At 59.2% G+C, this 55,718-nt stretch carries 57 protein-coding genes and 1 other RNA gene (2 of these 58 running past the window's edge); 30 read left to right on the top strand and 28 right to left on the bottom strand.

Annotated elements, in window-relative coordinates; genetic code table 11:
• Together FHK95_RS11115 and FHK95_RS11110 are read left to right on the top strand one after the other, a co-directional pair.
• Window positions 1-1,326, top strand: the 3' portion of a protein-coding gene (locus FHK95_RS11115; RefSeq protein ID WP_150304687.1) for an NfeD family protein. 126 nt of this gene lie to the left of the window's left edge; 1,326 of the gene's 1,452 nt are visible here — the last part of the coding sequence; its start codon lies off the left edge, out of view; its stop codon occupies window positions 1,324-1,326.
• Window positions 1,327-1,359: 33 nt separating this feature from the next.
• Window positions 1,360-2,118 (top strand): slipin family protein, encoded by a 759-nt coding sequence (locus tag FHK95_RS11110; protein ID WP_150304686.1) that lies wholly within the window; start codon window positions 1,360-1,362, stop codon window positions 2,116-2,118.
• Between the two features lie 53 nt (window positions 2,119-2,171).
• Here FHK95_RS11110 and FHK95_RS11105 read toward each other — a convergent pair whose 3' ends face one another.
• Entirely contained in the window at window positions 2,172-2,537 is a 366-nt protein-coding gene (locus tag FHK95_RS11105; protein WP_150304685.1) for a SpoIIAA family protein, read from the bottom strand.
• 390 nt (window positions 2,538-2,927) lie between these two features.
• Between FHK95_RS11105 and FHK95_RS11100 the strand changes: the two genes are divergently transcribed.
• Window positions 2,928-3,698, top strand: coding sequence for a hypothetical protein (locus FHK95_RS11100; RefSeq protein ID WP_150304684.1), 771 nt, complete (start codon window positions 2,928-2,930; stop codon window positions 3,696-3,698).
• 19 nt (window positions 3,699-3,717) lie between these two features.
• Here FHK95_RS11100 and FHK95_RS11095 read toward each other — a convergent pair whose 3' ends face one another.
• From FHK95_RS11095 to FHK95_RS11050, 10 genes are all read right to left on the bottom strand, one after another.
• Window positions 3,718-4,407, bottom strand: a complete 690-nt coding sequence (locus FHK95_RS11095) for an SDR family oxidoreductase (protein WP_150304683.1) — start codon at window positions 4,405-4,407, stop codon at window positions 3,718-3,720.
• 61 nt (window positions 4,408-4,468) lie between these two features.
• The gene (locus FHK95_RS11090; protein WP_206668564.1) at window positions 4,469-6,685 is read right to left on the bottom strand and encodes an FUSC family protein; all 2,217 of its coding nucleotides are present in this window, start codon (window positions 6,683-6,685) and stop codon (window positions 4,469-4,471) included.
• A 119-nt stretch (window positions 6,686-6,804) separates the two neighbouring features.
• A complete protein-coding gene (locus tag FHK95_RS11085) occupies window positions 6,805-7,686 on the bottom strand; it encodes a mechanosensitive ion channel domain-containing protein (protein ID WP_150304682.1) in 882 nt (293 codons plus the stop codon).
• A 47-nt stretch (window positions 7,687-7,733) separates the two neighbouring features.
• Window positions 7,734-8,567, bottom strand: a complete 834-nt coding sequence (locus FHK95_RS11080) for an inositol monophosphatase family protein (protein ID WP_150304681.1) — start codon at window positions 8,565-8,567, stop codon at window positions 7,734-7,736.
• A gap of 95 nt (window positions 8,568-8,662) precedes the next feature.
• Window positions 8,663-8,917, bottom strand: coding sequence for a hypothetical protein (locus FHK95_RS11075; protein WP_150304680.1), 255 nt, complete (start codon window positions 8,915-8,917; stop codon window positions 8,663-8,665).
• Between the two features lie 57 nt (window positions 8,918-8,974).
• Window positions 8,975-10,840, bottom strand: a complete 1,866-nt coding sequence (locus FHK95_RS11070; protein ID WP_150304679.1) for a cation:proton antiporter — start codon at window positions 10,838-10,840, stop codon at window positions 8,975-8,977.
• Window positions 10,841-10,980: 140 nt separating this feature from the next.
• On the bottom strand, window positions 10,981-11,424 hold the full coding sequence (locus FHK95_RS11065; RefSeq protein ID WP_150304678.1) for a CopD family protein: 444 nt from the start codon (window positions 11,422-11,424) through the stop codon (window positions 10,981-10,983).
• Window positions 11,425-11,512: 88 nt separating this feature from the next.
• Complete coding sequence (locus tag FHK95_RS11060) at window positions 11,513-11,902, bottom strand: CBS domain-containing protein (protein WP_150304677.1); 390 nt, start codon at window positions 11,900-11,902, stop codon at window positions 11,513-11,515.
• Between the two features lie 6 nt (window positions 11,903-11,908).
• The gene (locus FHK95_RS11055) at window positions 11,909-12,265 is read right to left on the bottom strand and encodes a transcriptional regulator (RefSeq protein ID WP_150304676.1); all 357 of its coding nucleotides are present in this window, start codon (window positions 12,263-12,265) and stop codon (window positions 11,909-11,911) included.
• Window positions 12,262-13,758, bottom strand: coding sequence for a DUF1538 domain-containing protein (locus tag FHK95_RS11050; RefSeq protein WP_150304675.1), 1,497 nt, complete (start codon window positions 13,756-13,758; stop codon window positions 12,262-12,264). Before FHK95_RS11050 ends, FHK95_RS11055 begins: the two co-directional genes overlap by 4 nt.
• Window positions 13,759-13,967: 209 nt before the next feature.
• Between FHK95_RS11050 and FHK95_RS11045 the strand changes: the two genes are divergently transcribed.
• Together FHK95_RS11045 and FHK95_RS11040 are read left to right on the top strand one after the other, a co-directional pair.
• On the top strand, window positions 13,968-14,621 hold the full coding sequence (locus FHK95_RS11045) for a DsbA family oxidoreductase (protein ID WP_150304674.1): 654 nt from the start codon (window positions 13,968-13,970) through the stop codon (window positions 14,619-14,621).
• Entirely contained in the window at window positions 14,614-15,150 is a 537-nt protein-coding gene (locus FHK95_RS11040; protein ID WP_150304673.1) for a DUF3087 domain-containing protein, read from the top strand. The genes FHK95_RS11045 and FHK95_RS11040 overlap by 8 nt, the downstream gene beginning before the upstream one ends.
• 49 nt (window positions 15,151-15,199) lie before the next feature.
• Here FHK95_RS11040 and FHK95_RS11035 read toward each other — a convergent pair whose 3' ends face one another.
• Complete coding sequence (locus FHK95_RS11035) at window positions 15,200-17,131, bottom strand: alpha/beta fold hydrolase (protein WP_150304672.1); 1,932 nt, start codon at window positions 17,129-17,131, stop codon at window positions 15,200-15,202.
• Window positions 17,132-17,492: 361 nt separating this feature from the next.
• Between FHK95_RS11035 and FHK95_RS11030 the strand changes: the two genes are divergently transcribed.
• Complete coding sequence (locus FHK95_RS11030) at window positions 17,493-18,977, top strand: protein adenylyltransferase SelO (protein WP_150304671.1); 1,485 nt, start codon at window positions 17,493-17,495, stop codon at window positions 18,975-18,977.
• A 20-nt stretch (window positions 18,978-18,997) separates the two neighbouring features.
• Window positions 18,998-19,849: an ion transporter gene (locus tag FHK95_RS11025; RefSeq protein WP_150304670.1), complete on the top strand. Its 852-nt coding sequence runs from the start codon at window positions 18,998-19,000 to the stop codon at window positions 19,847-19,849.
• On the opposite strand, the gene FHK95_RS11020 is transcribed toward FHK95_RS11025, so the two are convergent.
• Both FHK95_RS11020 and FHK95_RS11015 read right to left on the bottom strand, forming a co-directional pair.
• Window positions 19,846-20,316 (bottom strand): metallophosphoesterase family protein, encoded by a 471-nt coding sequence (locus FHK95_RS11020; RefSeq protein ID WP_150304669.1) that lies wholly within the window; start codon window positions 20,314-20,316, stop codon window positions 19,846-19,848. The genes FHK95_RS11025 and FHK95_RS11020 overlap by 4 nt on opposite strands.
• 56 nt (window positions 20,317-20,372) lie before the next feature.
• Complete coding sequence (locus FHK95_RS11015; protein ID WP_150304668.1) at window positions 20,373-20,669, bottom strand: hypothetical protein; 297 nt, start codon at window positions 20,667-20,669, stop codon at window positions 20,373-20,375.
• Window positions 20,670-20,812: 143 nt separating this feature from the next.
• On the opposite strand from FHK95_RS11015, the gene rarD reads away from it, so the two are divergent.
• Window positions 20,813-21,712, top strand: coding sequence for an EamA family transporter RarD (gene rarD / locus FHK95_RS11010; RefSeq protein WP_150304667.1), 900 nt, complete (start codon window positions 20,813-20,815; stop codon window positions 21,710-21,712).
• A gap of 6 nt (window positions 21,713-21,718) precedes the next feature.
• Entirely contained in the window at window positions 21,719-21,928 is a 210-nt protein-coding gene (locus FHK95_RS11005; RefSeq protein ID WP_150304666.1) for a DUF3565 domain-containing protein, read from the top strand.
• Window positions 21,929-21,961: 33 nt separating this feature from the next.
• On the opposite strand, the gene FHK95_RS11000 is transcribed toward FHK95_RS11005, so the two are convergent.
• Both FHK95_RS11000 and FHK95_RS10995 read right to left on the bottom strand, forming a co-directional pair.
• Window positions 21,962-22,243 (bottom strand): DUF503 domain-containing protein, encoded by a 282-nt coding sequence (locus FHK95_RS11000; RefSeq protein WP_150304665.1) that lies wholly within the window; start codon window positions 22,241-22,243, stop codon window positions 21,962-21,964.
• 75 nt (window positions 22,244-22,318) lie between these two features.
• Window positions 22,319-23,665, bottom strand: coding sequence for an MFS transporter (locus tag FHK95_RS10995; RefSeq protein WP_150304664.1), 1,347 nt, complete (start codon window positions 23,663-23,665; stop codon window positions 22,319-22,321).
• Between the two features lie 186 nt (window positions 23,666-23,851).
• Between FHK95_RS10995 and FHK95_RS10990 the strand changes: the two genes are divergently transcribed.
• Window positions 23,852-25,117, top strand: coding sequence for an OprD family porin (locus FHK95_RS10990; RefSeq protein ID WP_150304663.1), 1,266 nt, complete (start codon window positions 23,852-23,854; stop codon window positions 25,115-25,117).
• A 52-nt stretch (window positions 25,118-25,169) separates the two neighbouring features.
• On the opposite strand, the gene FHK95_RS10985 is transcribed toward FHK95_RS10990, so the two are convergent.
• The 3 genes from FHK95_RS10985 to yghU all read right to left on the bottom strand — a co-directional run bounded on the left by FHK95_RS10985 (window position 25,170) and on the right by yghU (window position 27,730).
• Window positions 25,170-26,303 carry a glutathione S-transferase family protein gene (locus FHK95_RS10985; RefSeq protein WP_150304661.1) on the bottom strand — a complete coding sequence of 378 codons (1,134 nt, stop codon included), beginning with the start codon at window positions 26,301-26,303 and terminating at the stop codon, window positions 25,170-25,172.
• Between the two features lie 103 nt (window positions 26,304-26,406).
• Window positions 26,407-26,727, bottom strand: a complete 321-nt coding sequence (gene sugE / locus FHK95_RS10980) for a quaternary ammonium compound efflux SMR transporter SugE (RefSeq protein ID WP_150304660.1) — start codon at window positions 26,725-26,727, stop codon at window positions 26,407-26,409.
• A 115-nt stretch (window positions 26,728-26,842) separates the two neighbouring features.
• Complete coding sequence (yghU, locus tag FHK95_RS10975) at window positions 26,843-27,730, bottom strand: glutathione-dependent disulfide-bond oxidoreductase (RefSeq protein WP_150304659.1); 888 nt, start codon at window positions 27,728-27,730, stop codon at window positions 26,843-26,845.
• Window positions 27,731-28,021: 291 nt separating this feature from the next.
• Between yghU and FHK95_RS10970 the strand changes: the two genes are divergently transcribed.
• From FHK95_RS10970 to FHK95_RS10940, 7 genes are all read left to right on the top strand, one after another.
• Window positions 28,022-30,067 carry a TonB-dependent receptor domain-containing protein gene (locus FHK95_RS10970; protein ID WP_150304658.1) on the top strand — a complete coding sequence of 682 codons (2,046 nt, stop codon included), beginning with the start codon at window positions 28,022-28,024 and terminating at the stop codon, window positions 30,065-30,067.
• 368 nt (window positions 30,068-30,435) lie between these two features.
• Complete coding sequence (locus tag FHK95_RS10965) at window positions 30,436-31,296, top strand: hypothetical protein (protein WP_150304657.1); 861 nt, start codon at window positions 30,436-30,438, stop codon at window positions 31,294-31,296.
• A complete protein-coding gene (locus FHK95_RS10960) occupies window positions 31,289-32,527 on the top strand; it encodes an RICIN domain-containing protein (protein ID WP_150304656.1) in 1,239 nt (412 codons plus the stop codon). Before FHK95_RS10965 ends, FHK95_RS10960 begins: the two co-directional genes overlap by 8 nt.
• 215 nt (window positions 32,528-32,742) lie before the next feature.
• Window positions 32,743-33,051, top strand: a complete 309-nt coding sequence (locus FHK95_RS10955; protein ID WP_150304655.1) for a PepSY domain-containing protein — start codon at window positions 32,743-32,745, stop codon at window positions 33,049-33,051.
• Window positions 33,052-33,357, top strand: a complete 306-nt coding sequence (locus FHK95_RS10950) for a PepSY domain-containing protein (RefSeq protein WP_235906766.1) — start codon at window positions 33,052-33,054, stop codon at window positions 33,355-33,357.
• Entirely contained in the window at window positions 33,357-34,022 is a 666-nt protein-coding gene (locus tag FHK95_RS10945) for a response regulator transcription factor (protein WP_150304654.1), read from the top strand. Before FHK95_RS10950 ends, FHK95_RS10945 begins: the two co-directional genes overlap by 1 nt.
• Complete coding sequence (locus FHK95_RS10940) at window positions 34,019-35,347, top strand: sensor histidine kinase (protein ID WP_150304653.1); 1,329 nt, start codon at window positions 34,019-34,021, stop codon at window positions 35,345-35,347. The genes FHK95_RS10945 and FHK95_RS10940 overlap by 4 nt, the downstream gene beginning before the upstream one ends.
• Before the next feature lie 77 nt (window positions 35,348-35,424).
• On the opposite strand, the gene FHK95_RS10935 is transcribed toward FHK95_RS10940, so the two are convergent.
• Window positions 35,425-37,602: a malate synthase G gene (locus tag FHK95_RS10935; protein ID WP_150304652.1), complete on the bottom strand. Its 2,178-nt coding sequence runs from the start codon at window positions 37,600-37,602 to the stop codon at window positions 35,425-35,427.
• A gap of 169 nt (window positions 37,603-37,771) precedes the next feature.
• Here FHK95_RS10935 and FHK95_RS10930 point away from each other — a divergent pair, with 169 nt between their 5' ends.
• Window positions 37,772-38,704 (top strand): phospholipase BipL, encoded by a 933-nt coding sequence (locus FHK95_RS10930; RefSeq protein WP_150304651.1) that lies wholly within the window; start codon window positions 37,772-37,774, stop codon window positions 38,702-38,704.
• Between the two features lie 40 nt (window positions 38,705-38,744).
• Here FHK95_RS10930 and FHK95_RS10925 read toward each other — a convergent pair whose 3' ends face one another.
• Window positions 38,745-39,500 (bottom strand): DUF2059 domain-containing protein, encoded by a 756-nt coding sequence (locus FHK95_RS10925; RefSeq protein WP_178114764.1) that lies wholly within the window; start codon window positions 39,498-39,500, stop codon window positions 38,745-38,747.
• Window positions 39,501-39,703: 203 nt separating this feature from the next.
• Between FHK95_RS10925 and FHK95_RS10920 the strand changes: the two genes are divergently transcribed.
• Both FHK95_RS10920 and FHK95_RS10915 read left to right on the top strand, forming a co-directional pair.
• The gene (locus FHK95_RS10920) at window positions 39,704-40,339 is read left to right on the top strand and encodes a 2OG-Fe(II) oxygenase (RefSeq protein ID WP_150304649.1); all 636 of its coding nucleotides are present in this window, start codon (window positions 39,704-39,706) and stop codon (window positions 40,337-40,339) included.
• Between the two features lie 21 nt (window positions 40,340-40,360).
• Entirely contained in the window at window positions 40,361-40,849 is a 489-nt protein-coding gene (locus FHK95_RS10915; RefSeq protein WP_150304646.1) for a DUF523 domain-containing protein, read from the top strand.
• Window positions 40,850-40,892: 43 nt separating this feature from the next.
• On the opposite strand, the gene serA is transcribed toward FHK95_RS10915, so the two are convergent.
• Window positions 40,893-42,122, bottom strand: coding sequence for a phosphoglycerate dehydrogenase (gene serA, locus FHK95_RS10910; RefSeq protein WP_150304644.1), 1,230 nt, complete (start codon window positions 42,120-42,122; stop codon window positions 40,893-40,895).
• 176 nt (window positions 42,123-42,298) lie between these two features.
• Here serA and FHK95_RS10905 point away from each other — a divergent pair, with 176 nt between their 5' ends.
• Together FHK95_RS10905 and FHK95_RS10900 are read left to right on the top strand one after the other, a co-directional pair.
• Window positions 42,299-43,693, top strand: coding sequence for an FAD-binding oxidoreductase (locus FHK95_RS10905; RefSeq protein ID WP_150304642.1), 1,395 nt, complete (start codon window positions 42,299-42,301; stop codon window positions 43,691-43,693).
• 56 nt (window positions 43,694-43,749) lie between these two features.
• The gene (locus FHK95_RS10900; protein ID WP_150304640.1) at window positions 43,750-44,415 is read left to right on the top strand and encodes a fumarylacetoacetate hydrolase family protein; all 666 of its coding nucleotides are present in this window, start codon (window positions 43,750-43,752) and stop codon (window positions 44,413-44,415) included.
• Between the two features lie 18 nt (window positions 44,416-44,433).
• On the opposite strand, the gene rpiA is transcribed toward FHK95_RS10900, so the two are convergent.
• Complete coding sequence (gene rpiA, locus FHK95_RS10895; protein WP_150304639.1) at window positions 44,434-45,108, bottom strand: ribose-5-phosphate isomerase RpiA; 675 nt, start codon at window positions 45,106-45,108, stop codon at window positions 44,434-44,436.
• A gap of 184 nt (window positions 45,109-45,292) precedes the next feature.
• Between rpiA and ilvA the strand changes: the two genes are divergently transcribed.
• Complete coding sequence (ilvA, locus tag FHK95_RS10890; RefSeq protein ID WP_150304638.1) at window positions 45,293-46,804, top strand: threonine ammonia-lyase, biosynthetic; 1,512 nt, start codon at window positions 45,293-45,295, stop codon at window positions 46,802-46,804.
• Window positions 46,805-46,834: 30 nt separating this feature from the next.
• Here ilvA and FHK95_RS10885 read toward each other — a convergent pair whose 3' ends face one another.
• Window positions 46,835-47,305: an EVE domain-containing protein gene (locus tag FHK95_RS10885; protein ID WP_150304637.1), complete on the bottom strand. Its 471-nt coding sequence runs from the start codon at window positions 47,303-47,305 to the stop codon at window positions 46,835-46,837.
• A 130-nt stretch (window positions 47,306-47,435) separates the two neighbouring features.
• On the opposite strand from FHK95_RS10885, the gene FHK95_RS20340 reads away from it, so the two are divergent.
• Window positions 47,436-47,564, top strand: a complete 129-nt coding sequence (locus tag FHK95_RS20340; RefSeq protein ID WP_268977562.1) for a hypothetical protein — start codon at window positions 47,436-47,438, stop codon at window positions 47,562-47,564.
• Here FHK95_RS20340 and FHK95_RS10880 read toward each other — a convergent pair.
• From FHK95_RS10880 to FHK95_RS10865, 4 genes are all read right to left on the bottom strand, one after another.
• Complete coding sequence (locus FHK95_RS10880) at window positions 47,545-48,153, bottom strand: 5-formyltetrahydrofolate cyclo-ligase (RefSeq protein ID WP_150304636.1); 609 nt, start codon at window positions 48,151-48,153, stop codon at window positions 47,545-47,547. The genes FHK95_RS20340 and FHK95_RS10880 overlap by 20 nt on opposite strands.
• 4 nt (window positions 48,154-48,157) lie before the next feature.
• Window positions 48,158-48,336, bottom strand: a non-coding RNA gene (gene ssrS / locus FHK95_RS10875) — 6S RNA.
• A gap of 42 nt (window positions 48,337-48,378) precedes the next feature.
• A complete protein-coding gene (locus tag FHK95_RS10870) occupies window positions 48,379-48,681 on the bottom strand; it encodes a cell division protein ZapA (protein ID WP_150304635.1) in 303 nt (100 codons plus the stop codon).
• Window positions 48,678-48,887 (bottom strand): TIGR02449 family protein, encoded by a 210-nt coding sequence (locus tag FHK95_RS10865; protein WP_150304716.1) that lies wholly within the window; start codon window positions 48,885-48,887, stop codon window positions 48,678-48,680. The genes FHK95_RS10870 and FHK95_RS10865 overlap by 4 nt, the downstream gene beginning before the upstream one ends.
• Before the next feature lie 249 nt (window positions 48,888-49,136).
• On the opposite strand from FHK95_RS10865, the gene FHK95_RS10860 reads away from it, so the two are divergent.
• From FHK95_RS10860 to FHK95_RS10835, 6 genes are all read left to right on the top strand, one after another.
• Window positions 49,137-49,706 carry a UPF0149 family protein gene (locus tag FHK95_RS10860; RefSeq protein ID WP_206668563.1) on the top strand — a complete coding sequence of 190 codons (570 nt, stop codon included), beginning with the start codon at window positions 49,137-49,139 and terminating at the stop codon, window positions 49,704-49,706.
• Window positions 49,707-49,715: 9 nt separating this feature from the next.
• Window positions 49,716-51,056, top strand: coding sequence for a Xaa-Pro aminopeptidase (gene pepP / locus FHK95_RS10855; RefSeq protein ID WP_150304634.1), 1,341 nt, complete (start codon window positions 49,716-49,718; stop codon window positions 51,054-51,056).
• Window positions 51,053-52,243, top strand: a complete 1,191-nt coding sequence (gene ubiH, locus FHK95_RS10850; RefSeq protein ID WP_268977561.1) for a 2-octaprenyl-6-methoxyphenyl hydroxylase — start codon at window positions 51,053-51,055, stop codon at window positions 52,241-52,243. Before pepP ends, ubiH begins: the two co-directional genes overlap by 4 nt.
• 39 nt (window positions 52,244-52,282) lie before the next feature.
• Entirely contained in the window at window positions 52,283-53,533 is a 1,251-nt protein-coding gene (locus FHK95_RS10845; protein WP_150304633.1) for an FAD-dependent monooxygenase, read from the top strand.
• 69 nt (window positions 53,534-53,602) lie between these two features.
• The gene (locus tag FHK95_RS10840) at window positions 53,603-54,604 is read left to right on the top strand and encodes an extracellular solute-binding protein (protein WP_150304632.1); all 1,002 of its coding nucleotides are present in this window, start codon (window positions 53,603-53,605) and stop codon (window positions 54,602-54,604) included.
• 115 nt (window positions 54,605-54,719) lie between these two features.
• Window positions 54,720-55,718 carry the 5' portion of an ABC transporter permease gene (locus tag FHK95_RS10835; protein ID WP_150304713.1) on the top strand. The gene runs 606 nt beyond the window's last position, so the window shows 999 of its 1,605 coding nt (coding positions 1-999); its start codon is at window positions 54,720-54,722; the stop codon falls past the right edge of the window.

The raw sequence follows: 55,718 nt of genomic DNA, 5'->3' as shown, positions 1-55,718 counted from the left end.
GGTTCGCCCAGTGCGCTGATTCTGTCTGTCGATGGTCCCATAGGGCCGGCGACCATGGATTATATTGTGCGGGGCATCGAGCAGGCAGAGGAAGAGCAGGCGCGAGTGGTGGTGATCGAAATGGACACGCCGGGTGGGCTGATGGAATCCATGCGGCTGATCATTCGCGAGATTCTGCGCTCGCCAGTGCCGATCATTACTTACGTCACTCCCGCCGGAGCACGTGCGGCCAGCGCCGGGACCTACATCCTCTATGCCAGTCATATCGCTGCGATGGCCCCGTCGACCCATCTGGGCTCGGCGACGCCGGTGCAGATGGGCGGATTGCCGGGCAGCCCTGATCCGGCAACTGAGCCAGGCGAATCAGAGGGAGAGAACGGCGCCAGCGAAAAGACCGAGCCCAGGCGCGGGGGCAGCGCCATGGAGCGCAAGTTGCTGGAAGATTCCGTGGCCTATATAAGAAGCCTTGCCGAACGTCATGATCGCAACGCCGACTGGGCCGAGCAGGCCGTACGTGAGGCGGTTAATCTGGGGGCCACCGAGGCGCTGGAGCGTGATGTTATCGAGGTGGTGGCATCGAGCCTGGATGATCTTTTAGCGCAAGTTGATGGCCGTAGCGTAAGAATGGCGGATGGCGAAAGAACGCTGGCGACCTCTGATCTAACGTTGATACGGGTTGATCCCAACTGGCGTACCCGATTGTTGACCGTGATAACCAACCCCAATATCGCCTACTTTCTGATGCTGATCGGTTTCTACGGGATTATTTTCGAGCTATCGAATCCGGGCAATCTGTATCCCGGCATCATTGGCGGTATCTGTTTGATTCTTGCGCTGTTTTCCTTTCAGGTGCTGACGGTCAATTACGCGGGGCTGGCGCTGATTCTGCTGGGGCTGGTGCTAATAGTCGCGGAGGCGTTCCTGCCCAGCTTCGGTACGCTGGGGATCGGCGGTATCGTCGCCTTTGTGATTGGCTCGATTATTCTGATGGATGGCAGTCATCAGCCAATATCCTTGCCCATGATCGGCGGGATGGCTGCGATATTCGGCGCTCTGTTGTTATGGACGGTGACGCGGGTGCTCACCTTGCGCCGGCGTCCGGCCGTCAGTGGTACCGATCGGCTGATCAACGAGCAGGGAGTGGCTCTGGATGATTTCTCACGCGTAGGGGAGCGCTACCAGGGATATATACAGGTGGGTGGCGAACGCTGGAAAGCCGTTTCGCAGTCGCCCATCCAGACCGGTCAACCTGTTTCAATCGCCCGGGTCGAAGGTCTGACCCTTCATTTGAAACCTACAGTGCAGGAGCCTGTTGCCGAGCAATAGCATTGTTTCGGCGACCGGCTTCGAGGAGCAAGCATGACATACGACCTGATTCCATACCTCGCGCCGCTGCTTATCCTGTTGATGCTGCTGGCGTCGGCCATTCGCATCCTGCCGGAATACCAGCGAGGCGTCGTATTCTTTCTGGGGCGTTTTCAGGGAGTCAAAGGGCCTGGTCTGGTAATTGTGATTCCGGGTCTACAGCAGATTGTGAGAGTCGATCTGCGGGTGGTCGCGCTGGACGTTCCCAGTCAGGATGTGATCTCCCGCGACAACGTTACCGTTCGAGTCAACGCAGTGTTGTATTACCGGGTCGTCGATCCGGAGAAAGCAATCATTCACGTGGAAAACTTTGGCGAGGCGACCAGTCAGCTGGCGCAAACTACGCTGCGCTCGGTGCTCGGCAAGCATGACCTGGATGAAATGCTCTCCGAGCGCGACAAGCTCAACGCGGACATTCAGGAAATTCTCGACAACCAGACAGAAGACTGGGGTATCAAGGTGGCCAACGTCGAGATCAAGCACGTGGATCTCAATGAATCGATGATCCGCGCGATCGCCCGACAGGCCGAAGCGGAACGCGAGCGCCGCGCCAAGGTAATCCATGCGGAAGGGGAGCTGCAGGCGTCGGAAAAACTGGTGGAGGCAGCCCGGGTAATGTCCAGCGAGCCGGGCGCCATGCAATTGCGCTATCTGCAGACTCTGGCGGATATGAGCAGCACCAATACATCCACAGTGGTCTTTCCGTTACCCATCGATCTGATCCAGAACCTGATGCGCAATAGTCAGAAATGACCTGAAGCTGAATGGACGTTGCCAGGGCGGGGTATGCAATGCGGCGCGACGCCTTAGCGCGCCAGCCACTCCTCGGCCTCAGCGGTCTGCGTCAATGCGAAGGCTTTGAGGTTGAGCCCTGGAATCAGCGCCCCTTCAACAGTGCTCATCCTGCGTACCCAGTTCTGGCCAGCGATCACCGCCACCCTGTCGAATTGGCGAATGAAACGAAACAGTTGCGGCAGTCGGGACAACTCCACGGCCATCGCGCCCAGCGTCGGAAGTTCAAACTCGCCTACCTCAACAAGCATTGCTCCCTCGGTAATGCCTTGCGCCTGGCGGACCATCTCATCTAACGCCATCTTCATGGACTCACTATCGAGCTTACCGCTGAACACGACATTCAAGCGCTTATCGTTTACGCGGGTAGTCTGGAACATCGGTATGCCTCATTTAAGGTCAAAAAACCTAACTCTAATCGTTAATCTGATCGTTTAAATGTCGTTAACCATCAGCACTTTTTTGTGGCTGACGTCTCCACATTTACAAGGAGTCTAGTCAAGCAAGGGGGCAGGTGATAAATAATTCTGAACAAGCGTTCCAGCGTGCATGTTGACGGAACCCTTCTATACTCTCATCGGTCGAACAAACCAGCGCAACAGCCCATGACATAGGGCTTGTGCCGAAAGTGACAAGAACTGGAACGCACCTTGCAAAAGAACGGAATTTAGCGGTGGTTCATCGGCAAACGTTGTGATGCATCCAGGGATCTGTCGGAAAGATTGAGTAACGAGTATCAAATCTCACTTTTCGGACGATAAGGATTAGTTATGACTGAGTTTGCGCCTATAGACGCTGGGGTGGTGTCTCGCCTGGCGTCCGATATCGAATCAAATGGATATGCAGTTGTTCAGAACTTTTTCTCCCCGGAACAGTTGGAGCTGGCGCGAGAGTATATAAGGTCGGAAACGAGCAAACACCATCAGGAGTACTTCTCCATTCATGGAGTCGAGGCAATGGAAGGCAGTCTTCTGGCAAATCTGAGCGCCTCCACGACCTTCAGGCAATTCCTCGCGGACCTGTATGAAAAGGCCACTGGCGCCCAACCGTCAAATGCCGAGCGGATCTTCCCTGTTATCCGCTGCCTGCAGGGCAAAAGCGGACTCAAGGAATCACACTTTTACCATTTCGATGCAACGGCCGTCACAGCGTTGGCCCCGGTGTTCATTCCCACCGAGGGGGAGCATTGCGGTGATCTGATCATGTTCCCCAACATGCGCCCGTTACGCTCGAGCGCGGTGGTGAACATCATGGAGAAGGCCATACTGCACAATACGCTGAGCCAGAAGCTCACGGCCATGGCGGTGAAACGTGGTGTGCTCAAACCGATCACCATCAAGCTGGTGCCAGGCAACCTGTATCTGTTCTGGGGGTATCGCAGCCTGCATTCCAATGATCAGTGCAATCCCGAGCACCTGCGGGCCACCGGTCTGTATCATTTCGGCAATCCGCACCGAGACAGTTCACTGGCGCGGATTTTTCTGGGCAAGAACAAGCGCAAGGCCAAGCTCAACCACGATGGGTTGCGGCCGCAGGCCTGAGGGGGCGCTGCTCCGGTAATCAGCTGATTGCCGGAGTCGGACGAACCAGAATCTCGTTCACGTCGACATGGGCCGGCTGCGACAGTGCATAGAGCACAGCCCGACCGATATCTTCGGGCAGCAGACTGTTGCCAGGTGGTTGGTCGAAAAAGGGCGTATCCACCATACCCGGTTCGATCAGGGTGACGCGGATGCCGCTGCCTCGGATCTCTTCGCGCAGCCCGTAGCCAATGGCGGTAACGGCCCATTTGGTGGCGCTGTACATCGAACCGGCAATGGTTGCGCGCCCGGCAGCGGAGCTGGTCAGCAAGATGTGGCCGCGGCTTTTGCGCAGTGCTGGCAAACAGCACTGTACGGTCAGCCCGACGCCATAGATGTTGGTCAGGATCATGTCCTTCCAGACCTGTGGATCGGCTTCACTGAAGCCGCCCGGCTCACCGCCGCGTCCGGCATTGGCGAACACCGCATCCAGCTGACCAAAGGTATCCAGGGTCGCCTGGACCATACGCGTTTGATCATCGAGCTGCTGGACATCGCAGGCAACGATCATCACCCGTTCCGGCCCGCCCAGTTCGGTCTGCAGAGCCTCCAGCTTGTCTTTGGAACGGGCTGCCAGGACCAGTCGGTAGCCCTTGGCTGCTGCTTCGCGCGCGGTCGCCGCGCCTATGCCGGATGAACCGCCGGTGATCAACAACACTGGATCAGTCATATCGCTTTCTCCTGTTACCCATCAGATCAAAGTCTGAGTCTAGTCAATGCTGGGAATACGGTCAGGCTGGGCGGGCTTCTTCGGCTTCCATCTCGGTGGGGGCGTGGAGCACCTTGTCGGCGTCTTCGCGCAGCTGCGCTGCAAGGTTGCAGGCGAGATCGAGCCGCCGCACTATCCAGGGCGACAGGTCATACGCAAACGGGTCTGTCTGCGGCAGCTCGGTCGGCCAGCTGGTTATTGTGGGGGCGCTGTCGGGTCGCTGCGGCTCGGTTGCGGTCAGCAGGCTTTCGATGAGAATTGACGCCTTCTGAAGCGGTTCGCGGGTAGTCTCCTGGTCGAGATGGCGCCGTCGCATGAGCATGGTCTTTACCACAGCAAGCTGAGCAAGCAGGTTGTGGCCATGAATCAGCAGGCTTTCGAGTGCTTCCAACGGGGGTCTGACCGCGCGGGGCTCCGATAGCGAACGACGCGTCGCTTGCACCAAGGCTGAGAGGCTGTCATAGGCTTCACGTCGAGCCAGACGCCATTCCAGCTCCGGCTCGTCATCGACGGCTTCCAGCTGTCCCAGATTCAGCGCACTGCGCGCGTGCCGCGCCTGGGCGGCCATGGTCCGCGCCACCAGCGCAGGTATCTGGTTGCGCTCCCAGGAAGGTAATACATAGCTGAACGCCCAGGCGATGCCGGTGCCAATCAAGGTGTCCGCCAGGCGCTCAATGATATTGAATGCTGGCGCCGTTCCGCCGCTCAGCAAATGCGCCTGGACCAGGCTTAGCACCGTGGCCGCTACGGCTGTGATCAAATAGCGTCTGATCGCAAAGGAGTGCGAAATCGCCTGAGCGAGCGGAACGATGACCAGCAGCAACAGGGCCGGTGCCTGCGTAGCCAGGATCGCTGCAGCCAATACGCAACCCAGCGCAGTGCCGGCGACCCGGCTGTTTCGTCGCTCGAGGGTGTGCGCCAGACTGCCGCGCAGTACCACCACGACGGCCAATAGAATCCAGTAATGGTGCGTGGCCCAGGGCATCGCCATTGCGATCATGTAGGCAGTCCCTACCGCCAGCGCCGCCCGAATAGCATGGCGCAGCGGGGGCGCATCCCAGTGCCAGACGTGGGTGAACGGCTTCCAGGACCAGGACGTAGGGCTGACAAACAATTGCCAGGCGGTGCGTACCACCGTCAGGTCGGGCGCAATCTCGCCGCGGGCCAGACCATTCAAACGCAGCACCTCATCGTTGATATTGCCGATACGATTGCCAATGGCCCGCGACATCGCCGTCGCTGGCGGCATGGGGCCCGGCGCCATGTCCTCCTCAAGCTCGCCACCCAGTTTGGCCAGTTGGGGTCGCTGATCAGTAAAAGGCGGCGGTTGTTGGCCTCGCAGCAGCGCATCAGCGATGGACTCGACCATCTTTGCCTGCTCCATCAACAGTGCACGAAGCTGATGGAACACCGGGGCATGGCCGGGCACCGCTCGCAGCGTATCCAGATCCAGTTCGCTGGCGAGCAAATGATCGCGAATTTCCAGCGAGCGCAGCAGCATGGCCGCGAGCTGTTGACGTCGAGGCGTGCGCGGCGATTCCAGAATGATGTCCCGCGCGGCCTGCAGCTGATCGGCCAGGGCAGCCTGTTGTTGCATCAACTGACCCGGCAGCACCGGTAGTGGATCCAGGGCGTCTGCCGGAACGAAGCGCCGGGCCTGGGTATGCATCATGGTGCTGAGTGAGAGCAGCGCCTCAGCGAGAATCTGGCTGCGGTAGCGTCCGTTCAGTGCAATGTTGGCGAGGGTTGAATAGAGGATGTACAGCGCCGAACCCATGGCGAAATAGAGGCAGGTGAAGAGCAGCCCGACCGACTGTGGATGTGCCGACACGGCCATGGAGAAGACCATCGAGAACATGATCGAAATGACTAATGGCAATCCGCGCTTGCCCCAGGCACCGGCCAGAAAGGCAAAGAAAGTCGCGGGGACCAGCAACAGACCGAGCCACAAAGGATCATCCTGCAACGCCTGCATGCTGGCAAACAGCGGCAGGCCGATTAACGCGGTCGGCAGGAGCGTCAGGAATTTGCCCCGGCGCGGCGCGGCGTGGTCGGTTGGGATACAGACAATGGCACCCACCGCGGCGACTGACCCGGCGTATGGGCTGATGAATAAAAAAGCGCTCCCGGCGACCAGCATCAGACCGAAACCGGCAGACACGCCGGTCAGCACGTAGGAGCTCAAAAGGGTGCGCAGAAGGTCTCGGAGAATCTCTCGGACGGGTGCGATGCGGGGCACTGGTTCGCCTTGTGTGATGCAGGGTGATGGTGTCCAGTGTAGACGACCAATTGTGCGCCCGGTCACATAATGCCGGCAGGGTATGAGCGCCAGGGTGCACTCACATCGCCCGCCAGCGCTTACTCCAGCTCAGTATCCTCGGACTTGTGTTGGCGTTTGGCAGTGAAATCGTTTTCGCCGAACACCTCTGCCAGTATTGTCTGCTCGATAAAGCTGCGTTCGCCCGAGCGGGCAGGGATGCGCACGATCAGATGCAGTTCACTGGCGGTGGGCAGTTGAATCGAGACGCGGGGATCCACCGTCGGTATGTCGAATCCGCGGTGTTCAGTGAGCCGTGTCATGTGCTTGCGGGCCTTGTCCAGATAGGGTTGGCAATGCTTTTCAGCCGACGCCATCAGTGCTTGCTGCGCGCCGCGCCAGTTGTCCTCCCGTTTGAAGGGCACGGTGAATACGTGAATGACGTAATCGTGGGTGTAGCTTTCGTTAATGACCGGTTCGGAAACGAACAGCGCATTGGGGATGATCGTCATACGGCCGGTGCGCTGGTGCGTGAGCCGCCCCGGTCCTACTTCAAGGATGGTGGTGGCCAACAGGTTCTGATCGATGACGTCGCCACGAAAATCCTTGACCTGAATACGGTCGCCGATCTGAAAGGAGCGCGCGCCAGATTTCAGCAATGAGCCGGTTAGACACAGGATCAACTCCTTGGTGGCGACCACGAAGGCCACGGCGATGGCGACAATGGACAGTGCCAGAGTGCGCAATTCCTCGCCCCAAATCATGACCAGGCCCATCAGCATCAACAGGATCAACCCGTTGCGCGTCTGCACTATCCATTTGCGCCGCAGCTCGGGGGCAAGTACGGCACGCCGGATGAACCGCGCCGAGACGGCGCGTAGAACCAGTATGCTGACCAGCAGGATGCCGGTGCTGATCAGCAGACTCAGGAAAGTGTCGGTAACCCGGATGCTGGACAGGTATGCGCCGATTTGTTCGATCATTCAAAGATTCTTCCGTGAGAGTAGACGTGCCGTGCAACGGGAGATTATCAGATAGCGTTCAACGATGGCCCGATCAGTTCTTCGAGCTGTTGATAGACGCCTGGGCAGGCGACCAGATAGGCATTGCCCTCGAGCAGCCCGTTGCCTCGGAAGAAATCGTTACGCATGCCGCCAGCTTCGCGCACCAGCACCAGGCCGGCCAGACAATCCCAGCTTTTCAGGCGTGTTTCGTAGTAACCAATCAAACGTCCGGCGGCTACGTAAGCGGTCATCAGCGCGCCCGAGCCGTTACGGTAGAACACGCCGCCCTGATCGAGCAGGCCGGAGAGAAAGGGCAGAAAATGCTCCTTGCCCTGCTGATAGAAGGTACCAACGCCCATCAGGCCTTCGCGCACATGGCCGGCATCGCTGACGTGCAATGGCGTGTCGTTAACATAGGCGCCGCGACCCAGGCAGCCATGGAAAACTTCATTGTGGTTGGGATCGGCAATTGCGCCCAGATAGGGCTCACCATCTATCATCAGTCCCACCGATACGCACCAGGTATGCAGGCCGTTGACAAAGCAGGCGGTGCCGTCAATCGGGTCGATCACCCACAGACAGCGGGCATCGAGCGCCGCCGAGCCGCTTTCCTCACCGAGGAAGCCATCGTCGGGAAACGCGGTTTTCAGCTCGTCGCGAATGAAGTCTTCCAGCTCGCGGTCGGCAATGCTGACCACGTTCTGCATGTCACCGTCCTTGGTATCGACAACCAGACTGGCCCGCTGGGCGTAATATTTCATCCCCTGCTGCGCGGCGTCCTGTGCCAGCCGCCGGGCGAGAGCGTAACGGCCGTCTATATCAAGGTCGCTGGTATCGGGAGTAGGCAGATTCGAATTCATTGCGGGCATTCCTGAAGCGGGCTGGGCAGCAAGAGTACTAAAAAAATCCATAAACATAACGCCGCGTCGGATAACGGGACGTTAAACAGGTGGTGTCAGGACGCGTCTGCGGCAGGAGCGTTTTTTCGGGTGCCGCGCAGGTTCATCAAAAACAGACCGAACTGCAAAATGATTAGTGCATACGCCTGAGCGTGCCAGCCCCAGGCGATCCATAGCGCATTGCTCAAGATAAAACAGAGAAAGCCCCAGTTGCGCTTTCGACGGGATTGCGAGCCGACCAGATAGGCGGCGACGAGCGTCGCGAGCATGGCCGGCCATTGCAGAGAATCGATAAAAGCATTGATATCCATGCTTGCTCTGACCGGCCGGCAAGCCAGACGTTCCGGATAGCGAAGCACGGCTCAAGCTCACTCATCGGGTTGCGGTTGGGCCTGCGCCTCGTTTTCCCGATGCTCCTCTTTCTTCGCCTCGAGCTTTTTTCTCTCGGTTCTGGGGCCGGTCAGGCTAAGCACTTTCCAGCCTTCCTCCGGCCGCAGGGCAGTGTCTGCTGTCATGACTTCTATGCGCCCCTTCGGTGAGATGGCGAACAGCGGGATGATGTCGTCATGGGCGCGCAGCAGGTCATCGAAGCCAAACTCGTCAGTGAGCAGAGTCTCCCGAATCTGCCAGTCCTTGCTCAGCAGGCTGGCGAACTTGCTGTAGCTCATGTCCTCGGTAAACAGGGTGTGACCACGCTGTTTTGAGCCCAGCTGATGTTTCTCGGCAATCTCGGATTGGGCCCCCGCCAGTAGCGTGAAGATGTTCCGATCACCAAATTCGGTGCGGTAGCGCATGCCGGCCACAACGTTCATCGCCGGATCAGGGGAGAGGGCCAGCAGTTTACCTACGCCAACCAGATCAAGGTGGTGATCGGCGTAACTTGATACCGGATTGCCGAAAAAGGTCGGCAGCCCGGCCATCCTGGCCTCGCGAATGTGTTCCCACTGCGAGCCGGTCAGTATCACGCGAAATTCCTGTTTCTGCAGTGCCGCGCCAATGGCCCGCGCAACCGGATTGGCGCCGACTATCAGAAAACCGCTCGGCGCCGGCTCGGCCACTTTCAGCAATTTGGCCAGGCCGCGGGAGGTCGCGCTCTGCAAGACCACGGTGCCGATGATGACCACAAAGGTCAGTGGTACCAGAATGGATGCGGCCTCGTGCCCGGCCTCTTCCAGCCTGATTGCAAACAGGGCTGATACCGCTGCAGCAACGATACCGCGCGGCGCGATCCACGACAGCAGCGTCTTCTCACGCCAGTTCAGGGTGGACCCTATTGATGACAGCCAGACTGATACCGGGCGCGCGATGAACTGCATGATCAGCAGCAGAATAATCGCCGCCCAGCCCAGCGACGTGATGTCATCAAGGGTCAGTCTCGCGGCGAGCAGAATGAACAGGCCCGAAATCAATACGACGCTGAGGTTTTCCTTGAAGTGCAGAATGTCATCAATATGCACGTCCTTCTTGTTGGCCAGCCACATGCCCATGAGTGTGACCGCCAGCAATCCGGATTCGTGGGCAAAGGTATCCGACACGCTGAATACGGTGGTGACCATTGCCAGTGTGGCGAGATTCTTCAGGTAATCCGGTATCCAGCCGCGTTGCAGCACCCAGCCCATGAACCAGCCGCCCAGAATACCCAGCACAGTGCCGATGACGATGGTCTGGAAAAAGGTAACGAACCCGTGCGCGAGCCCGGATGCCTGACTCTGAGCCACGATGAACTCGTACACCACCACCACCAACAGGGCGCCGATGGGGTCGATCAGAATTCCTTCCCAGCGCAGGATATTGGAGATATTTGCGTTGGGTCGCACCGTTCTCAGCATGGGCACGATCACGGTAGGGCCGGTCACCACTGTCAGCGCGCCGAACAGTACGCTCAGTTCCCAGCCAAGGCCAAACAGGAAATGCACGGCCACTGCTACGATGGCCCAAGTGACGCCTGCGCCGACCACCAATAATCGTCGGACGACCACCCGCTGCGTTCTGATTTCGCTCAGATCCAGCGTCAGGCTGCCCTCGAACAGAATCACCGCCACACAAAGGCTGATAAGCGGAAACAGCAGATCGCCCAGCAGTTCATCAGGGGAAAGCAGGGACGTGAAGGGGCCAAGCACGATACCCGCAGCGAGCAGGAACAGAATGGCCGGGAGCTTGACGCGCCAGGCGAACCACTGGCAACCGAAGGCGATCAAGGCAATGAGCGCGAATGACAGGGTCGCGTTTGTCAATGGAGATATCCTTGCTGGTGATGATCTGATGTGGCCATTCAGTAGGCCGTTGCTCTGATAGACCTGTCAGGTGGCGAAGCGACTCCGCCATTTCTCAACTCAAGTGCAGTTAATTCGGCGTGGGCCGGGCCTCGCCAGCTTCAATAGAACCAGCCGGTTCTGAACGAAGCGCCCACGACGACGAAGAGCACGCTGAGCAACGTGACCGGGATGATATGCCAGGCCATGGACACCAGTTTGGCTTCAGACAGGTTCGGGATCACCCGCAAGCGCGCATCCAGTGCGAAGCAGACAGTGGTTGCCAGCAGAAGAAGCTTCACGCCGATCAGTCGCCCAGTGACGTCGCTGGGATCCACCCAGCGGGCCGGATCGGGAACCAGTTGATAAGCCAGCATAAGCCCCGTGACCACCTGGATGATCAGCGCCGGCAAGCCGATGCGCTCATACGCCGACTCGAAGCGCAGCAGCTCGGCGGGGCTCCGCTCACGCAGCACTCTCGGCAGAATGGTAAAAGCCAGAATCAGGTGTCCACCGGTCCAGACCGTCGCGCCGAGTATGTGCAGAAGTATCAGAAGGCCGTACATGTCATCAGAACCCTGGTTGATGTCGTTTGAGGCGCACAGCCTACAACTAAACCACTCTTGAAACGCAGTGGATCCGGTTTCCGACTGGTTATTCAATCTGCTCGAGCAGGGCGGACATGATGTCATCCATGGAGACAAAGCCGAGCAACTGGTTGTCGTCCAGCACCAGAATGCGCTTGACCCGGTGCTGGGTCATCAAGCTGGCCACCTGTTTGACGGACAGGCTTTTGCCGACGGAAAGAGCCGGTTTGGCGCACACGTCATAAACGTTCAGCAGGTCGATGTCGCCGCCTTCCGCAATAACCGTTTTGAGGATGTTGGTGTAGGTAATCAGCCCCCAGGCGTCATGGGGGGTCTGTTGATCCACCACCAGGGATTTGAGGTTGTGTCGCTTCATCAGGCTTAGCGCCTCACGAAGGTTAGCGAAGGGCGATACGGTGACGACGTCAGTCACCATCACATCATTGACCAGTAACATGCCTGCTCACTCCAGATCGGATTCTTTGAGATGTTGTTCGAATTTTTCAAACTGGGATAGATCGATACCCCCGAGATGGTCCAGCGGCACCGTGAACACCAGGCCCTGAGAGTCCTCCTTGGTGGGCATCAGGATCTTCTGGATTGCCTTGAGTACTTCCAGCGACAAGCTTTTTTCCAGCACCATCAACAGTACGCTCTGGCTGCCGTCGTAGGTCAGGCCGAAAAAGGTCTTACGTGTGTTGTTGCTGATGCCCCGGGCAGACATGATGGTAATGCCACCGGCGCCCAGCTCCCGTGCGCAGTCAATGCACTGCTGCTCCAGGTCTTCGGGAGCGATGGTGATGAGTGCAGAGAATTTCATCGGTCAACCTCTTTGGCAGTATGACGGTCGGATACCCATTGGATAATGATGGCGTAGGCCATCACCGTAACGATAGGGAATATGGAGGCGAACGCAATAAGGCCGAAGCCATCTATCAGCACATTGCGTCCTTCGATATGGGTGGCCAGACCGATACCCAACGCCGTAACCAGGGGAACGGTGACCTCTGAGGTGGTGACGCCGCCCAGATCGTAGGCAAGTGCCACGATATACCGGGGCGCCAGTGCTGTCAGGATGATGACCAGCGTGTAACCGCCGATGATGTAGTAGTGCATCGAGCCGCCGACGATAATCCGGTGTACCCCTATGCTGATGCCGATGGCCACGCCAATGGCAACCAGAATCCGGATGACATTACCGTTGATCTGCCCGGATGCGGCCTCTTCGGCCTGTTTGCCGACCGCAATCAATGCCGGCTCCGCCATGGTGGTGGCAAAACCGATCATGAAGGCAAACAGGTAGACATAGGCGAAGTTATCGAGCCCGATCAGCTGTTCGGCCATGGAGGTGCCAATCGGGAACAGCCCCATCTTCAGGCCCACAACAAAAGCGTAGAGACCCAGAATTACCAGCAGAAAGCCAAACAGGATCTTTGCCGGGTTGGCCAGCGCTTTCCGTAGCACCACGTACTGAAAGAACACGATGGTCAGAATGATGGGAATGACATCGCGGAACATGGTGGCCAGATCCAGGAGCATCTTCAGCGGCCCGGAGATCGCAGCTTTGTCCGCGCCCGCCGTGGTCATTATCTCGACGCCTGGGTCGGCTCCACTGAATACGAATATGCCGTAAAGCTGCACGGTAATCATCGGCACCATCACCGCCAGCGCCACCAGGCCAAAGCCATCCATCAGTGGATTACGGCCCCGGATGGACGCCGCGAGACCAATACCCAGCGCCGCGATCAACGGGACGGTAACAATATTGGTGGTGACGCCGCCGGAATCATAGGCGAGGCCGATGATCTCCGCCGGGGCGAACCAGGTGATCACCACCACAGTGATGTACCCGCCAATCATGAACCAGTGCAGCGGGTAGCCGAATATAGTGCGAAACACGCCCAGTGCTATCACCATGCCGACTGAGACGGCGACCAGCAGCCTGAGCGTCAGCGCATCGATCCGTCCCTCGCTGATGTCCTGAGCCTGCTGCGCCACCGCAATCAATGCGGGTTCTGCGACCACGGCGGAGAACCCGATGGCAAATCCGAACGCCAGCAGAATGGGCACAGACCCTTTACGCGCAAACTGGTTGGACAGGCTTTTACCGACGGGAAATATGCTCAGCTCCAGCCCTTGCAGGAACAGCGCGACACCTACGGCCACGATACCCAAGCCTATTACCATGCTCAGGGTGTTTTCCGGAACCTGCTGCAGAATCGCCAGCTGGAAGAACACCACCACCACGATGATGGGCAGCAGGTTCTTGAAGGCATGCAAGAGTGCGTGGGAAAAGGCTTTGAGGTAGACCACGCTGTCCTTTTATTCTGTTGGCCTGAAAGCACCGATTCTGACGCAAACCAGGCGCTACCAGCAAGCCGCGTAGGGCCCCGTCGTGAATTGGATAGGCGCGCCGCCGCGGTCTGGGCGCTCGGCGGGTTGAAGCCGCTGTTTCCAAAGATCCTCGCAGCTGCCACCATGGTTCTAAACCTCTCTCGCAACCCCTCATTTCGGAGCAGTTCATGAACACATTACACATCGATATCGTCTCGGATATTGCCTGTCCCTGGTGCGCCATCGGCTACGCTCGACTGGAGCGCGCCATGGCTGCGCTCAAAGGTGAGCTGGAATTCACGGTTACCTGGCATGCCTTTGAACTGAACCCGGACGCCTCGGGCGAAGGAGAGCCGATCCTGGAGGCGCTGAGCCGAAAATATGGCCGTAGCGAAAGCGAGATGGAGGCATCCCAGGCCAATATGATCAGCATCGCCAACGAGCTTGGCCTGAATTTCGAGAAGATGCAGCAGCGCCGCACCGCCAATACCTTCGATGCGCACCGGCTGGTCAAGTGGGCCGGGGAGCAGGGGCAGCAAACGCAGATGAAGCAGGCCTTGTTCGACGCCTATTTCGGTCGCGCGGAAAACGTTTCCGATGAGCAGGTGTTGCTGCGCTGTGTTGAATCCATTGGTCTTGATGCCGATGAGGCCAAGGCCGTGCTGGCCTCGCAGCGCTATGCCGACGCGGTACGCGCTGATGAGGAGCGTTATCGGCAGGCTGGGGTCACCGGCGTGCCGGCGTTCATCATCAACGAGCAGTACATGATTGCCGGGGCGCAGGAGCCTGACGCGCTAGCCACTGCCTTCCGGGATATCGCCTCCGGCACGCCCAATGTTTGAAATACAGCCGCTGGACCCGGAGGCGTACCGCAAACAGACACGGCGCAGTACCCTGATTGTGGTGGCGATATTCGTGGTGTCCGCCTTGAGCTTGTCGTCGCTGGCGGTCGCGGTGCTCGGCGAGCCAAGTGGCAATAATTTCATCTGGAATCTGGCGGGGGTGCTCACGGGGTTACTGCTCACCAGTTTCATCGTGCGCGGGTTGTTGTGGGACAAACCGTTCATGGCGGCTGCACGCTACGGCTGGCAGCTCAAACGCAGCCTGATGAGCGTGACCAATGTCATGCACCAGGTCGAAGCCGGCGTGGCGGCCAATGATCCGGAGGCGATGAAGCTCTTGCGTTTCTACCATCAGGGTCTGACGCAAATGCATCAGCTTGACGGTAATACCAGCGCCCTGGCAGAGCTTCGCGTCGAGAGTGAAGCGCATCGCCAGCGACTGGAAGCGCAGGGACTTGCCGAGGATCAACCCCGTCTGGATCCGCACTGGCTGGAAGCCGTCAAAGGCTACGGTAAGCGCGTCAAGTAAGGAAAGCGCCCCACGAGGTGGGGCGCGTAGGGGTTTATTGCAGGAGGGTTTACTGCAGATAGTCGCGGAACTGCACAGAAATCGAACGTACTTCACTCGAAGGCCAGTTAGGCACGTTGATCAGCTGCGTAGCACCCTCGCCACCGCGCGGCGTCAGCTCTATGGCGATAATGTTATCGGGCGGAGAGGCTGCAGGCAGGTACAGATCCACGCTGGATATAAAGGGGATCGCCCCGAGCGTCGGGTCAGGTGTTCCGGGTGCACTCTGCTGGTCAGCGCCCCGATCGTGCAGGAAAAGACTGCTGAGTCGGTCCAGAAGCGGAGCGGTTTCGGCTGTTATCAGGTTTGTCCCGTTCACTGTTAATACATCATTACTGTCTCCCTGATCGCCCCATAGCTCCTTGTCTCGGCCGATATTCAGGTTCGTATGTGCTGGACTGCGCGACAGAAGAGCTCCGACTCCGCTGCCGGGTAGCGATGTATTCAAACGCACGAAATGGCTGTCCTGAAGGTATCCTTCCCGATAGAAGAAATGGTCGGCATTTTCGACATCCCGGATCAGGCCGAACTCGTAGGTGGAGCCTTTTACCACGCGTACGGGGCCCCACTCACCGGTATTGTTGATTGGTGTTTCATATACCGGCATATCCGCCAGACGGATGCCGCTCGCCGGATCGACCTCAAACACTCTGAGTGTGGTGCCCGCTGCGCCGATATTCTGCGGGAATATGTTTGCCTGCCCCGCAATCCATACTTCATCACCCTCGGCCGGCGGAACCTGATTGGTGGTCGGTTCGCGGTCGTTGAAGAAGCGGAACATACGGGTGAAGGAGTCAGCTGACGTGGCTACCTCAATGTGTCCAACCGGGGCGTCCGGCTCGGGATAGATGTTTTCCGCGCCGGTAACTTCCTCGGTTACATATTGCCCCCACAGCGCCAGGGTCGGCACCTGACCAGGCGGTGCATCCGCTGGGCGGCCGTCGATGTTTACATAGTGCGCCACCTTGGCCGCGTGCTGAGGCGATGCCAGATAGATTGCACTAACGAATGTGCCCAGCGAATGACCCATCAGATCAATCTGCTCTGCGCCGGTAGTGCGCAGTAACTCGTCGATCAGTGCATTAAGTCGGGCGTGGCGCTCGGCTGTGACTGCCGGATCAGTGATGCCGGTGGGATTGCTGGTGTCGTATTCGAATACGGCCAGATGCGAGCGGGGATACCCATTGGCCAGAAAGCGCTGCGCCTGTGATTCAAATTGGGAGGCGGAACCTGCGCCGCCGTGGATGAAGAGTACCGGCCGCAGGGAGTGGTCGACCGGCTTGCCGGCTTGCTTGTCGAGCGAGTCCTGCAGATGGGTCCAGGCCTGCAGCGCACTGCGCAATTCACGCTGTCCCGCTTGCGCGTTTTCGGCAAATACCGCCTCTGCATTGAGTGCCGACAGCAAACCCTCCGGCCCAGTCATGGCCGCCTCAAAGCCTTGGGTGTCAGCCCAGTCGATCGTCGAACCCAGGGTGTTGTTGGCTTCGATGGCGGCGATAATCTCCGGCGTGATGCCGATACCATTGGTGAGATCGCCGTCGGCATCCAGTGATTGCAGAAAGCGCGACATATTGATCACTGCGGGATCACCGATCTGTTCGGCGTCTGCCAGGATATCCTTCGGGGTCAGCACTGGCTGTCCGACGGCGGAACCAAGCTCGATACCTGCCAGTGAGAAGGTCACCGGTTCACCTTCCTGGTACGTGAAAACACCGCCTTGGGTGGTGGTGCCGTTCTGGCTGGGTGTTTCGTAGGTAATGCCTGCCACCGGGCTATCAAGAAAAACGCCCTCGGATACCTCCGCCGGGTTTGGGTCCGGGTCGGGATGCTGAGGGTTATCATTATCCGAGTCGGATCCTGAGCTGCATCCGGCCAGAGACAGGGAGAGAAGAAGTGATATCGCTGCGCCGCGGAGACCCGCGCGCTGTCCATAATCATTCATGCCGAATCCTCTTTTATTGTTGGAAAGCCATTGCTGCGTTGCCACGGCTGAAGACACATAATCAGCAATCGTTCAGAGAGTAGGACACTTTTGTGAACTGTTCCGTGAGCCGGGTCCTAATGGAGGCTCGCGAGACAGTCGGCACAGACAGCGGAATGCGATGTCGGACCGGGATACAGCCCGTCTGCCGGCGAGCGCTCGGTTGTTCGTCTCACACTAGGCTGGCCTATCCTTGATTTATCGGTAAACTCGTCTGTAATAGGCGTCTTAGAGCGGTTTCGCTTGATTGATGAAAGCATCAAGCCGGGCCTGGGACCGCTGGATAATTCAACCATCACATTGACGTCTTCTGGAGGCATTAGTGAGCCAGGTCAACAGCCCGAGATTCGATAACAGTTACCTGCGATTGCCGGATCGTTTCTATACCCGTCAGGCGCCCGAGCCCGTCAAGGCGCCGCGGATGATCCGCATTAACGAGGATCTGGCACGGCAGTTGGGTATATCGCTCGAATGGCTGAACTCGCCCGAAGCCCTGCAGGTGCTCGCTGGCAACCAGCTGGCACCGGGCTCCGAGCCGATTGCTACGGTCTATGCCGCCCACCAGTTCGGCGGCTGGAATCCGCGTCTGGGTGACGGACGCGCAGTGCTGCTAGGCGAGGTGATTGATCCCCGAGGACAACGTTTTGATATTCAGCTCAAGGGTTCCGGGCGCACGCCCTATTCGCGTGGTGGCGACGGTCGTTCACCGCTCGGCCCGGTACTGCGTGAGTACATCGTCAGCGAGGCAATGGCCGCACTGGGCGTGCCGACATCGCGTAGTCTGGCTGCGGTCACGACTGGCGAGAAGGTGCGACGCGAGCGCAGCCTGCCCGGAGCCATATTGACGCGCGTGTCGGCAAGCCACATCCGCATCGGCACCTTTCAGTATTTTGCCGCCCGCGATGATCATGAGGCGGTGCACATACTCGCTGACCATGTCATCAAACGTCATTATCCGGCGGCAGCCAACGCCGAACGGCCCTATGTGGCGCTGCTGCAGGCAGTGATCGCACGCCAGGCCAATCTGGTTGCCGAGTGGCAGCAGCTGGGGTTCATCCACGGCGTAATGAATACCGACAACATGCTGGTATCCGGCGATACCGTGGATTATGGCCCCTGTGCGTTCATGGACGCCTACCATCCGGACAAGGTGTTCAGCTCCATTGATGAGCGCGGACGCTACGCCTATTCCAATCAGCCAGGCATCGCCCAGTGGAACCTCGCCTGGCTGGCGCGCGCACTGCTGCCGCTACTCGACGAGGATGAAGACGCGGCGGTGCTGGCCGGGCAGCAGGCAATCGACGCCTATGAGAAGCAGTATCTGGATGCCTACGACGATCTGATGCGGCGCAAGCTCGGGCTGACCCGTACCAATGAGAAGAGCAAGGCACTGGTGACCGAGCTGCTGCAAACGATGCACGAAGCAAGCGCCGACTACACGTTGACGTTCCGTCGTCTGGCCGAGTTGGCCGGGCCGACGCCGGATCAGTCCAGCGTCGCGAATATCTTTGAACTGCCAGAAAGCCTTCAGCCATGGCTGAAGAAGTGGCGGGCCCAGCTTGGCCGTGAGCAAGCGCCAATAGCTGAGCGGCAACAGGAGATGCTGGCGTTGAACCCGGTGTTCATTCCACGCAATCATCTGGTCGAGGAGGTGATCCAGGCGGCGACTGACAAGGATGATTTCGAGCCGTTTCACCGGTTGGTCGAGCGCCTCGCAGCGCCTTGCAGCTATGATGAGGGGGATGCCCGCTACGCTATGCCACCGCGTGCAGAACAGGTGGTGGCACGTACCTTCTGCGGGACCTGACTCAACACAGGAAACAGTGGATGCTCAAGCCTGCAGGCGGACAACTCAAGACCAGGCTGTTCCAGATAATCTTCGAGTCGGATTCGCGTCTGGCCAAAGGCTTCGATATTGCCCTGGCGGGGCTGATATTGCTCAGCGTCGCCGTGGTGCTGCTGGACAGCGTTGCGTCCTACCACGAGCGTTTCGGTGTGCTTTTCTATCGGCTGGAATGGGCCGTGACCGTGCTTTTTACCATCGAGCTGGGACTGCGCATCTACTGCCTGGAAAAACCCTGGTTGTATCTGCGAAGTTTCTACGGCGTGATCGATCTGCTGGCGGTGCTGCCCACCTGGTTGGCGCTGATCCTCCCCGGTGCGCAGACGCTGGTGGTCATCCGTTTGCTGCGCACACTGCGTCTGTTCCGGGTTCTGGAGATGATGTCGCTGGTGGGGCAGGGGCGTTTGTTGCTCGACGCCCTGGCACGCAGCCGCGGACAGATCATGTTGTTTCTGTTCTCGGTACTGATGCTGGTTACGATATTTTCCTCGCTGTTGTATCTGATCGAACCCCCCGAAGCGGGGTTTACCAGTATTCCCAAGGCGATCTACTGGGGCGTGGTTACCCTGACGACGGTGGGATATGGCGATATCACGCCGATCACGCCCTTGGGGCAGTTCATTTCGATGATGATCATGCTGATCGGCTACTCGATCATTGCGCTGCCCATCGGCGTGTTTTCAGTCGAGGTGATCAATGCGTTGCGCCAGGAGCGCTACTCGGCGGAGGCCTGCCCTGGTTGTGGTAAAAGCGAGCATGAACGCAATGCGCGGTACTGCAAATATTGTGGCACCTGGCTGGACGAGGAAACGCAGGATCCCAATCAGTCGGCCTAACGGGCGGGGTTGGGCAACTCAACGATGCGTGCGGACACCTCAGTGCCCGTCACTGTTAGTTCGGCCACGGCGATGGGCAGCTTGAAGCGGCGGCGACCTGCGCTGCCGGGGTTGATGTACAGCACACCGGCGCGTTCGGTAATCGAGGGTTTGTGCGAATGCCCCGAGATCACCACGCGCGCACCGATGTCGATGGGATTGACGGTTAACGCTTTCAGATCATGAATGATATAGATGCCCGTTTGCTCCAGCGTAAAGAATGCTGTCTCCGGCAGCCGCTGCGCCCATTCGCCGCGGTCGTTGTTGCCGCGCACTGCGGTGACCGGTGCCAGGGTGGCGAGTCTCTCGATAATCCACTCATCCATGATGTCGCCGGCATGGACGATGTGGTCGCTGCCGGTCAGGAAAGCGATGGCCTCATCGCGCAGCAAGTCATGGGTATCAGCAATCAGACCGACTCTAAGCATAGGGCGTCCGGACCGCTGCGGCGGAGCCTGGGGTCCGCCGGCAGCTGCCTTCAGATTCAGTCTTGCAAAATCGACTCACAGCGCTTTGAAGCATCAATCAGTCGTTGGCGCGTTTCGGGGTCGATTTCCTGTTGGCTGCCCATCTCTTCCAGTTCAGCGGTGCTGAATTCGCTACTGACCTCGTCCGCTGCACACTCGCAGAATGCCTTGGCTGTGGCAGCGCTGTGCGCGGCCTGTGCGCCTTCGATGCATTCAGCAACAAAGGGCGCTTTGGCGCCTTCGGGCCATTCGGCGCTGGCGGGCAGGGCAACGGCCAACGGAAACAGCAAGGCAATCAGGTGACGGTACTTCATGCGGTACTCCTTGTGGGTGCAGTCAGGCCGAAATGCCTGGTATCTCATCTGAGGCGGACCAGCGGAGCGAGTTCCCCTTGATCCTGCATCCATACTCGCATCGAAGCTGTCATCATGATGGCTGGTTGTCAAAAGAGAGGACTATGCGCATCAACGAATCATCCGAAACCACCCGGGGCGTCGCCTTCGGGATTGCCGCCTATGCCATGTGGGGATGCTTTCCGCTGTTCTTCGCCCTGTTTGACGGCGTGCCCGCCTATGAGGTGCTGGTGCACCGGATTCTCTGGTCCTGTGTGTTTCTGATGCTGGTGATCAGCCTGTTGCGCCGCTGGCAGCCAGTGACCGCGGCCCTGGCCAATCCGAGCGGGCTCGGGCGTGTGGCACTGTGTGCTGTATTGATCGCCATCAATTGGGGCTTGTACATCTACGCCGTCGAGACGAAGCATGTATTGCAGGCCAGTCTGGGCTATTTCCTCACACCGCTGATCAACGTCGCCCTGGGTGTATTGATACTCCGTGAACGTATGGCGCGCCTGCAGGTTGTTTCGGTGCTGCTGGCGGGTGTCGGGATCATGATACAGATCGTAATGCTCGCCAGCGTGCCCTGGATCAGCCTGATTCTGGCGGTGTCCTTTGGCTGTTATGGACTGGTGCGCAAGCAGATCGTCCTGGATGGCTTGTCTGGTCTGTTCGTCGAAACGCTGATCCTGCTGCCGATCGCCTTATTGGCGTTTGGCTGGCTGAGCGCATCGGGCGCGTCCAACTTCCTGGTGGAAGGCAATACTTTGCTGTTGATCGCGTGCGGCGCAGTGACTGCGGTGCCGTTGTTGGCCTTCGCGGGTGCGGCGCGACGCTTGCGCCTGTCCACCGTGGGCTTTCTGATGTATATCAACCCGACACTGCAATTTCTCATAGCGCTGTTTGTATTCAACGAGCCGCTGAACTCGGTGCAGTTGATCAGTTTCATTACTATCTGGATCGCTCTGGCGCTCTATTCCTGGTCCGCATGGCAGGGGAGCCGGGCGGTTGAACAACGAATCTGAGGCGACATGCAAAGACCCATCACCGGTTATCATCTGGACGAAGAGAAGCACTGGGTGGCTGAGCTGGCATGCGGGCATTTTCAGCATGTCAGACACAATCCGCCCTGGCAGGAACGCTTCTGGGTGATCACCGAGATGGGCCGCAACAGTCGATTGGGTTTTCTACTCAACTGCAAGAAGTGTGATGAGGGCGCGCCGCCGGACCAGATAGCATGAAGCGGATTGCCCGGCGGGTCAGGCTGGTCGCGGTCAGAGTATTTCCCGCGCCACATCCAGCACGCGCCCGTCCACGGTGCGCTGCAGTTTGTCTTCGATCTCGCTGCAGATCGATTCGACCTTTTGCGCGGTAGTCGCCGCAACCACGAACGACCACTCGCTGGCGTCCAGCCGGTCCAGGTCCGCGCTTTCGCACACGGCGATCGACGGATTACGCCCAAACTTTTCGTGCAGACCGCCCATACGCTGGCGCTTTTCCTTGAGTGAACCGCAGCCGGGCAGCGATATCCTGAAGGTCAGTACAGCAATGTTCATGCGCGACTCCTGTTCTGGTGCAAGTCAGGGTGCGTTGCGATTGGAGCAGCGCAATCCCGTGCCTGTGGCTGAGTCCTAGAGTGTCGTCTCGGCAGAGCCCTCACGCCAGTCTTCGGCAACCTGGGTGCCGCGCGCCTCATTGACAGGCAGGACGGTAAAAATAGCCACGGTAAACAATGCCATGCAAAACAGAATGGCATCGGCCAGCCCGAACGCCCACTGCACCAGCCCCAGCCCGAGTATGCCGAACACCGCTGCGAGCTTGGACGCAGTGCCCCACAGGCCAAAGAATTCGGCGGATTTACCGAGCGGCGTTAATACGCCCACCAGCGCACGGCCGGCGGATTGCGAAGCGCCGAGACTGGTGCCGGCGAGCGCGCCGGCAAACAGGAAGACATGCTGGGGCTCCCAGTCCACCCCTAACCACGCGCGAAGCAGGCCGGTCAGGTTGGGGGTTTGCCAGATCGCCAGAATTGCCACCAGCCACAGCAACAGCGTAAGAATGTAGGTCAGGCGCGCACCCAGTCGGCTTTGCAATGCACCGAAGGCAAAGGCGCCGAGTGCGGCCGTAATCTGCACTGTAATGAACATGAACGCGCGAATTTCCTCGTTCCAACCGATCACCTGCGCGCCATAGATGAAAGAGAAGGCGATGATGATGTAGATGCCGGCCATCGAGAAGAAGATGGATATCAGCAGCGAGCGCAGATCCCGAAACTGATGTATTTCCTTGAAGGTGGTGCCCACCCGCAGCATGCCCACGCTGAACAGCGACTGGCCGGCGGGTGTCTCGCGTTTGCTGCCGCGCTCCTTGAGCCAGATGAACGTGGGAATTGCTGCGACGAGGAAGAACCCCGCGGCAAAGGGGCCCACCCAACGGATGACTTCGTAGTTCTCCGCCGACACATCGCCGAGGAAATACAGCGTAAAGGCCGTGGCCACCAGCCCGCCGATATAACCGACACCCCAGCCCAGCCCGGAGATCCAGCCCAGCGCCTGACGCGGGCCGAGATCCGGCAGAAAGCTGGCAACGAACCCTTCGCCCATGGAGTAGGCGAAGTTGGACAGGATGATCAGCAGCATGGCCGGCACTATCCAGCCGGGCTCGACAAAGTACAGCAAGGCTGTGGTGAGCACGGTCAGCAGATAACTGCCGAACAGAAAGCGTTTGCGGCTGCGCGAATAATCCATGATCGCGCCGCATACCGGATTGGCCACCACCACCATCAGATAACTGACCGCCAGTGCCAGACTCCATAGCAGATTGCCCATCCGGTAATCCGGCGCATCGCCTACGATCACCCGGGTGAAGAGATCCCCGAAAATCACCGTAATGATCAACAGCGTGTAGCCCTGATTAGCGAAATCGAACATAGCCCAGCCAAATATTTCCCGCTTGGGCGCAAGTTCGGTGCGGTTCATGAAAACTCCTGACTAACGAATCGGACAAACAGAGTCGCCACATTACCACTCACACATGACGCTGCGTATGCACATAGGCACTGGTTGCTGGCGAGAGAATGTGGATAATGCGCCTCACATTTCCATGCCTGTCCCGTTGACCGGCGCGGACTTCTGCCACGCAATACTATGCCCGGATCAACCAAGATGTCTGATTACAAAGCGCGTTTTATCTTGTTGGGATTGTTGGCTTCGGCTCCTGCATTGGCCACAGACCAGGCTGATGCACGGGGCTTCGTCGAAGGCAGCAGCCTGGATCTCTTCCTGCGTAATGGCTATATCAGCCGCGATTACAAGCAGGGCAATCAGGACAAGGCCGAATGGGGGCAGGGCGCTGTGGCCTCGTTCAGCTCGGGCTTTACCCAGGGGACCGTGGGTTTCGGCGTAGATGCCTTTGGCGCGTATGGGTTGCGTCTGGATAGCGGCAACGGCCGCGCGGGTGCGCCCGGCATCGACTTCTTCATGGTCGACGACAACGGCGATATCGAGCACGACGTTGCCCGCGCTGGCGCTGCGCTGAAGGCGCGCGTCGCCAATACGGTCATTACCTACGGCGAGCAGCGCCCGACACTGCCAGTGCTGAGCCATGACAACTCCCGGTTGCTGCCGGAGTCGTTCACCGGCACCCTGATTACCTCGCAGGAAATTGATGGGCTGGTGCTGCATGCGGGCCGCTTTACGGGGCAGTCACGCAAGAGCGATGAAGGGCGTGACAGCAGTGAGCTGAAATCGATTGATGTGCTCGGCGGCAGCTATCAATTCAATAACACTATCAGCGCTGCGCTCTATGGCTCGGACGTTGAAGATGTCCTGAAGCGTCAGTATGTAAACCTGAACTATGTGCGTCCGCTGAATGAGGGGGATTCGCTGACGCTGGACTTCGGCGGTTACCGCACCAATCAGGAGGAGCAATTCGACCCTGAGGAGCGCAAGAATCGCATCTGGAGTCTGGCGGCTACCTACGCCACCGGGCCGCATGATTTCACCCTGGCCTATCAGCGCAGCAGCGGTGACGTGGGCTACAACTACGGTTTCTATCAGAGCGAAGGCTGGGTCGGTGATGGCGGCACCAGCATCTGGCTGGCCAACTCCTACTGGTCGGACTTCAACAACGAAGACGAACGCTCCTGGCAGTTGGCCTACGGTGTGGATTTCGCTGAGTACGGTGTGCCGGGCCTGAGCTACAAGGTCGCCTACATTCGCGGCACGGATATCAAGCTGGCTGAGGCGGGCAGAGGCACCGAGCGGGAAGTCTTCAACCAGCTGCAGTATGTGGTGCAGAGCGGCGCGGCCAAAGACCTGAGCGTGCGCCTGCGCAGTTCGGCGCTGCGCGTATCCAGCAACGCCCGCGCTGCAATCAGCGAAGGTAACGAAGTCCGCGTGTTTGTTGACTTCCCGCTGAATATTCTCTGAGCGTAAGGGTCAGACGGCTCGCAATGAGCCGTCGATTTATTTGATTCTCTGGTTAGGGCCGCTCCCATACCTCGATATGGTTGCGGCGCGCGACGTTGTAACCGCGTTCGCCCGGCAGCGCCTGTTCCAGACCAAAGCGGTGCAGGTAGGCCTGCACCGCGCTTTGCTCTGAGTCGCTTGCCTGTGCCAAAACCTGGTCCGCACGCCGCAGGATATACATCGAATAGGGCGCCACGCCGGAGGTGATCGGCGCGCCCCGAAAGGTCGTCTCAACCTGTCCCACATGGCGCTGGTGGGCTTTGCTCGCCACAGGCTGGCCATCTTCTGGCTGATGCTCGGCTATCAAGGCATCCATGCACTCGTACTTGGCGGTCAGCTCCGGAAAGATCTCCTCGGCAACATGTTCGAGCAGCGGCTCCAGGGTGGTGGGAATGGCATCGGCTGCGATGAAATCAGTGCCATAACCGGGGAAGTCCGGCGTATCCAGACCGGGCGCCGTCATTCGCTCTACCCAGCGGAACACGTTGGGCGAGCGGCGCTTCATCAGGTCGGACGGCACGGGATCGCGACCCAGGTGAGCGAACATCGGACCAATAAGCCCGTAATCCGCCACGCTTGGCCGGCCGCCGAACAGGAAGGGATGCTGCGCAAAATGCGCGTCGAGAATGTCCAGCAGATTTTCAAAGGAGCGTTCAATCAGCGGTACGGTGTCGGCATTGATGCCCAGCGCGGGCAGATAGGATTGCATCCGCGCCATGATCGCTTCGGCGCGCGCGGCATCACTGCCGGTAGCGAAAGCGTGGCGCAGAAAAACGTCCTGCTGTCCGAGATAGGACCAGCGATAGTGCATGGCATGGCGCAACATCGCCTGGTACCCGTAGTACTGCAGGATGATCGACAGTACTGACTGCAGTGACCCCTCGGGGTAGGCCGGGTACGGCACGCCCTGGTGCTCGAAATGGTCGATGATGTCGAGGCTGTCTTGAATGATCTCGCCGTCCGGTGTTTCCAGCACAGGGACAATGCTGCGCTTGATGGTCGGCAGAATCCACTCGACAAAATCGGCGTGGGCGGGCGGCAACTCCAGGTAGGCGATGCCCTGCGTGCGCAGGTAGCTGCGGGCTATGCCGGTATAAAGCGAGTGGGGCAGGCCGTAAAGCACGTTGACTGAAGAGCTGACGGACATCGATATCTCCTTGTGAGGTGGGCAGGCGCTGTCAGCGATTGTGCCAGCTTTGCCGAGCGGCGCCTGCCACCCACAATGATTGGCGATTAAAGCGTGAATGCCATCACATTGTGTCCGCCAACTTCAAGCCGATGATTCCTGCCAATATGAGTGCAAGGCTGATCACTCGCCCGAGCGTTATCGGCTCAGCGAACAGGAACACACCGAGCAGCGCGGAGCCAATCACGCCGATCCCGACCCACACGGCATAGGCGGTCCCCAGGGGCAGGGTTTTCATCGCAACTGACAGCAAGCCGAAACTCACTATCATGGCGAGCAGGGTGCCGATACTCGGCCACAGCCGGGTGAAACCTTCGGTGTATTTCAACCCCACCGCCCATACGACTTCCAGCAGCCCTGCGAGAAACAGTAGAATCCAACTCATTGCGATACCAGAACAACGTGCGGGGTCGTCCCCGTTGACGAATGCTGCAACGGGGTCGTCCCCGCTGCAGACTGGACTGAAAGAATGGTATCAGATGGGCGTCAGGCGAAAACTGCTAGCTCGCGTCGTCCGCGTTGGCGGCGTCGAGTTTGTCCTGGGTGCGGGTATCAAAGTCGCTGGCGTCATGGCGCTCCGCAAGCTGCTCCTCAGGTTCACCCCAGGTGCGGTTGACCATGCGTCCGCGTTTGACCGCAGGCCGCTGGCTAATGGCTTCGGCCCAGCGCAGCACATTTTTATACGTGTCTGCCTGCAGAAACTCGGCGGCCTCGTAGACCTGATTCATCACCAGGGCGCCATACCAGGGCCAGATAGCCATATCAGCGATGCTGTATTCATCCCCGGCGATGTATTGCCGGTCGGCCAGCTGACGATCGAGCACGTCTAGCTGCCGCTTCACTTCCATGGTGTAGCGATTGATCGGGTACTCGTATTTCTCGGGTGCGTAAGCATAAAAGTGCCCGAAGCCGCCGCCCAGCAGCGGGGCGGCGCCCATCTGCCAGAAGAGCCAGGACAGGCATTCCGTCCGCCCGGCCACATCCTGTGGAATAAAAGCGCCGAATTTTTCAGCGAGATACAGCAGGATCGATCCCGATTCGAATATGCGGATCGGCGGGTTGCTGCTGTTATCCAGCATTGCCGGGATCTTGGAGTTGGGGTTGATGCTGACGAAGCCGCTGCTGAACTGGTCGCCCTCGGTGATTCTGATCAGATGGGCATCATATTCAGCACCCTGGTGTCCGGCTGCGAGCAGCTCCTCAAGCAGAATGGTTACCTTTATGCCATTGGGAGTAGCCAGCGAGTAGAGCTGTAGCGGGTGCTTGCCGACGGGCAAGGTCTTTTCATGTGTCGGCCCGGCGGATGGGCGATTGATGTTGGCAAATTTGCCGCCATTCTCGGCGTCCCATTTCCAGACTCTGGGCGGTGTGTAGATTGCGTCAGTCATGAGCGATGCCTTTTTACTGTGCCAGGTTTGACCTGGATTTGACCTGATCGGGTTGGAAGAACTTCAAGACTAGCTCAGATTGGCTGTCCCCTTCACCTGCACCAGCGCGATAAACACCACCGCTGCGTTCCATCGTTTGCAACGATGTGTCGCGCTAATGAGAGTTACTCTCAAATGAGAAAGATAATATTATGCGTTCCGATCAAGCGGTCATGTCCGACGCTTGATCTGGCTGCGGGCTGTTCAGGCTGTTCGCGACGATCACCGTGAGGTTCAAGGAGTTTTTCTTATATGGCCAAATTCAAACGACACAGGCTGGCTTGCAGTCTGGCTTTAGCCTCGATGGGTAGCTTTGTGCAGGCGCAGGAGACCATCGCGCTACAGCCAACGACCGTAGTGAGCGCGGCAGGTTACGAGCAGAACATCGCGAACGCGCCGGCCAGTATCTCTGTGATTACCCGCGAACAGCTGGAAAAGCAGTCATACACTGATGTCGATGATGCCGTGAAGAACATCCCCGGGGTCTACGTGACAGGCGGCGGCAACATGCAGGATGTCAGCATTCGCGGCATGTCCTCTTCCTACACTATGTATCTGGTCGATGGGCGGCCGATTTCGGCTGGTCGCTCGGTCAACACCAATGGCAGCGACGGTGGCAAGCAGATCGGTTTGCCCCCGCTTTCGATGATCGAACGTATTGAGGTGGTACGGGGACCAATGTCCTCGCTATACGGTTCGGAAGCCATGGGCGGCGTGATCAATATCATCACGCGCAAGGGCGGCGATACCTGGGCCGGTACGGTTTCCGGCGAATACACCCACTCGATGAACGATCTCAGTGAAGATGCCTGGCTGGGCAACTTCTACGCAAGCGGGGCGCTGATCCCCGGTCTGCTGGGTGCCAAGGTCAACGGCTCTCAGTCAGTCACCGACGAGAGCAGGTTTCAGGGGCTGGATGACAGCGCGGCGAGCACCCCCGATGGCAAGCGCCAGCAGGGCGGGATCGAGCTGTACCTGACCCCCAACGAGCAGAACCGTTTCTCGGCCAGTTACCAGGCCGCACGGCTGGACGAGACGCACCACGCGGGTGTCAGCATCGCGGCCGACGCGACAGAAAGCACGACAGAGTTCGATAAGGACGTCTATGTGCTGGCCCATGATGGACTGTACGGGAATCTCCGCACCAACACGTTCCTGCAGCATGACGTATCCGAGCGGGTGCAGGATGCGACCAAAAAAGAAGAGGTCACCACGTTCAACACCCAGGCGAACTATTTTCTGGGATCGCATGTACTCACCGTTGGCGGTCAGTACAAATACGAGGACTTCGTCGATCAAACCAACGGGCTGCTGACATCCAATGTGCCGGGCGCCGTGGAGAGTGTGGACCGCTGGCTCGCTGCGCTTTTCGTCGAGATGGAGTGGGGCGTTACCGACGACCTGGCAGTGACCACCGGTTTGCGCTACAACGATGACGAGCTCTTCGGCGGATACCTGTCGCCGCGAATTTACGCCGTCTACCAGTCGACCCCCAATCTGACACTGAAAGGTGGCGTCTCCACGGGTTACAAGCAGCCCGGGCTGGCGGAGGCTACTGAAGGCTTTGGTCGTGGTACCGGTGGCGGTGGTTCACCTGCTCCCCACCCGCGCGCATTGATCATCGGCAACCCAGAGCTGGACCCCGAAAGCAGCACCAACTATGAGGTGGGTTTCAACTATGACAATGCCGAGCTGGGCTTCAAGACCAGCCTCATGGTCTTCCATACCCAATACAAGGACAAGATTGCCGAAGACCGTTTCTGTGTAACCGACGCCGACGGCTCGGGCGATAACCGCAATAATGTCGCGGCCTGGTCTTGCGGCTTTGCTGGTACCGACTACTACTTTCTCAGCACCCGTACCAACGTCGACGAAGCTATCATGCAAGGCGTCGAGTTGACCGTTGATTACGCACTGCATCCCTCGGTATGGCTATCCAGCAGCTACACCTATACCGACTCCGAGCAGAAGACCGGCGAGTTCAAGGGTGATCCGCTGAACAAGCAGCCCAAGCATATGGCCAATGCCTTGCTTGACTGGACGGTGACGCCCAGATGGAATGCCTGGCTGCAGGGCAACTATCGCAGCGAGACGTCGGAGTACCTGAGCCGCACCAGCATGTCGGATGGCACGCCAGGCTACGGTTTCGTCGACGCCGGTGTGGTGTACAAGGCAACTGATAGGCTGGGCGTCAAGGCCGGCCTGTACAACATAGGCAACAAGGAAGTCACCAGCGAAGAGTATGGTGCCGTGTTGGACGGACGTCGTTTGGTGGTCGGTTTGACCATGGATTTCTGAACCTGACTCTGCGATGCGGCGGCCCGAATTTTTTCGGGCCTTTGGTCGTTCTCTCCTGATTTACTCTATTGCCCCGCAATACCCGCCATCAGTGTTTGCAGATCCCTCGTATCTGACCGAGCCTGTTCGACGTCCACACGCTGATTTTTCGTAAGAAAGTGAGCGCAGTGCTGGCTGCTTAACGTGCCTGCTTGGCATTTCCCGACTTGACCCTGGCTGACCCGCCAAATCTGTGAAGGCGTCCCGCTGGATGCGGTGGATTTCACGGATAATTCGTCGAACGAACATTCAGCTCAGCGTGATCCTCGGATCGAATTTCAGTGGCTGTTGGTTGTCTTCGGTGCGCAAATCAAACGAAGGTTGAACATATGAAGCCGATCTATCCGGTGCTGGCGGTTGGCGCCATCTTTCTGGGGACTGCTTACTGGATGGCGCAAACGGATGAAGCGCCGCTGGATGAGCAGGTTGCTGAACAGGCGTCCGTTTCAACGGACGCCATGTACGACGCTGCTGCCCGGTCCGCACAGCAGCGTTCCCAGGCGCAGAACCGGCAGATTGCCGATGCTACCGGCCAAACAGCCGCCGAAGACAGCGCCATGACCGATGCAGACCAGTTGCCGGAAGAGCAATTGACCGAGTTGAATCCAGACTATCCGACTATGGCGATGCGTTTGCATGAAATGTCAGCGCGTCGCGATGGGCGGGCGTTTGACTCGGCTCAGGTGCGGGACGCCCTGTCTGCATCCGCTGCCTGGAACGCTAGCGACGACGCAGGCGCAGGGCTTGATCTGAGCGACGAAGAACGCAACGACGGTCGCGAATTCATTGAGTTCAAGCGCATGAAACTGGAGACGCTGGTCGCTGGCGACACCCTCGAGCTACCGATCAGCCAGAGCGGGCAGATCTACCAGGCAGAGATTACCCAGGCGCTGGCCAACAGTGACGGCAGCGTCACCTGGCACGGCAAACTGGTTGATGAGTTGGGCGCCGTGACCGACGAATCCGGTTCGGCGTATGACGTTACCTTTACTTCCGGCCAGCGGATGGCCTCAGGCGGCATGTTTACGCCAGAAGGCCATTTCGTCATCGAAGCAGTAGGCGAACAGGGCTGGATTGCCAACGCATCCACGCTGTTCAAGTTCGATGAGAACGAACCGGATTACGTGATTCCGGACGATCTCGACACCCACTCTTCCAATAACAAGCTGGATAACCGCACCCATGATTAAACGTCTCGGGCATTACCTTAAATTTGGCGTCTCCGCTCTGGTATTCAGTAGCGCAGCCCACACCGCCCATGCTGCGCAGATTGATCTCCTCGTGCTGTATGACGATTACAGCGCATCCAGAATGCAGGGCGAACCGGCCGTCGTCATGCAGGCCTGGCAGGATCAGATCAACACCATGTACCGCAACAGCCAGGTCGATCTGCAGCTGCGTATCGTCGGGGTCGAGCGCAATGATTTCGCCTCCGGTGACATGAGTCAGGCACTCACTGATGTTGCCCGGTCATCCGCCGTCGCTCAGATCCGCGACCGCGTGGGGGCGGATTTTGTCACCCAGATCCATCAGTCCGGCAATTGTGGTGTGGGCTATCTTGCAGTTCATCCCAGCTATGCCTTCAACGTCGTGGGTGCCGGATGCGGCCCGGCAGCGCTGGCGCATGAGTTGGGCCATAACATGGGGCTGTTGCATTCGAGAGCCCAGGGCGATACTGCAGGGGTGGAGTTCCGCTACGGTCTGGGCCATGGCGTGAACGGAGCGTTTGGCACGCTGATGACCTACGAGTGGTATTACCGGGCGAGCAAGATGTCGGTCTTTTCCAATCCGCGTACACAGTGCCGGGGCTACCCCTGTGGCGTCGAGGCCGGAGCCAGGGATGAAGCAGACGCCACCAGGGCAATCAATAATGTGAAGGACAGGCTGGTTGCTTTCCGTCCGACCAAGGTGGGCGGGCCTGCGCCGGATCCTGATCCCACAGTACCCACTGACCCAAACGAGCCTACTGACCCAACGGAACCCACTGATCCAGGCGCAACCGTGCAGAACGGTAACTACCTGATCAAGGTCGCCGCCAATGGACGCTGTCTGAACGTCAACAACTCCCGCTGGGGCATGAGCGATGTCGTGCAATGGTCCTGTACTCAGGCGACCAATCAGCAGTGGACCCTGACGCAATTGGAAGGTGACTTCGTCAAACTGGCCAGCACCGGCACCCAGGGTTGTCTGAACGTTGTGGCGAGCAGCACGCGAGCAGGGGCAAATGTCATCGCGTATAGATGCTCGGTGCGGGAAAGTCAGCAATGGCAGCTCAAGCAGCTGGACGAAGGGCAGTTCCAGGTGACGGCGCGACACAGTGGTCTTTGCCTCGATGCCGGGACTAATGCCAATGGCAGCAGCCTGACTCAGACAAGCTGTAACGGATCCGCCAGCCAGCGATTCAGTTTTAGCGGGATGTAAGGTTGCGTCCAGTTGAGGATCAAGCCTCACCATTGGTGAGGCTTTTTTGTATTTGATAGAGTCACCCCGCGCGCGCAGGTGTTCAGGGTGCTCAGGGGCAGTCGGGCTGGATCAGTCCAATTGCAGCCCGCTAGGCTGTATGTGGTTTCGTTCAGGTTCAGTTAAGCACGGCCTCTTATTCTGTGAACGTCAAAACCAACCACAGGAACTGAACCATGAAAACCCTCACTACCTTGATCGTTGCCGCTTCCCTGACCCTGGGCGCAAACCTTGCGCTAGCCAAGGATATCGGGCCGGACCAAGCGCTGAAACTGCGCGATGCAGGTACTATCCAATCCTTTGAAAAGCTCAACGAGGCAGCCCTGGCCAAGCACCCTGGTGCCCAGATCGAGGATACTGAACTGGATGAAGAAAATGGCCAGTACTTCTATGATGTGGAATTGCGCGATGAACAAGGTGTGCAATGGGATCTGGAACTCGATGCCAAGACCGGCGAAGTGCTGAAGGACCATCAGGACGACTAAATGCGGCTAATCACTCTTTCCATGCTCCCCTTGGCCATGTTGCTCGCCGCCACGCCAGCGGCAAGCCGTGACCTGGATCAGGATGAAGCCCTGCAGCTACGCCGTGACGGCTTGATTCTGCCGCTGGAGAGTATTCTGCAGCGCGTTTCGGAGTCGTATCCGGGCGCGCGCCTGCTTGAAGCGGAGCTGGAAGAGGATGACGGCGTGTATATCTATGAAATCGAACTGCTCACGGTCAAGGGCGTGGCCCGTGAGTTGGAATTCAACGCCCGGGACGGTCGTGTGCTTCAGGACGAGGAAGACTGATGCGGCTGTTACTGGTCGAAGATAACGTGCCGCTGGCCGATGAGCTGCTGGCCAGTCTCAGTCGCCAGGGTTATGCCACGGACTGGCTGGCCGACGGCCGTGACGCCGATTATCAGGGCAGCAGCGAACCTTACGACCTCATCATTCTCGACCTCGGCTTGCCTGGCAAACCGGGGCTTGAGGTATTGCGCGATTGGCGTGCGCGTGGTTTGGCAACGCCGGTACTGATCCTCACCGCGCGGGGTTCCTGGGCCGAGCGAATCGAGGGCCTGAAGGCCGGCGCGGATGATTATCTGACTAAACCCTTTCATCCCGAGGAGCTGCTGTTACGCATTCAGGGACTGTTGCGGCGAGCCCATGGCCTGGCTAACCAGCCATTGTTACAGGCTGGCGGGCTGGAGCTGGATGAATCGCGGCAGCTATGCCGCAAGCAGGACCAGGAGATCGAATTGACTGCGGGTGAGTTCCGTCTGCTGCGTTACTTCATGCTGCATCCGGGGCAACTGCTGTCGAAATCGCAGTTGGCCGAGCATCTATACGATGGCGAAACCGAGCGCGACTCCAACGTCATCGAAGTTCATATCAACCGCCTGCGCGGCAAGCTTGGCCGTGAGCTGTTCGAAACCCGTCGCGGTCAGGGTTATCGGTTTGGCGGCGCCGCTTGAGGTCCATACAGCGCAGCCTGAGTCTCGGACTGGTAGCGGCTCTGGTCATTCTGAGTCTGCTTTTGCTGCAAACCAGTCTCTGGCTGTTCGAGGCCGGTTTGCGCCGCACCCTGGCAACCGATCTGCGCGACGAAACTGAAGGGTTGCTGATAGCCCTGGTGCCGGGGGGCGATGGCGTGCAGCTCGATGCGCAGCGAATCAATCCACGTTATCAGCGTGCCTTTTCCGGTCATTACTTTCGTATCGACGTGGCTGATCGCACCTGGCGTTCACGCTCGTTATGGGACGTCGATCCCGCATGGCCAAGCAGTGCGGGGCTGAGTGATGGGCTTATCGATGGCCCACAGAGTCAGCGTTTGATGGCGTATCGCGCGGAGTATCAGCGTGATGGCGAGATCATCCACATCAGCGTGGCGCAGGATTACACCCCGGTACTCGATAGCTTCGCCCAGGTGCGGCTGGGCGGCTTTGGGCTGGTCTTGTTGTTTGTACTGATTCTGGTACTGCTCCAGCGTTACGCGGTGAAGGCTGCGCTGCGGCCGCTGGAGCAGGCGCGTCAGCAGGTCGCTCAATTGCAGCAGGGCCAGCGTCAGCAGCTGGAGGTCAGGGCACCGGTTGAGCTGCAACCGCTGATTGAACAGATCAACCACTTGCTGTCGCACACTGACAATACGCTGAAGCGATCGCGTCATGCGCTGGGCAACCTCGGCCACGCACTGAAGACACCCCTTGCGGTGCTGGGCAGCCTGGTCCAGCGGGAGGAGCTGTCCGCCCATCCGGTGCTACGCAGACGTCTGAAGGAACAACTGAGCCAGATTCAACATAGGGTCAGCCGTGAACTGACCCGTGCGCGCCTGGCCGGTGACGTATTGCCTGGTGCGCATTTCGATTGCGCAGCCGAGCTGCCACCACTGCTGGATACCCTGCGTATGATCCATCAACGTGACATTGCGCTGCGCTGGACGGCGCCACCGGCGTGTCGACTGCCCTGGGACCGTGAAGACATGCTGGAGTTGCTCGGCAATCTGCTGGATAACGCCTGCAAATGGGCGCGCTCGGCAGTCACGCTGACGATCGCGGAGGAGGCTGACGGCTACCGGCTGCTGATCGAAGACGATGGCCCCGGCATCGAGTTTGCCGAGCGGGCTCGGGTACTGGAGCGCGGAACCCGACTGGATCAGCATGTCGATGGGCAGGGCTTGGGGTTGGGTATCGTGCGCGACATTCTGGCCGCCTGGCATGGCGAACTGTCACTCGGTACCAGCGCGCTGGGTGGCCTGTCAGTTCATATCCGGCTGCCGCGGAGCCAACCGGCGCTGGGATGAATCCAGCTTCAGGCATCTGGCGTACCCATAAAAAATCCCGGCACTAAGGCCGGGATTCTTGTACTACCGCAAGCGGATCAGCAGCCGTGTTTCGCTTTGAACTCGCGGCGGCGACGGTGCAGGACCGGCTCGGTGTAGCCGTTAGGCTGCTTGGTGCCCTCGATGCACAGCTCGACTGCCGCCTGGAAGGCAACGCTGTTGTCGAAATCAGGCGCCATCGCCTTGTAGGCCGGGTCGCTGTCGTTCTGACGGTCCACTACAGCAGCCATGCGCTGCATGGTTTCCAGAACCTGTTCCTCGGTGCAGATGCCGTGACGCAGCCAGTTGGCAATGTGCTGACTGGAGATACGCAGGGTAGCGCGGTCTTCCATCAGGCCGATGTCACTGATATCCGGAACCTTGGAGCAACCCACACCCTGGTCAATCCAGCGCACAACGTAGCCGAGGATGCCCTGGGCATTGTTGTCCAGTTCCTGCTGGATTTCTTCGGCAGACCAGTTGGTGTTGGTGGCCAAAGGCAGGGTCAGGATGTCATCGATCGATGCTGGCGTGCGGCTGGCCAGCTCGGCCTGACGCTCTGCGACGTTGACCTTGTGGTAATGCAAGGCGTGCAGCGTGGCCGCAGTCGGGGATGGCACCCATGCAGTGTTCGCGCCCGCCATAGGGTGGCCGATTTTCTGCTCAAGCATTGCTGCCATCAGATCAGGCATGGCCCACATGCCCTTGCCGATTTGTGCGCGGCCCTTGAGACCGGTTGCCAGACCGACGTCGACGTTGTTGTTTTCGTAGGCGCCAATCCACTTGGCCGCCTTCATTTCGCCTTTGCGCACCATCGCGCCGGCTTCCATGGAGGTATGGATCTCATCACCGGTGCGGTCGAGGAAGCCGGTGTTGATGAAGGCAACGCGCTCGCTGGCGGCCTTGATGCAGGCTTTCAGGTTCAGCGAGGTGCGACGCTCCTCGTCCATGATGCCGACTTTCAGGGTGTTGCGCTTCAGGCCGAGCAGGTCTTCGACGCGGCTGAACAGCTCGGTGGCGAAGGCGACTTCTTCAGGTCCGTGCATCTTCGGTTTGACGATGTAGACGGAGCCGGTGCGGGTGTTGCGGCGGGCAGTGTTGCCATTGAGATTATGGACGGCGATCAGGCTGGTAATCGCGGCGTCCATGATGCCCTCAGGTACTTCATTGCCGTCCTTGTCGAGGATCGCATCGTTGGTCATCAGGTGGCCAACGTTGCGCACGAACAGCAACGACCGCCCGTGCAGGCTCAGGCTGGAGCCATCTGCGCCGGTATATTCGCGATCCGGATTCATGGTGCGGGTGAAGGAGCTGCCGCCCTTGGACACGTGCTCGGCCAGGTCGCCCTTCATCAGGCCCAGCCAGTTACGGTAGACCAGAGTCTTGTCTTCGGCATCGACGGCGGCGATGGAGTCTTCGCAGTCCATGATGGTCGTCAGCGCGGCTTCCATCAGTATGTCTTTGACACCCGCCGGATCAGTCTGGCCAACATTGCTGGTGGGGTCGATCTGGATCTCGAAATGCAGGCCGTTGTGCTTGCACAACACCCCTTTGGGGGATTCAGGCGCACCCTGGAAGCCGACAAACTGTGCGGCATCCTTTAGGCCGGTCTGACTGCCATCTTTGAGTTTTACCGCCAATTGACCGTCGGTGACGACATACTCGACGGAATCGACGTGTGAACCTTTGGCCAGCGGGGCTGCCTCATCGAGGAATGCGCGCGCGAAGGCAATGACCTTGTTACCTCGGATCTCGTTGTAGCCCGGACCTTTGGTGGCGCCATCTTCTTCGGAGATTGCATCGGTACCGTACAGCGCATCGTACAGCGAGCCCCAGCGGGCGTTTGCCGCATTCAGCGCAAAACGTGCATTGGTGACCGGTACGACCAGCTGCGGGCCGGCCAGACGAGCAATTTCCTCGTCAACGTTTTCGGTCGTGGCGCTGAAGTCTTCAGGCTCTGGCAATAGATAACCGATTTCCTGCAGGAACGCCTTGTAGGCGACCGGATCGTGCGCCTGACCGGCGCGCTGGTTGTGCCAGGCATCGATCTGGGTCTGGAAATCATCGCGTTTGGCGAGTAGGGCCTTGTTGATCGGCGCCAGGTCTGTAATCAGCTTCTCGAAACCGGACCAGAAGACGTCGGCATCGACACCGGTGCCCGGGATGGCCTGCTGATTGACGAAGTCGTGGAGTATTTTAGCAACCTGTAAGTTGCCGACTTGGACGCGTTCAGTCATGGAAAACCCTCACTCTGCAGACAACCTGCGCAAACACGCAGGACGTGGAATTTGGAGAGGCAGCATGTTACACGATGACAGGTTGCAAATCATGCCCGGCACGTGGAATTCTAACGTGCTGCCCAAAGGGCTCTGTGTTCGAACTTAGGCGTATCATGACGGAATGTTAATGGATCATGCTTTTCTCGATTTGCTGATCGAAGGCCTGCCGGAGCTTGAGCCGGGCAGGCCATCGGATGCGGCTGCGCTTAAGTATGCTGGTTACTATGGCATCGATTTCAGTCGGCATGTCGAACAGCACCTCGGCAAGGTGCACGCTGACGGGTTTGATCTGGCAGTTCAGATGTGGCGACCGCCGCAGGCGAAAGGCACGCTGGTCATCCTGCATGGGTATTACGACCACATGGGCCTGTACCGGCATCTGATTCGGTGGGCGCTGGGGCACAAGTTGGCCGTGCTCGCCTTCGATTTGCCGGGACACGGCCTGTCCAGCGGTGACAGAGCGAGCATTGATTGCTTTCTGCGTTACCAGAAGGCGCTGGATGGGGTGCTGCAGCGCGCTGCGGAGTGGAACTTGCCGGGGCCCTGGCATTTTCTCGGGCAGAGCACCGGTGGTGCGATACTGATAGACCGCTTGCTGCACGGTGAGATGCCGACCGAGACGGGCGAAAGTATCCTGATGGCCCCGTTGGTTCGCCCGCGCCAATGGGGGATGTCGCAGATGAGCCTCAAGTTGCTTGGCGGTTTTATCCAGCAGCTAGGCAGGCGTTTTACCGACAATTCCAATGATCCGGATTTTCTCGCATTCATCCGCGAGCGCGATCCGCTTCAGGCGCAAATACTGCCGGTTGCCTGGGTTCAGGCGCTGGAGAAATGGATTCCGCGCATTGAGTCAGCTACACCTTCCTCGCACCGTCCGCTGATTATTCAGGGTCAGGCAGATGGCACTGTGGATTGGCAGCACAATATCAAGGTTCTGCAGGAAAAGTTCGATGCCCCTGACCTGCTCTACCTGCCCAAGGCCCGGCATCACCTTGCCAATGAAGGCAAGGCGCTGCGCAAGGAATATCTGGACTGGCTGAGCGACCGACTGGGCTACTGATACAGTCCCTGTGCTGGTCTGAGCCCGATAGCGTCGGCGCTCAGGGATTCAGCGCGTCGCGTACGGCCAGTTCCACCGCACTATAAAACAGCTTGCCATGCTCCGACTCGCTCCACTTGATCAATCCCGCCAGTTCTTCGTCGCTCAGGTCGCGATAGACGTGCGCCAAGGTCGACGGAAGATTGGGCTGCATCTGGTTGCGAAGGTCGCCGCGACGGCTGGTGACCACCGATTCCGGGATCTGCATCAGACCACCGAGAAAGCTGTTAGCGCTGGCAGCTGCCAGACTGGCGAGTGATAGCGAGACTTCAACGCCAATGTCCAGCGCTGGCAATAGTTCGCTCAGTCGTTCGACCTGCGCGCGTCGCTCGGGGCTCAACTGGAGTGCCGGCAAGCCGCGTTGCATGGCAACGATCGAGGCGGGTGAGGTGGCGCGTGTTTCGGCATTGACGACTGCCCGGCCCAGCACGCTGTCATAAAAGGCCAGCGCCTGACTCTGATCCTCGTCCTGAAGGGTCAGTGCCAAGCGTGCCAGGGCGCGATCGTGCATGCCCTTGGGGGCAAAACGCAGATTGCTGTGGGTAACCAGGGTTTCATATACGCTCGCCGGAAGCTGCTGGGCGTAACGCTGCTGCGCCGCCTTGAGAGCAAACTGGAAGTGCTCCTGGTGCTGATTCATGCCCGAGGCCTGATACAGCGCTGCGGTCGAGCCCGGGGCAGCGTTGGCGGGCAGGGTATGAAGCAACAGGCTAGCCAGAACGGTCAGAATCAGGGTGTGCAGAGCAGTCAGGCGCATTGATGTCTCAATAGTGGGGATGGCGAAGTAGTGTCCGCTGGAGTCGCGAGCTTGTCGAGCTCCAGTGTTGGTTGACCTGGTAGCGATCGTTACGAAATATAAACAGAGTCTGGTGATCGGGCTACAATGACGTCGATCCTGTTCCGGATCGATTCTGTCCAGCCGACCGGCTGACTCCAAGGTTCTTATTGAGTAAACCATCGATGTCCGAGTTCCCCGTGGCGGTATCCAGCTGCTTTGAGCAGGTGGCCGACGATCTGGCGGCCAAAGGCTGGTCGGTTCAGTCGGCGGTGTTCCCCGCCGAGCTGGTCGCAGCGCTGGGGCAGGCCTGTCGTCAGATGTGGGAAAACGATGCACTGACCCCGGCGGCTATCGGTCAGGGATCGGATCTGGCGGTGGTGCCGGAAATCCGCGGCGATTACACCCGTTGGCTGGATGACTGCTCACCCCAGGCATGCCAGGACGCGTATTTGCAGTGTCTTGAGCAGTTGCGCGTAACGCTCAATCGCGCTCTGTTTCTCGGGCTCGACAGCTTTGAAACGCATTTCGCCTTGTATCCCCCCGGTGCCGGTTACAGCAAGCACCTGGATCGTTTCAAGAACAACCCCCTGCGCATGGTGTCAGTGGTGGCTTATCTCAACCAGCACTGGCAGCCAGGCGATGGTGGCGAGTTGCGTATGCATCTCAAGGACGGCGTGGTCGACATAGCGCCGATCGGCGGTACGCTGGTGGTGTTCATGAGCGACCGCATACTGCATGAGGTGCTTGAGGCGCATAAGGAACGCGCCAGCCTGGTTGGCTGGTTTCGCCGCCGCCCGCTTAATCCATTGCTGCGCTAGCATTTGATGATGGAAAGCCTGATGGACAAGATACTCGTCAGCAGTTGCCTGCTCGGTCAACCGGTTCGCTACGATGGCGGCGCTGGCGGGCCGTTCACCCTGCTGCAACGCTGGCAGGCTGAGGGGCGAGTAATGGCTGTGTGCCCGGAAGTGGTCGGCGGATTACCGACGCCGCGTCCGCCTGCGGAAATACCCGGCGGACAGGGTGCAGCCGTGCTCGCAGGCGAGCTGAAGGTGCGGACCGTGACCGGGCATGACGTGACCCCCGAATTTCTGCGCGGTGCGCAACGGGCGTTACAGCTGGTGGAACAACACGGCATTCGATTCGCCGTTCTCAAGGCGCGCAGTCCCTCCTGCGGTAACCATGAAAACTACGACGGTACATTCACCGGACGCAAGGTAGCGGGTGAAGGGGTGACAGCGGCGGCATTGAGGCAGGCGGGGGTGCGGGTGTTCAACGAGGACGAGCTGGAGCAACTGGCAGCGCTGCTGGATGTAGCAGCCAACTGAACAGGCGGCAGGATTGCCCCGCCGCCCAATTCAATCCGATCGCTCAGAACAAGACGCGGCTGCGAATGGTGCCCTTGACCTGCAGGATCTTCTCCAGAGCCAGGTCGGAATAGGCAGCATCGACGTCGATCACCACATATCCCACTTTCTCGTTGGTCTGCAGGAACTGACCGCAGATGTTGATGCCATTCTCGGCGAACACCCGGTTGATCTCGCTCATTACGCCGGGCACGTTCTGGTGGATATGCAACAAACGGTGCTTGCCAGGATGCGACGGCAGGGCGACTTCCGGAAAGTTGACCGAGGTGATGGAGGTGCCGTTGTCGCTATAACGCACCAGCTTCTCCGCCACTTCCAGACCAATATTGGCCTGCGCTTCCATGGTGGAGCCGCCGACGTGTGGCGTCAGCAGGCAATTGTCGAATTCGCGTAGCGGCGAGATGAACTCGTCGTTGTTGGAGCGGGGCTCGACCGGGAAGACGTCGATGGCGGCGCCGTTGAGATGCTTGTCAGCCAGCGCAGCCGCCAGGGCCTCAATGTCGACTACGGTGCCGCGCGCGGCGTTGATCAGGATCCCGCCTTTCTTCATTGCGCGGATTTCCTTCTCACCGATCATCCACTTGGTCGCGGCAGTTTCCGGAACATGCAGGGTCACGATGTCTGCTTCGCCGAGCAATTCGGTCAACGAGCCAACCTGATTGGCGTTGCCCAGCGGCAGCTTGGTGACCACATCATAGAAAATCACCTGCATGCCCAGCCCTTCGGCGAGGACGGACAGCTGCGTACCAATGGAGCCGTAGCCGATGATGCCCAGCTTCTTGCCACGGATTTCGAAGGAGTTGGTCGCGCTTTTCAGCCAGCCGCCGCGGTGGGCAACTGCGTTCTTCTCAGGCACGCCGCGCAGCAACAGGATGGCTTCGGCCAGTACCAGTTCGGCCACCGAACGGGTGTTGGAGTAGGGCGCATTGAATACGGCGATGCCGCGCTCACGGGCGGCGTCAAGGTCAACCTGGTTGGTGCCAATGCAGAAACACCCAACGGCGATCAGTTTGTTGGCATGACGGAACACATCTTCGGTCAACTGGCTGCGTGAGCGGATGCCGACAAAGTGCGCGTCAGCAATCGCTTCCTTGAGCTGCTCATCAGGCAGCGAGCCAGCGTGATAATCGATGTTGGTGTAACCGGCTGCCTTTAGCGTGTCGACGGCAGTCTGGTGCACACCCTCGAGGAGCAGAAACTTGATCTTGCTTTTGTCCAGCGAGGTGATGGCCATGGTGTAAATGTTTCCCGTAGTACTGATGAAATGAGCCGGGAGCGCTTTGCGGCTTGGTGGCCGACAGAAGTGTCCTGTGTTGGAAGCCGCGTATGCTAGCATAATCTCCTTTTTTTGATGCCGGTCGCTGCGTGAAATCTATTCCTGCGCAGCATGAATTTCGTTTGAGAGCAGCCATGACCCCTGAAGCCGTGATCGATACCCTGAAGACCCTGGTTGAGCCTGACAAGGTGCGTGTTGATGCCGAAACCTTGAATAACTGGGGCAAGGACTGGACCAAGCATTTCGAGCCAGCGCCGTTGGCCGTAGTGTTTCCCCGGACCGTTGAACAGGTGCAGGCGCTGGTGCGTTTCGCCAACGAGCAGAAGCTGGCGCTGGTGCCCTCGGGCGGTCGCACCGGGTTATCGGCCGCGGCTGTGGCGGCCAATGGTGAGATCGTGGTGTCCTTCGATTACATGAACCAGATCCTCGCTTTCAACGAGTTCGACCGCTCGGTGGTCTGCCAGCCGGGCGTGGTCACCGCGCAGCTTCAGCAGTTCGCGGAAGATAAAGGCTTGTACTACCCGGTGGATTTCGCCTCGGCCGGCTCCAGCCAGATCGGCGGCAATATCGGTACCAATGCCGGCGGCATCAAGGTGATTCGTTATGGCATGACCCGCAACTGGGTCGCCGGGCTGAAAGTCGTGACCGGCACCGGCGAGCTGCTTGAGTTGAACAAGGACCTGATCAAGAACGCCACCGGGTACGACCTGCGGCAGTTGTTTATCGGTGCCGAGGGCACACTGGGCTTTGTGGTCGAGGCGACCATGCGTCTGGAGCGTGCGCCACGCAATCTGACGGCGATGGTACTGGGCACAGCGGATTTCGATTCGATCATGCCAGTCCTGCATGCCTTTCAGGGCAAGCTCGATCTGACGGCATTCGAGTTTTTCTCCGACAAGGCGATGGCCAAGGTCCTGGCGCGCGGTGATGTGCCGGCGCCCTTCGATACCCAGTGCCCCTTCTATGCGCTACTCGAGTTCGAGGCGATCAGCGAAGAGATCGCCACCCAGGCACTGGAAACCTTCGAGCATTGCGTCGAGCAGGGCTGGGTGCTGGATGGCGTGATGAGCCAGAGCGAGCAACAACTGCAGAACCTGTGGAAGCTCCGCGAGTTTATCTCCGAAACCATTGCCCACTGGACACCTTACAAGAACGACATTTCGGTCACTGTCGGCCAGGTGCCGGCGTTCCTGCACGATATCGACAACATCGTCGGTGAGCATTATCCGGACTTCGAAATCGTCTGGTTCGGCCATATTGGTGACGGTAATCTGCACTTGAATATCCTCAAACCCGAGAGCCTGTCCAAGGACGACTTCTTTGCCCGCTGTGCGACGGTCAATAAATGGGTGTTCGAGATCGTGCAGAAATATAACGGCTCGATCTCCGCCGAGCACGGTGTTGGCATGACCAAACGCGATTATCTGACCTATAGTCGCAGTGAAGCGGAAATCGCGGTCATGAAGTCGATCAAGGCAGTGTTCGACCCGAATGGCATCATGAACCCGGGCAAGATCTTCGCTGTTTGAGCCAGTTTCAGTCCAGGCTTGTTAGCAGCAGGCCCTTATAATGCAGGAATCATCCCATGCCATATCAGCACGCTTATCTTGACGGGACGCCCCTTGATCTTCCGGTAGGCAAGGTGGTTTGCGTCGGTCGCAACTATGCCGAGCATGCCCGCGAACTGAACAACCCGGTTCCAACCGAGCCTCTGCTGTTCATCAAGCCGGCTACCGCCGTGGTGCCCTTGACTGATGACGTAGTGCTGTCGCCTCGGCGCGGTCCTGTGCATTACGAAACCGAGATAGCCCTGCTGATCGGCGAAACGCTGAGTGGCGATGTCAGCGAAGATCAGGCTGCGGCGGCCATCTGCGGTATTGGTCTGGCACTGGATCTCACCCTGCGTGAATTGCAGGACCAGCTCAAGGCCAAGTCACATCCCTGGGAACGGGCCAAGGCATTCGACGGAGCGTGCCCCTTATCGAGCTTTGTTGCGCCTGCGGGTCTGATGTTTACCGACATTCCGCTGCAGCTGAAGATCAACGGCGAGGTACGTCAGCAGGGCAACAGCGCTGAGATGATCACGCCAATTCTCACCCTGTTGCGGCAGATCGCCGAGGTATTCACCCTGCAGCCCGGCGACGTGGTGATCACCGGTACGCCCGCAGGTGTGGGCGTGTTAAACCCGGGGGATCAGCTGGAGCTGTCGATTCCGGGTGTGCTTGAGCAATCGACGCGGGTAGTCGGATAGCCTTTCGCGGTTTTCAGCTCAGTCTTTCTTGAGGGTTTTTACGCCGTCACTGGTGCCCAGCAACAGGATGTCCGCAGGGCGCGCGGCGAACAAACCACTGCATACCACGCCGACAATAGCGTTGAGCTTTTCTTCGAGCCCGCGCGGATCAACGATCTGCATGTTGTGCACGTCGAGTATCACGTTGCCGTTATCGGTCACCACCCCTTCGCGGTAGACAGGGTCGCCGCCGAGTCTGACGATTTCCCGGGCAACATGACTGCGGGCCATGGGGATGACTTCAACCGGTAATGGAAATGCTCCCAGCGTGGTGACCAGCTTGCTGTCATCCGCTATGCAGACGAAGGTGCGTGCCACCGCAGCGACGATTTTCTCGCGGGTCAGTGCTGCGCCGCCGCCCTTGATCAGTTCCAGATGTTTGTTGGCTTCGTCAGCGCCGTCGACGTAGTAATCGAGGCTGGCGACGCTATTGAGGTCGTAAACCGGAATGCCGTGGCTTTTCAGGCGCTCGGCAGTGGCCTCGGAGCTGGCCACGGCGCCATCGAAGTAGGCCTTGTGTTTGGCCAGCGCATCGATGAAGTGGTTGGCGGTGGAGCCGGTGCCGACGCCGATGACGCTCTTGTCTTCCAGGTTGGGTCGCAGCAAATCCACCGCCGCTTGGGCAACCGCTTGTTTGAGTTCGTCCTGGGTCATGCCGCGTTCTCCGAAATTCAGCGAATAGACCGCCGATTATACGGACTCTTGGTGGACGCCGTGTAGGGGCGCGGCAGCGCATTTGCATTAAGCGGGCGGGGTGTGCCGCCGTACACCGCTTGCGACCAGAGCGCGTCAGACCCTAAACTGCCCGATTCCATTCAACTCAACAAGCTGAAGGTCAATGCTCGAATCCTACGTCAAGAAAATCCTCTGCTCGCGCGTGTATGACGTGGCGGTCGAGACACCTATTCACGCCGCGCCCTTTCTCTCCGAGCGGCTGGGCAACACGGTGTTGCTTAAGCGCGAGGATTTGCAGCCGGTTTTTTCCTTCAAGATTCGCGGCGCCTACAACAAGCTGGCGCAATTGACCGATGAGCAGCGTGCCTGCGGCGTGGTTACCGCTTCCGCCGGCAATCACGCGCAGGGTCTGGCGCTTGCTGCGCGCCACATGGGCGTGAAGGCGACCATCGTAATGCCGCGCACCACACCTGAAATCAAAGTGAAGGCCGTGCGCGCCCGCGGTGCAAAGGTTGTGCTGCATGGCGATGCCTTCGATGAGGCGCTGGCCTATTCGCAGAAGCTGGTCGACGAAAAAGGCCTGGTGTATATCCATCCTTACGACGACCCTGACACCATCGCCGGTCAAGGCACCGTCGCCATGGAGATTCTGCGTCAGCACCATGGCGCCCTGGATGCCATCTTCGTTCCTGTTGGCGGCGGTGGGCTGATCGCCGGGATCGCCGCCTACGTGAAGTATCTGCGGCCGGACATCAAGGTGATTGGCGTGGAGCCGGACGAGTCGAATTGTCTGCAGGCTGCACTGGCGGCCGGTAAACGGGTGACCTTGAGTCAGGTCGGCCTGTTTGCAGATGGTGTGGCGGTAGCGCAGGTCGGCAAGCATACCTTTGAAGTGTGCCGGCATTACGTAGACGAGGTCATCACGGTCTCGACTGACGAGATGTGTGCAGCGATCAAGGACATCTACGACGACACGCGCTCGATCTGCGAACCCGCTGGCTGTCTGGGCGTCGCCGGCATCAAGAAATATGTCGAACGCGAAGGCTGTACCGGCAAGGTGATGATCGCCATCGATTCGGGTGCCAACGTCAACTTCGACCGGCTGCGCCACGTCGCCGAGCGCGCCGAGATCGGTGAGAAGCGTGAGGCGCTGCTGGCGGTGACCATCCCCGAGAAGCCGGGTAGCTTCAAGGCGTTCTGTCAGGCGATCGGCAAGCGTGCGATCACCGAGTTCAACTACCGTTTCCACACCAATGCCGAAGCGCACATCTTTGTCGGGGTGCAGACGCATCCTGAGCATGATCCGCGTGAAGCGCTGGTGGCGCGCCTGCAGGAGGATTTTCCGGTACTCGATCTGACCGACAACGAGCTGGCCAAGCTGCACATCCGGCATATGGTCGGCGGCCATGCGGACAAGGTCACCGATGAAGTGGTTTACCGTTTCGAGTTTCCTGAGCGCCCCGGGGCCTTGTTCAACTTTCTCAACAAGCTGGGCGGGCGCTGGAATATCTCGATGTTCCACTACCGCAACCACGGTGCTGCCTACGGCCGAGTAGTGGTGGGCTTGCAGGTGCCGGAGGCTGATCGGGCCAAGGTGCCTGAGGCGCTGGAGTCGATTGGCTACGCCTACTGGGACGAGACCGATAATCCGGCATACGCCCTATATCTGGGATAATGTGCGAGGGGTCGGCGTAGCGCAGGCGCGTTAGGCCCCCAGGGCGGCACTGCGTGCCGCGCCCACCAATATCTCCCACTGCTCCGCAGTCACCGGCATCACGGACAGGCGACTCGCCTTTTTCAGCAAAGCCAGCCCCTCAAGTCCTGGCAGAGTCCTGATCGTCTCCAGGCTCAATAGCTGATCAAATGCTTCCCGGAAACACACATCGACCGCTTTCCAGGGCAGTTTCTCGGCTGTCGCTTTGGGGTCGTGGTAGGGGCTGCTGGGGTCGAGGGCTGCGCGGTCCGGGTAGGGCTCGCTGACAATCTCGCCGACACCCGCCAGTCCAGGCGGCTTGCAGCTCGAATGGTAGAACAGGAACAGGTCGCCGGCGTGCATCTGCTCGATGTTGTTGCGTGCCTGGTAATTGCGCACCCCGTCCCAGGGCGCGCGCTTGGCGGCCTTCAGGTCTCCGATCGAAAATACATCCGGCTCCGATTTCATCAGCCAATAATGCATATTTTTTTGACGCCAATTTGACATGAGGGGAAAAACATCTTAAAAAAGCTGCTGCGTGGGCGTCTGAAGCTCACCGCAGCGACGCGATTACACGCTGCGCGTCAAGGATAACAATAACAGGGAGAGTGCTATGCGTCGCAAGCCAGACTGGTTGTGGGTAATCGTCATCATGTTCGGCCTGGGCGTCGTGACTACCGGTTATACGCAGAGCTTCATCGAGCATTCGCCCGCGCCGGAAGTCATTCGGATGGTGCCCTGAATAACAGGGTTTTCCGGTCGCTGACGATCCCGTCGAGCGGAATGTCCCAGGACGCCACGGGCAGCGCGTCCACCTTCTGGCAATCATGGGCCAGTCCGAGTAATCGCGCGCCGGTCCAGACGGGCCGCCACCGGCGATAAGCAAAGGTGCGGTCGTAAAAGCCGCCGCCCATGCCCAATCGATTGCCCTGTTCATCAAATCCCACCAGTGGCATCAACACCAGATCCAGCCGCCAGGGACGAGCCTGAAGTCCGCGCTTGATCACCGGCTCAAGAATGCCAAAGCGGTTTTTCACCCAGCGCTGGTCCCCGGTTATCTTCTGAAAATGCATCCGGTCCATTGGCCAGCCCGTGATGACGGGCAGGTAGCATTGCTTGCCCAGGCGCCGGGCATGCGCCATCAGCAGCGCAGGATCAATTTCCCCGTCATTGGCGAGATAAAAGGCGATGTGCTGGCTGCGAATAAACAGCGGATGTTGAGCCAGCTGACGAAAAAGCCGTTGGCTGGCCTGGTGTTGCTGTGCGGGGGAGAGGTCGCGCCGGGTCTGGCGCAGACGGCGCCGCAGTGAGCTGCGTGATTCGCCGTTCATGAAATAGGTCCCCAGAGTGCCGCTGCCGGGTTAGCCCTTGAACCCGACAGTTCAAGGTGGTGGACACGGCGCAGTCGCAGGCTTTCCGTCATGCGGACATGCACACTGACTGCAACGCGTGGCCTCCTTTTACAGAGGTATCGGCTCAGGGACATCTCCGGCTGGCAAACACCCCAGGGATGTCTCGGACTATACACAAGTAGCTCCGGAATTTCATACCGTTGATCAGTTCTGGTGACGGGCGAGGGCCTGATCCAGACGGGCAACGAGGTCGGTGATCTGGCGCTGCTGATCTTCGAAGGCGGCGTTCTTGTGGGTCGTGCCGGTGAGCATTTCGTGGCTGATGTTCAGTGCAGCCATGACCGCAATCCGGTCCACGCCGATGACCTTGCCGCTATTGCGGATGTCGCGCATTTTCTTGTCCAGATGACGCGCCGCCAGTTCCAGGTTGTTGCGCTCCTCGGGTGGGCAACTTATACGGTATTCCTTGTCGAGGATGTGCAGAATGACGGTTAGGGGTTCGCTCATGAATCATGCTCCAGGGATTTGAGACGCAATATCATGGCTTCGACCTTCTGACGGGCCAGATCGTTCTTCTCGATCAGCTGCATCCTTTCATCGCGCCAGTTGCGCTCCTGTGAAAGCAGGTGCTGGTTCTGCTGCTGGAGCCGTTCGCAGATCGCGATCAACTGTGCAACTTTCTCTGTCAGGGTATCGATATCGGGTTCGTCCATTTGCGCCATTCTGCCATCCCGGTTTCGCCAACTATAGAAGGGGCCCGCAGGCGGGTCAAACTGATCGCCGTTACGGTATCAGGGTGCGTGAGAGCCGTTTGCTGCTGCGCTGCGGCCACTGCCATGTCACCAGACTGGACCCCTAACCTCTTGCGCAGTAGATTACCCTAAGTCAGGTCGGCAGATGACTAATATCCGCTGTCGTTCCGCAAATCTTCCAGTCTTTGTTTCCCGTGAGGCCCCTTCATTATGGCTTTGATGCCAGACGTATTCGATTATGACCGCTACAGCCAATTATTCAGTGAGCTTGGCGCTGCAGGTAACCCTTCCGAGCTGCATGGCCATCTGATCGGCCGCCTGTCCGCAGGCAGTCGGCCTGATCACGGCGCCTGGTTGAGTGTCGCCACCGAGGTCATTGACGGGACTTCCGCACCGGGCGAGGCGGGCAAGGTTCTGTTGCTGCAGTTGCACGACGCCAGTCTGGCCCAGCTGTCTGGCAGTGGATTCGAGCTGACCTTGCTGATTCCGGACGACAGCGCGACCATTGATCACCGCACCCGCGCCCTCGGCCAGTGGTGTGAAGGTTTTCTCGGCGGTTTTGGTCTGGTCGAGCGTGAGCAGGAGTTGAGCGAGGAGGTCGACAGTGTCCTCAAGGATTTCGCCGCCATAGCACAGGTGCAGACCGACCTGGAGGAATCCGAAGCCAACGAAGTGGACTTCATGGAAGTCATGGAATACGTGCGCATGGCGGTACTGATGGTGTTCAGCGAATGCCAGCCTGCAGAAGCCCAGGATCAGCCGCCCGCATCCCTGCATTGAGAGGTACCTATGCGAATCAGCAAGTCCGAGTATGCCCGCCGCCGCAAGGCCTTGATGGACCAGATGGAGCCCAACAGCATTGCTGTGCTGCCGGCCGCCCAGGTGTACATCCGTAACCGTGACGTCGAGCACAATTATCGCCAGGACAGTGATTTTCAATACCTCACTGGATTTCCAGAGCCCGAAGCCGTGGCGGTGCTTATACCCGGACGCGAGCACGGTGAATACGTGCTGTTCTGCCGCGAGAAGGACAAGGATCGCGAACTCTGGGACGGCTACCGCGCTGGTCAGGAAGGCGCTATCAGCGAATACGGCGCGGACGATGCGTTCCCCATCAGTGACGTCGACGACATATTGCCGGGGCTGATCGAAGGCCGTGAGCGCGTCTACTACGCCATGGGTGCCAATCAGGAATTCGACCTGCGGCTGACCAACTGGATCAAGACCATTCGCAGCAAGGCGCGGTTGGGCGCCCAGCCGCCGAACGAATTCATGGCGCTTGATCACCTGCTGCATGACATGCGCCTGTACAAGAGCGCGGCCGAGATCAAGGTCATGCAGGCAGCGGCCGAGATCTCTGCCCAGGCACATATGCGTGCGATGCGCAGCTGTAAACCCGGCCAGTACGAGTATCAGCTGGAGGCGGAACTGCAGCATAGCTTCATGCGCAACGGCAGCCGGTCGCCGGCCTATGCATCGATCGTGGCGGCGGGGCGTAACGCCTGCATTCTGCATTACACCGAAAATACCAGCCAGATCCGCGATGGCGATCTGGTGCTTATCGATGCGGGCTGCGAACTCGACTGCTACGCCAGCGACATTACACGGACCTTTCCCGCCAATGGCCGGTTCTCCACCGAACAGCGCGCCATCTACGACATTGTGCTGGCAGCTCAAGCGGCGGCGATCGATGTGATTGCACCCGGTCGGCACTGGAACGAGTCCCACGAAGCCACGGTTCGGGTGATTACCGAAGGGCTGCGCGAGCTGGGCCTGCTGCAGGGCGATGTGGAAGAACTGATCACCAGCGAAGCCTACCGTCCGTTCTATATGCACCGTGCCGGGCATTGGCTGGGCATGGATGTGCATGACGTCGGCGACTATCGCGTTGGCGGTGAGTGGCGCGTGCTGGAACCCGGCATGGTTATGACGGTCGAGCCGGGCATCTATATCGCGCCGGACAATACCAATGTGGCGAAGAAGTGGCGCGGTATTGGCGTGCGGATCGAGGACGATGTGGTGGTGACCCGCAGCGGTTGCGATGTGCTCTCCGCCAGCGTGCCGAAGGATGCCGATGCCATTGAGGCGTTGATGGCCGGAGCGCGCGAACCCAGCGGAGCGGCCGCGTGAGCACGACTATCAGTATTGTCGGCGGCGGCATGGTCGGCGCCAGCCTGGCGCTGGCGCTGCAGGACTGCGCGCGTAAGGCGGGCTGGAAGATTCGCCTGATCGAGGCGTATCCGCCGAACCGCGAAGGCGTCAAGCAACCCAGCTATGACGCCCGATCCACCGCCTTGTCCCAGGGCAGTCGGAAGATTTATGAGCGATTGGGCATCTGGTCGAGCCTGTCGCAGCGGGTTGAGCCAATCAAGCAGATCCATGTCTCGGACCGCGGCAATCCGGGTTCGGCGCGCATCAATGCCGCGCAGGAGCGGGTCCCCGCCCTGGGATATGTGGTGGAAAACGCCTGGCTCGGCGAAGTGTTGATCGGTGCTCTGGATCATGACGTGGTCGAGTGGATCGCTCCGGGCCGGGTCACCCGGGCGATTCCTCAAGCGGATGGCTACGAGATAGAGGTCGACTCGCCGACCGGTGAGCAAAAGTTGCACACCGACCTGCTGGTCATCGCCGATGGCGGGCGTTCGAGTCTGCTGGCCCAGCTCGGCGTGCACCGCGACGTTTCGCCCTATGGTCAGGTGGCGCTGATAGCTAATATCACCAGCGCCGAGGGCCATGCTCAAGTGGCCTATGAGCGCTTCACCGATTCCGGGCCGCTGGCGTTGTTGCCAATGTCTGGAAACCGCAGCGCGCTGGTCTGGACACTACCGAATGATCAGTCGGCTGAAGTTGCCTCGCTGCCGGATGATGCCTTTCTGCAGCGCCTGCAGGGCGCGTTCGGCTATCACATGGGGGCACTGATGAAAGTCGGCGAGCGCAATTGCTACCCGCTGAGCCTGATCAAGGCCGAGGAGCAGGTCCGCTCGCATCTGGTGATTCTCGGCAATGCTGCACACAGCTTGCATCCGATTGCCGGTCAGGGTTTCAATCTGTCGCTGCGCGATACCCTGGCATTGGCCAATACGCTGATTCAGGCACAGCAGGCGCATAGATCACCTGGCGACCTTGGCGTGCTGATGGGGTATGTGGACCGCCAGCGCAGCGACCAGCTAATGACCGTTGCCTTCAGTGATCGCCTGACCCGCCTGTTCAGCAACCGGCAGCCGCTGCTTGCCGCCGGGCGCAATCTTGGGCTGCTCGGGCTCGACATTCTACCGCCAGCCAAGCGCCTGTTTGCCCGTCAGGCAATGGGTCTCTGATTCAAGCTATGACTCAGTTTTACATACCGGGAGGCGCACATGGCGCAGTTTGATCTGATTATAGTGGGTGCCGGCATGGTGGGCGCCACGCTTGCCCGCGCCATGCTCGACACCGGGCTCAAGATCGCCCTGGTTGATGCCATGCCACTGGACGAGCCGGTTCCCTTTCAGCGTACGGCGTCGGGATACGATCCGCGGGTGAGCACGTTGAGTGCCGCCTCCGAGCATATCCTTGCCAATCTTGGTGTCTGGCAGCGTATACCGGCCGCCGCGTGCTGTGCCTATCAGCATATGCACGTGTGGGACGCCGAGGGCACCGGCCAGGTCAGTTTTGATGCCGCCTCGCTGAGCGAGGTGCGGCTCGGGCATATCGTCGAGAATTACCGGATTCAACAGGCACTGCTGGACAGTCTTGCCGGCACCGCAGTCACCCTGTTTGGCAGTCAGAGCGTTGAAGGGCTGGTGCGCGAGGAAGACGGCTGGCGCGTCATGCTGGCTGGCGGCGAGCGCCTGTGCGCGCCGCTGATCGTGGCGGCCGACGGCGCGCGGTCCCAGGTGCGCGAGCTGTACGGGTTCGACATGCGTGAATGGGATTATCTGCACGATGCGATAGTCACCACCGTGCGTACCGAGAAGCCCCACGACGACACCGCCTGGCAACGCTTCCTGCCTTCCGGGCCGCTGGCGTTGCTGCCCTTGCCGGACCGTGATGGCGCGCATTATTGCTCGATTGTCTGGTCGCTCAAGCCTGAGCTGGCCGCCGATATCATGGCGCTGGATGACGAGGCCTTCAGGCTTGAGCTGGCTGCAGCCTTCGAAGGCCGGCTTGGCGAGATTCTGGCAGCTGATCCAAGACGTCGAATCCCGCTGCGCCAGCGCCACGCCAAACGCTATGCGGTGCCCGGCCTGGTGCTGATCGGTGATGCTGCCCACAGCATCCATCCGCTGGCGGGGCAGGGCGTAAACCTTGGTCTGCTCGATGTTGCCGAACTCTACGACGTCATTGTCGCAGCACTGGAAAGAGGGGAGGACATTGCCTCTTTGCATGTATTGCAACGCTACGAGCGTCGGCGTATGGGGGCCAATCTGGGGATGATGGCTGCGATGGAAGGATTCGAGCGGCTGTTTGATGCCGATGCTTTGCCATTACGCTGGATTCGCAATACCGGCATGCGTTTGCTGGATGGCCAGGACGTACTCAAGGGCGGAATCATTCGCCGCGCCATGGGCTTGACCGGAGCATTGCCTGAACTGGCGCGCGATCCACAGCTGCGTGCAGAGAAGCCTTGAGTTGGTGATTGCGGCCGGTAACGGAAATCATTATCATCTAGCCTCTGATTCCTAACGAGAGGCTCTCTCATGTCCGCCAAGCGTTCCATCGTTGCCGCAAGTCTCGCGCTGACCGCCTTCACTGGCCTGGCTCAAGCCAAAGAACTGGTGGTTTACTCGTCCCGTCAGGAGCATCTGATCCAGCCGGCATTCGAGCTATACACCAAGAACACCGGCGTGGATATCAAGTTCATCACTGATCGCGAAGGCCCATTGATGGCGCGTCTGCGTGCCGAAGGTGCCAACACGCCGGCGGACATATTCATGACCGTGGACGCGGGCAACCTGTGGCAGGCCGAGCAGCAGGAGCTGTTCCAGCCGATGGAGTCCAAGGTGATCGAAGAGAATATTCCGGCTCAATACCGCGCTGAAAGCGGTCAGTGGACGGGCCTGTCCCTGCGCGCCCGTACCATTGCCTACTCGACTGAGCGGGTTGATCCGAAGGAGCTGAGCACCTACGAAGCACTGGCTGATGACAGCTGGAAAGGCCGCATGTGCCTGCGCACCTCCAAGAAGGTCTACAACCAGTCTCTTGTTGCCACCATGCTGGAATCAATCGGTGCCGAGAAGACCAGCGACGTCATCAAGGGCTGGGTGGCGAACCTGGCCGCTCCGGTGTTCTCCGATGACACGGCTCTGCTCAAGGCGATTGACGCCGGGCAGTGTGACGTCGGGATCGTCAACACCTACTACTTCGGCCGTCTGAGCAAGGAAGAGCCCGGCGTTAAAGTCGCGCTGTTCTGGCCAAACCAGGACGACCGCGGCGTTCACGTTAATATTTCCGGCGCTGGTGTCACCAAACACGCTGATCAGCCAGAAGAAGCGGTCAAGCTGATCGAGTGGTTGACCACCGAAGAAGCGCAGCGCGTATTCGTTGATATCAACATGGAATTCCCTGCCAACGATTCGATCGAGCCGTCCAAGGAAGTGGCAGCCTGGGGTGATTTCAAGGCGGACACCATCAACGTTGAGGTGGCAGGCCGTCGTCAGCCCGAAGCCATCATGCTGATGGACCGTCTGGGCTGGAATTGATCCAGGCAGGACCTTAAGCCAGGTTTTCCCGATATACTGCACGCCCGGTCACTGACCGGGCGTTTTTTTTCGCACATCTCCTGGAGTGGCTGTGCCCCATCGTTCGATTCCCCGTATGCCCCGTTGGCGGCTGATTGCCTATGTGTCCGCCGCCCTGGTGATGATGCCCTTGTTGGTCCTGCTGCTTAGCTGGCAGTCGATTGATACGTCGATCTGGGGGCATCTGTTGCAGACCCAGATGGTGCGCCTGATCAGCAATACCCTGGTGTTGGTGCTGGGCGTCGGCGTAGGGGTGATCGTATTGGGGGTGAGCCTGGCCTGGCTGACCAGCCTCTGCGAGTTTCCCGGACGGCGGTTTTTCGATTGGGCGCTGATGCTCCCGTTTGCCATTCCGGCCTATGTGCTGGCCTTTGTCAGCGTAGGGCTGTTCGACTTTTCCGGTCCGTTCCAGAGCCTGCTGCGCGACTGGTTCGGCAACGACTTCCGGCTGTTCTTTTCCATCCGCTCAACTTCCGGTGTCGTGCTGGTACTGACGCTGGTGTTCTATCCATATGTTTACATGCTCGCGCGCGGAGCCTTTCTTGCGCAGGGCAAGGGGCTGATGGAGGCGTCGAGGGTGCTCGGTCACACGCCCTGGCAGGGATTCTGGCGGGTCGCCATTCCCATGGCGCGCCCCGCGATCGGTGCTGGCGCGGCGTTGGCCATCATGGAAACCCTGGCCGACTTCGGCGCCGTGTCGGTATTCAACTATGACACCTTCACCACCGCCATCTACAAGACCTGGTACGGCTTCTTCAGTCTCCAGTCTGCTACCCAGCTGGCGAGCCTGCTGCTGCTTTTTGTGTTCATGGCGTTGTTCCTCGAGCGGCGGGCTCAGGGCAGCCGGCGTTTTCCTGGAGTCGATCGACCCAGGCAGGGCGCGCTGTACCACCTGAAGGGCTATCGAGGCTGGCTGGCGACCGGATTTTGTTTGACGGTCCTCGCGTTGGCCTTTTTCATTCCCGTTGCCCAGTTGATTTATTGGTTGGTACACAGCGGTATCCATGACCTGGATAGCCGCTACTGGGGCATCATCCGTAACACTCTGATGCTTGGGGCAATGGCAGCAGCGATA

It is taken from the genome of Pseudomonas saliphila, from assembly GCF_008638345.1.
Classification (GTDB): domain Bacteria; phylum Pseudomonadota; class Gammaproteobacteria; order Pseudomonadales; family Pseudomonadaceae; genus Halopseudomonas; species Halopseudomonas saliphila.
This window is presented reverse-complemented; position numbering and strand designations above follow the sequence as displayed.

What these genes read in the sequence shown, in the direction of transcription:
- FHK95_RS11110 (WP_150304686.1), top strand. Translation starts at nt 1,360, where the DNA reads ATGACATACGACCTGATTCCATACCTCGCGCCGCTGCTTATCCTGTTG.
- FHK95_RS11105 (WP_150304685.1), bottom strand. Translation starts at nt 2,537, where the DNA reads ATGTTCCAGACTACCCGCGTAAACGATAAGCGCTTGAATGTCGTGTTC.
- FHK95_RS11100 (WP_150304684.1), top strand. Translation starts at nt 2,928, where the DNA reads ATGACTGAGTTTGCGCCTATAGACGCTGGGGTGGTGTCTCGCCTGGCG.
- FHK95_RS11095 (WP_150304683.1), bottom strand. Translation starts at nt 4,407, where the DNA reads ATGACTGATCCAGTGTTGTTGATCACCGGCGGTTCATCCGGCATAGGC.
- FHK95_RS11085 (WP_150304682.1), bottom strand. Translation starts at nt 7,686, where the DNA reads ATGATCGAACAAATCGGCGCATACCTGTCCAGCATCCGGGTTACCGAC.
- FHK95_RS11080 (WP_150304681.1), bottom strand. Translation starts at nt 8,567, where the DNA reads ATGAATTCGAATCTGCCTACTCCCGATACCAGCGACCTTGATATAGAC.
- FHK95_RS11075 (WP_150304680.1), bottom strand. Translation starts at nt 8,917, where the DNA reads ATGGATATCAATGCTTTTATCGATTCTCTGCAATGGCCGGCCATGCTC.
- FHK95_RS11065 (WP_150304678.1), bottom strand. Translation starts at nt 11,424, where the DNA reads ATGTACGGCCTTCTGATACTTCTGCACATACTCGGCGCGACGGTCTGG.
- FHK95_RS11060 (WP_150304677.1), bottom strand. Translation starts at nt 11,902, where the DNA reads ATGTTACTGGTCAATGATGTGATGGTGACTGACGTCGTCACCGTATCG.
- FHK95_RS11055 (WP_150304676.1), bottom strand. Translation starts at nt 12,265, where the DNA reads ATGAAATTCTCTGCACTCATCACCATCGCTCCCGAAGACCTGGAGCAG.
- FHK95_RS11045 (WP_150304674.1), top strand. Translation starts at nt 13,968, where the DNA reads ATGAACACATTACACATCGATATCGTCTCGGATATTGCCTGTCCCTGG.
- FHK95_RS11040 (WP_150304673.1), top strand. Translation starts at nt 14,614, where the DNA reads ATGTTTGAAATACAGCCGCTGGACCCGGAGGCGTACCGCAAACAGACA.
- FHK95_RS11035 (WP_150304672.1), bottom strand. Translation starts at nt 17,131, where the DNA reads ATGAATGATTATGGACAGCGCGCGGGTCTCCGCGGCGCAGCGATATCA.
- FHK95_RS11025 (WP_150304670.1), top strand. Translation starts at nt 18,998, where the DNA reads ATGCTCAAGCCTGCAGGCGGACAACTCAAGACCAGGCTGTTCCAGATA.
- FHK95_RS11020 (WP_150304669.1), bottom strand. Translation starts at nt 20,316, where the DNA reads ATGCTTAGAGTCGGTCTGATTGCTGATACCCATGACTTGCTGCGCGAT.
- FHK95_RS11015 (WP_150304668.1), bottom strand. Translation starts at nt 20,669, where the DNA reads ATGAAGTACCGTCACCTGATTGCCTTGCTGTTTCCGTTGGCCGTTGCC.
- rarD (WP_150304667.1), top strand. Translation starts at nt 20,813, where the DNA reads ATGCGCATCAACGAATCATCCGAAACCACCCGGGGCGTCGCCTTCGGG.
- FHK95_RS11005 (WP_150304666.1), top strand. Translation starts at nt 21,719, where the DNA reads ATGCAAAGACCCATCACCGGTTATCATCTGGACGAAGAGAAGCACTGG.
- FHK95_RS11000 (WP_150304665.1), bottom strand. Translation starts at nt 22,243, where the DNA reads ATGAACATTGCTGTACTGACCTTCAGGATATCGCTGCCCGGCTGCGGT.
- FHK95_RS10995 (WP_150304664.1), bottom strand. Translation starts at nt 23,665, where the DNA reads ATGAACCGCACCGAACTTGCGCCCAAGCGGGAAATATTTGGCTGGGCT.
- FHK95_RS10990 (WP_150304663.1), top strand. Translation starts at nt 23,852, where the DNA reads ATGTCTGATTACAAAGCGCGTTTTATCTTGTTGGGATTGTTGGCTTCG.
- FHK95_RS10985 (WP_150304661.1), bottom strand. Translation starts at nt 26,303, where the DNA reads ATGTCCGTCAGCTCTTCAGTCAACGTGCTTTACGGCCTGCCCCACTCG.
- sugE (WP_150304660.1), bottom strand. Translation starts at nt 26,727, where the DNA reads ATGAGTTGGATTCTACTGTTTCTCGCAGGGCTGCTGGAAGTCGTATGG.
- yghU (WP_150304659.1), bottom strand. Translation starts at nt 27,730, where the DNA reads ATGACTGACGCAATCTACACACCGCCCAGAGTCTGGAAATGGGACGCC.
- FHK95_RS10970 (WP_150304658.1), top strand. Translation starts at nt 28,022, where the DNA reads ATGGCCAAATTCAAACGACACAGGCTGGCTTGCAGTCTGGCTTTAGCC.
- FHK95_RS10965 (WP_150304657.1), top strand. Translation starts at nt 30,436, where the DNA reads ATGAAGCCGATCTATCCGGTGCTGGCGGTTGGCGCCATCTTTCTGGGG.
- FHK95_RS10960 (WP_150304656.1), top strand. Translation starts at nt 31,289, where the DNA reads ATGATTAAACGTCTCGGGCATTACCTTAAATTTGGCGTCTCCGCTCTG.
- FHK95_RS10955 (WP_150304655.1), top strand. Translation starts at nt 32,743, where the DNA reads ATGAAAACCCTCACTACCTTGATCGTTGCCGCTTCCCTGACCCTGGGC.
- FHK95_RS10950 (WP_235906766.1), top strand. Translation starts at nt 33,052, where the DNA reads ATGCGGCTAATCACTCTTTCCATGCTCCCCTTGGCCATGTTGCTCGCC.
- FHK95_RS10945 (WP_150304654.1), top strand. Translation starts at nt 33,357, where the DNA reads ATGCGGCTGTTACTGGTCGAAGATAACGTGCCGCTGGCCGATGAGCTG.
- FHK95_RS10935 (WP_150304652.1), bottom strand. Translation starts at nt 37,602, where the DNA reads ATGACTGAACGCGTCCAAGTCGGCAACTTACAGGTTGCTAAAATACTC.
- FHK95_RS10930 (WP_150304651.1), top strand. Translation starts at nt 37,772, where the DNA reads ATGGATCATGCTTTTCTCGATTTGCTGATCGAAGGCCTGCCGGAGCTT.
- FHK95_RS10925 (WP_178114764.1), bottom strand. Translation starts at nt 39,500, where the DNA reads ATGCGCCTGACTGCTCTGCACACCCTGATTCTGACCGTTCTGGCTAGC.
- FHK95_RS10920 (WP_150304649.1), top strand. Translation starts at nt 39,704, where the DNA reads ATGTCCGAGTTCCCCGTGGCGGTATCCAGCTGCTTTGAGCAGGTGGCC.
- FHK95_RS10915 (WP_150304646.1), top strand. Translation starts at nt 40,361, where the DNA reads ATGGACAAGATACTCGTCAGCAGTTGCCTGCTCGGTCAACCGGTTCGC.
- serA (WP_150304644.1), bottom strand. Translation starts at nt 42,122, where the DNA reads ATGGCCATCACCTCGCTGGACAAAAGCAAGATCAAGTTTCTGCTCCTC.
- FHK95_RS10905 (WP_150304642.1), top strand. Translation starts at nt 42,299, where the DNA reads ATGACCCCTGAAGCCGTGATCGATACCCTGAAGACCCTGGTTGAGCCT.
- FHK95_RS10900 (WP_150304640.1), top strand. Translation starts at nt 43,750, where the DNA reads ATGCCATATCAGCACGCTTATCTTGACGGGACGCCCCTTGATCTTCCG.
- rpiA (WP_150304639.1), bottom strand. Translation starts at nt 45,108, where the DNA reads ATGACCCAGGACGAACTCAAACAAGCGGTTGCCCAAGCGGCGGTGGAT.
- ilvA (WP_150304638.1), top strand. Translation starts at nt 45,293, where the DNA reads ATGCTCGAATCCTACGTCAAGAAAATCCTCTGCTCGCGCGTGTATGAC.
- FHK95_RS10885 (WP_150304637.1), bottom strand. Translation starts at nt 47,305, where the DNA reads ATGCATTATTGGCTGATGAAATCGGAGCCGGATGTATTTTCGATCGGA.
- FHK95_RS20340 (WP_268977562.1), top strand. Translation starts at nt 47,436, where the DNA reads ATGCGTCGCAAGCCAGACTGGTTGTGGGTAATCGTCATCATGTTCGGC.
- FHK95_RS10880 (WP_150304636.1), bottom strand. Translation starts at nt 48,153, where the DNA reads ATGAACGGCGAATCACGCAGCTCACTGCGGCGCCGTCTGCGCCAGACC.
- FHK95_RS10870 (WP_150304635.1), bottom strand. Translation starts at nt 48,681, where the DNA reads ATGAGCGAACCCCTAACCGTCATTCTGCACATCCTCGACAAGGAATAC.
- FHK95_RS10865 (WP_150304716.1), bottom strand. Translation starts at nt 48,887, where the DNA reads ATGGACGAACCCGATATCGATACCCTGACAGAGAAAGTTGCACAGTTG.
- FHK95_RS10860 (WP_206668563.1), top strand. Translation starts at nt 49,137, where the DNA reads ATGGCTTTGATGCCAGACGTATTCGATTATGACCGCTACAGCCAATTA.
- pepP (WP_150304634.1), top strand. Translation starts at nt 49,716, where the DNA reads ATGCGAATCAGCAAGTCCGAGTATGCCCGCCGCCGCAAGGCCTTGATG.
- FHK95_RS10845 (WP_150304633.1), top strand. Translation starts at nt 52,283, where the DNA reads ATGGCGCAGTTTGATCTGATTATAGTGGGTGCCGGCATGGTGGGCGCC.
- FHK95_RS10840 (WP_150304632.1), top strand. Translation starts at nt 53,603, where the DNA reads ATGTCCGCCAAGCGTTCCATCGTTGCCGCAAGTCTCGCGCTGACCGCC.